Source organism: Dawidia cretensis (assembly GCF_018598175.1).
Classification (GTDB): domain Bacteria; phylum Bacteroidota; class Bacteroidia; order Cytophagales; family Cyclobacteriaceae; genus Ohtaekwangia; species Ohtaekwangia cretensis.
Genome location: NZ_JAHESE010000028.1, coordinates 1 through 57,671, shown reverse-complemented (window position 1 = coordinate 57,671; position 57,671 = coordinate 1). Strand labels below are relative to the sequence as shown.

At 51.7% G+C, this 57,671-nt stretch carries 49 protein-coding genes (1 of these 49 running past the window's edge); 20 read left to right on the top strand and 29 right to left on the bottom strand.

Features of this window, described 5'->3' with window-relative positions:
* Together KK062_RS22315 and KK062_RS22310 are read right to left on the bottom strand one after the other, a co-directional pair.
* Nucleotides 1-1,489: the 5' portion of a M1 family aminopeptidase gene (locus KK062_RS22315; protein ID WP_254086576.1), read on the bottom strand. Its footprint begins 1,382 nt before the window's first position; 1,489 of the gene's 2,871 nt are visible here — the first part of the coding sequence; its start codon is at nucleotides 1,487-1,489; its stop codon lies beyond the left edge, outside the window.
* Between the two features lie 72 nt (nucleotides 1,490-1,561).
* The gene (locus tag KK062_RS22310; protein WP_254086575.1) at nucleotides 1,562-2,704 is read right to left on the bottom strand and encodes a helix-turn-helix domain-containing protein; all 1,143 of its coding nucleotides are present in this window, start codon (nucleotides 2,702-2,704) and stop codon (nucleotides 1,562-1,564) included.
* 315 nt (nucleotides 2,705-3,019) lie between these two features.
* On the opposite strand from KK062_RS22310, the gene KK062_RS22305 reads away from it, so the two are divergent.
* Nucleotides 3,020-3,544 carry a pyridoxamine 5'-phosphate oxidase family protein gene (locus tag KK062_RS22305; RefSeq protein WP_254086574.1) on the top strand — a complete coding sequence of 175 codons (525 nt, stop codon included), beginning with the start codon at nucleotides 3,020-3,022 and terminating at the stop codon, nucleotides 3,542-3,544.
* Between the two features lie 85 nt (nucleotides 3,545-3,629).
* Here the strand turns inward: KK062_RS22305 and KK062_RS22300 are convergent, their stop codons facing one another.
* From KK062_RS22300 to KK062_RS22280, 5 genes are all read right to left on the bottom strand, one after another.
* Complete coding sequence (locus KK062_RS22300; protein WP_254086573.1) at nucleotides 3,630-3,824, bottom strand: hypothetical protein; 195 nt, start codon at nucleotides 3,822-3,824, stop codon at nucleotides 3,630-3,632.
* Entirely contained in the window at nucleotides 3,800-4,432 is a 633-nt protein-coding gene (locus tag KK062_RS22295) for an NAD(P)-dependent oxidoreductase (RefSeq protein WP_254086572.1), read from the bottom strand. The genes KK062_RS22300 and KK062_RS22295 overlap by 25 nt, the downstream gene beginning before the upstream one ends.
* The gene (locus tag KK062_RS22290) at nucleotides 4,429-5,223 is read right to left on the bottom strand and encodes an inositol monophosphatase family protein (protein ID WP_254086571.1); all 795 of its coding nucleotides are present in this window, start codon (nucleotides 5,221-5,223) and stop codon (nucleotides 4,429-4,431) included. Before KK062_RS22290 ends, KK062_RS22295 begins: the two co-directional genes overlap by 4 nt.
* Before the next feature lie 105 nt (nucleotides 5,224-5,328).
* A complete protein-coding gene (locus KK062_RS30980; RefSeq protein WP_254086570.1) occupies nucleotides 5,329-6,186 on the bottom strand; it encodes an AraC family transcriptional regulator in 858 nt (285 codons plus the stop codon).
* 3 nt (nucleotides 6,187-6,189) lie between these two features.
* On the bottom strand, nucleotides 6,190-6,342 hold the full coding sequence (locus KK062_RS22280; RefSeq protein WP_254086569.1) for a hypothetical protein: 153 nt from the start codon (nucleotides 6,340-6,342) through the stop codon (nucleotides 6,190-6,192).
* Nucleotides 6,343-6,421: 79 nt separating this feature from the next.
* Between KK062_RS22280 and KK062_RS22275 the strand changes: the two genes are divergently transcribed.
* The 6 genes from KK062_RS22275 (at nucleotide 6,422) to KK062_RS22250 (ending at nucleotide 15,390) form a co-directional block, all read left to right on the top strand.
* The gene (locus tag KK062_RS22275; RefSeq protein ID WP_254086568.1) at nucleotides 6,422-9,256 is read left to right on the top strand and encodes a glycosyl hydrolase family 28-related protein; all 2,835 of its coding nucleotides are present in this window, start codon (nucleotides 6,422-6,424) and stop codon (nucleotides 9,254-9,256) included.
* Between the two features lie 26 nt (nucleotides 9,257-9,282).
* On the top strand, nucleotides 9,283-10,230 hold the full coding sequence (locus KK062_RS22270) for a polyphosphate kinase 2 family protein (RefSeq protein ID WP_254086567.1): 948 nt from the start codon (nucleotides 9,283-9,285) through the stop codon (nucleotides 10,228-10,230).
* Nucleotides 10,231-10,676: 446 nt separating this feature from the next.
* Nucleotides 10,677-11,456, top strand: a complete 780-nt coding sequence (locus tag KK062_RS22265) for a hypothetical protein (RefSeq protein WP_254086566.1) — start codon at nucleotides 10,677-10,679, stop codon at nucleotides 11,454-11,456.
* 171 nt (nucleotides 11,457-11,627) lie between these two features.
* Complete coding sequence (locus KK062_RS22260; protein WP_254086565.1) at nucleotides 11,628-12,596, top strand: hypothetical protein; 969 nt, start codon at nucleotides 11,628-11,630, stop codon at nucleotides 12,594-12,596.
* 56 nt (nucleotides 12,597-12,652) lie between these two features.
* On the top strand, nucleotides 12,653-14,020 hold the full coding sequence (locus KK062_RS22255; protein ID WP_254086564.1) for a T9SS type A sorting domain-containing protein: 1,368 nt from the start codon (nucleotides 12,653-12,655) through the stop codon (nucleotides 14,018-14,020).
* Nucleotides 14,021-14,031: 11 nt separating this feature from the next.
* Nucleotides 14,032-15,390, top strand: a complete 1,359-nt coding sequence (locus tag KK062_RS22250) for a DUF8696 domain-containing protein (protein WP_254086563.1) — start codon at nucleotides 14,032-14,034, stop codon at nucleotides 15,388-15,390.
* Between the two features lie 93 nt (nucleotides 15,391-15,483).
* Here KK062_RS22250 and KK062_RS22245 read toward each other — a convergent pair whose 3' ends face one another.
* Both KK062_RS22245 and KK062_RS22240 read right to left on the bottom strand, forming a co-directional pair.
* Nucleotides 15,484-16,002, bottom strand: a complete 519-nt coding sequence (locus KK062_RS22245; protein ID WP_254086562.1) for a GNAT family N-acetyltransferase — start codon at nucleotides 16,000-16,002, stop codon at nucleotides 15,484-15,486.
* A 129-nt stretch (nucleotides 16,003-16,131) separates the two neighbouring features.
* Entirely contained in the window at nucleotides 16,132-16,482 is a 351-nt protein-coding gene (locus KK062_RS22240; protein ID WP_254086561.1) for an OstA-like protein, read from the bottom strand.
* Nucleotides 16,483-16,607: 125 nt separating this feature from the next.
* Here KK062_RS22240 and KK062_RS22235 point away from each other — a divergent pair, with 125 nt between their 5' ends.
* Nucleotides 16,608-17,630, top strand: coding sequence for an LLM class flavin-dependent oxidoreductase (locus tag KK062_RS22235; protein ID WP_254086560.1), 1,023 nt, complete (start codon nucleotides 16,608-16,610; stop codon nucleotides 17,628-17,630).
* Nucleotides 17,631-17,710: 80 nt separating this feature from the next.
* Here KK062_RS22235 and KK062_RS22230 read toward each other — a convergent pair whose 3' ends face one another.
* Entirely contained in the window at nucleotides 17,711-18,508 is a 798-nt protein-coding gene (locus KK062_RS22230) for an alpha/beta fold hydrolase (RefSeq protein ID WP_254086559.1), read from the bottom strand.
* Nucleotides 18,509-18,880: 372 nt separating this feature from the next.
* Between KK062_RS22230 and KK062_RS22225 the strand changes: the two genes are divergently transcribed.
* Nucleotides 18,881-19,504, top strand: a complete 624-nt coding sequence (locus tag KK062_RS22225; protein ID WP_254086558.1) for an RNA polymerase sigma factor — start codon at nucleotides 18,881-18,883, stop codon at nucleotides 19,502-19,504.
* A gap of 69 nt (nucleotides 19,505-19,573) precedes the next feature.
* On the opposite strand, the gene KK062_RS22220 is transcribed toward KK062_RS22225, so the two are convergent.
* The 6 genes from KK062_RS22220 to KK062_RS22195 all read right to left on the bottom strand — a co-directional run bounded on the left by KK062_RS22220 (nucleotide 19,574) and on the right by KK062_RS22195 (nucleotide 31,103).
* Nucleotides 19,574-22,567, bottom strand: coding sequence for a PA14 domain-containing protein (locus KK062_RS22220; protein ID WP_254086557.1), 2,994 nt, complete (start codon nucleotides 22,565-22,567; stop codon nucleotides 19,574-19,576).
* 4 nt (nucleotides 22,568-22,571) lie between these two features.
* Nucleotides 22,572-23,273 (bottom strand): DUF3823 domain-containing protein, encoded by a 702-nt coding sequence (locus KK062_RS22215; protein ID WP_254086556.1) that lies wholly within the window; start codon nucleotides 23,271-23,273, stop codon nucleotides 22,572-22,574.
* Nucleotides 23,274-23,278: 5 nt separating this feature from the next.
* A complete protein-coding gene (locus KK062_RS22210) occupies nucleotides 23,279-25,150 on the bottom strand; it encodes a RagB/SusD family nutrient uptake outer membrane protein (protein ID WP_254086555.1) in 1,872 nt (623 codons plus the stop codon).
* A gap of 12 nt (nucleotides 25,151-25,162) precedes the next feature.
* Entirely contained in the window at nucleotides 25,163-28,744 is a 3,582-nt protein-coding gene (locus tag KK062_RS22205; RefSeq protein WP_254086554.1) for a TonB-dependent receptor, read from the bottom strand.
* A 163-nt stretch (nucleotides 28,745-28,907) separates the two neighbouring features.
* Nucleotides 28,908-29,966 carry a FecR family protein gene (locus tag KK062_RS22200; RefSeq protein ID WP_254086553.1) on the bottom strand — a complete coding sequence of 353 codons (1,059 nt, stop codon included), beginning with the start codon at nucleotides 29,964-29,966 and terminating at the stop codon, nucleotides 28,908-28,910.
* Between the two features lie 126 nt (nucleotides 29,967-30,092).
* The gene (locus KK062_RS22195) at nucleotides 30,093-31,103 is read right to left on the bottom strand and encodes a bestrophin family protein (RefSeq protein WP_254086552.1); all 1,011 of its coding nucleotides are present in this window, start codon (nucleotides 31,101-31,103) and stop codon (nucleotides 30,093-30,095) included.
* Nucleotides 31,104-31,414: 311 nt separating this feature from the next.
* Here KK062_RS22195 and KK062_RS22190 point away from each other — a divergent pair, with 311 nt between their 5' ends.
* Complete coding sequence (locus KK062_RS22190) at nucleotides 31,415-32,644, top strand: zinc metalloprotease (RefSeq protein WP_254086551.1); 1,230 nt, start codon at nucleotides 31,415-31,417, stop codon at nucleotides 32,642-32,644.
* A gap of 56 nt (nucleotides 32,645-32,700) precedes the next feature.
* Here the strand turns inward: KK062_RS22190 and KK062_RS22185 are convergent, their stop codons facing one another.
* The 4 genes from KK062_RS22185 to KK062_RS22170 all read right to left on the bottom strand — a co-directional run bounded on the left by KK062_RS22185 (nucleotide 32,701) and on the right by KK062_RS22170 (nucleotide 40,382).
* Nucleotides 32,701-34,374, bottom strand: a complete 1,674-nt coding sequence (locus KK062_RS22185) for an arylsulfatase (protein ID WP_254086550.1) — start codon at nucleotides 34,372-34,374, stop codon at nucleotides 32,701-32,703.
* A gap of 258 nt (nucleotides 34,375-34,632) precedes the next feature.
* The gene (locus KK062_RS22180; RefSeq protein ID WP_254086549.1) at nucleotides 34,633-35,703 is read right to left on the bottom strand and encodes a cellulase family glycosylhydrolase; all 1,071 of its coding nucleotides are present in this window, start codon (nucleotides 35,701-35,703) and stop codon (nucleotides 34,633-34,635) included.
* A 76-nt stretch (nucleotides 35,704-35,779) separates the two neighbouring features.
* Nucleotides 35,780-37,258, bottom strand: a complete 1,479-nt coding sequence (locus KK062_RS22175; RefSeq protein ID WP_254086548.1) for a RagB/SusD family nutrient uptake outer membrane protein — start codon at nucleotides 37,256-37,258, stop codon at nucleotides 35,780-35,782.
* Between the two features lie 13 nt (nucleotides 37,259-37,271).
* Nucleotides 37,272-40,382, bottom strand: a complete 3,111-nt coding sequence (locus tag KK062_RS22170) for a SusC/RagA family TonB-linked outer membrane protein (RefSeq protein WP_254086547.1) — start codon at nucleotides 40,380-40,382, stop codon at nucleotides 37,272-37,274.
* A gap of 211 nt (nucleotides 40,383-40,593) precedes the next feature.
* Here KK062_RS22170 and KK062_RS22165 point away from each other — a divergent pair, with 211 nt between their 5' ends.
* Nucleotides 40,594-44,580, top strand: a complete 3,987-nt coding sequence (locus tag KK062_RS22165) for a two-component regulator propeller domain-containing protein (RefSeq protein ID WP_254086546.1) — start codon at nucleotides 40,594-40,596, stop codon at nucleotides 44,578-44,580.
* A 160-nt stretch (nucleotides 44,581-44,740) separates the two neighbouring features.
* On the opposite strand, the gene KK062_RS22160 is transcribed toward KK062_RS22165, so the two are convergent.
* A complete protein-coding gene (locus KK062_RS22160; RefSeq protein ID WP_254086545.1) occupies nucleotides 44,741-45,091 on the bottom strand; it encodes a hypothetical protein in 351 nt (116 codons plus the stop codon).
* A gap of 110 nt (nucleotides 45,092-45,201) precedes the next feature.
* Here KK062_RS22160 and KK062_RS22155 point away from each other — a divergent pair, with 110 nt between their 5' ends.
* Nucleotides 45,202-45,480 carry a hypothetical protein gene (locus KK062_RS22155; RefSeq protein ID WP_254086544.1) on the top strand — a complete coding sequence of 93 codons (279 nt, stop codon included), beginning with the start codon at nucleotides 45,202-45,204 and terminating at the stop codon, nucleotides 45,478-45,480.
* 15 nt (nucleotides 45,481-45,495) lie between these two features.
* Here KK062_RS22155 and KK062_RS22150 read toward each other — a convergent pair whose 3' ends face one another.
* Nucleotides 45,496-46,104: a hypothetical protein gene (locus KK062_RS22150; RefSeq protein ID WP_254086543.1), complete on the bottom strand. Its 609-nt coding sequence runs from the start codon at nucleotides 46,102-46,104 to the stop codon at nucleotides 45,496-45,498.
* 160 nt (nucleotides 46,105-46,264) lie between these two features.
* On the opposite strand from KK062_RS22150, the gene KK062_RS22145 reads away from it, so the two are divergent.
* Nucleotides 46,265-47,389, top strand: coding sequence for an SPFH domain-containing protein (locus tag KK062_RS22145; RefSeq protein WP_254086542.1), 1,125 nt, complete (start codon nucleotides 46,265-46,267; stop codon nucleotides 47,387-47,389).
* Nucleotides 47,390-47,444: 55 nt separating this feature from the next.
* The gene (locus KK062_RS22140) at nucleotides 47,445-48,542 is read left to right on the top strand and encodes a TFIIB-type zinc ribbon-containing protein (protein WP_254086541.1); all 1,098 of its coding nucleotides are present in this window, start codon (nucleotides 47,445-47,447) and stop codon (nucleotides 48,540-48,542) included.
* Between the two features lie 10 nt (nucleotides 48,543-48,552).
* Here KK062_RS22140 and KK062_RS22135 read toward each other — a convergent pair whose 3' ends face one another.
* From KK062_RS22135 to KK062_RS22125, 3 genes are all read right to left on the bottom strand, one after another.
* On the bottom strand, nucleotides 48,553-50,154 hold the full coding sequence (locus KK062_RS22135) for a hypothetical protein (protein ID WP_254086540.1): 1,602 nt from the start codon (nucleotides 50,152-50,154) through the stop codon (nucleotides 48,553-48,555).
* Nucleotides 50,129-50,680, bottom strand: a complete 552-nt coding sequence (locus tag KK062_RS22130) for an RNA polymerase sigma factor (protein ID WP_254086539.1) — start codon at nucleotides 50,678-50,680, stop codon at nucleotides 50,129-50,131. The genes KK062_RS22135 and KK062_RS22130 overlap by 26 nt, the downstream gene beginning before the upstream one ends.
* An 85-nt stretch (nucleotides 50,681-50,765) precedes the next feature.
* Nucleotides 50,766-52,088, bottom strand: coding sequence for an Ig-like domain-containing protein (locus tag KK062_RS22125; RefSeq protein WP_254086538.1), 1,323 nt, complete (start codon nucleotides 52,086-52,088; stop codon nucleotides 50,766-50,768).
* 239 nt (nucleotides 52,089-52,327) lie between these two features.
* On the opposite strand from KK062_RS22125, the gene KK062_RS22120 reads away from it, so the two are divergent.
* Genes KK062_RS22120 through KK062_RS22110 form a run of 3 tightly spaced genes read left to right on the top strand, consistent with a single transcriptional unit; the run spans nucleotide 52,328 to nucleotide 52,924 of the window.
* Nucleotides 52,328-52,450, top strand: coding sequence for a hypothetical protein (locus KK062_RS22120; protein WP_254086537.1), 123 nt, complete (start codon nucleotides 52,328-52,330; stop codon nucleotides 52,448-52,450).
* A 15-nt stretch (nucleotides 52,451-52,465) separates the two neighbouring features.
* Nucleotides 52,466-52,612, top strand: a complete 147-nt coding sequence (locus KK062_RS22115) for a hypothetical protein (protein ID WP_254086536.1) — start codon at nucleotides 52,466-52,468, stop codon at nucleotides 52,610-52,612.
* Between the two features lie 60 nt (nucleotides 52,613-52,672).
* A complete protein-coding gene (locus tag KK062_RS22110) occupies nucleotides 52,673-52,924 on the top strand; it encodes a hypothetical protein (RefSeq protein WP_254086535.1) in 252 nt (83 codons plus the stop codon).
* On the opposite strand, the gene KK062_RS22105 is transcribed toward KK062_RS22110, so the two are convergent.
* Both KK062_RS22105 and KK062_RS22100 read right to left on the bottom strand, forming a co-directional pair.
* The gene (locus KK062_RS22105; RefSeq protein ID WP_254086534.1) at nucleotides 52,884-53,432 is read right to left on the bottom strand and encodes an RNA 2'-phosphotransferase; all 549 of its coding nucleotides are present in this window, start codon (nucleotides 53,430-53,432) and stop codon (nucleotides 52,884-52,886) included. The genes KK062_RS22110 and KK062_RS22105 overlap by 41 nt on opposite strands.
* A gap of 19 nt (nucleotides 53,433-53,451) precedes the next feature.
* Complete coding sequence (locus tag KK062_RS22100) at nucleotides 53,452-54,021, bottom strand: hypothetical protein (RefSeq protein ID WP_254086533.1); 570 nt, start codon at nucleotides 54,019-54,021, stop codon at nucleotides 53,452-53,454.
* Nucleotides 54,022-54,252: 231 nt separating this feature from the next.
* Between KK062_RS22100 and KK062_RS30975 the strand changes: the two genes are divergently transcribed.
* From KK062_RS30975 to KK062_RS22085, 3 genes are all read left to right on the top strand, one after another.
* Nucleotides 54,253-54,906: a hypothetical protein gene (locus tag KK062_RS30975; RefSeq protein WP_254086532.1), complete on the top strand. Its 654-nt coding sequence runs from the start codon at nucleotides 54,253-54,255 to the stop codon at nucleotides 54,904-54,906.
* A 43-nt stretch (nucleotides 54,907-54,949) separates the two neighbouring features.
* On the top strand, nucleotides 54,950-55,144 hold the full coding sequence (locus tag KK062_RS30970) for a helix-turn-helix domain-containing protein (RefSeq protein ID WP_254086531.1): 195 nt from the start codon (nucleotides 54,950-54,952) through the stop codon (nucleotides 55,142-55,144).
* A gap of 85 nt (nucleotides 55,145-55,229) precedes the next feature.
* Nucleotides 55,230-55,634, top strand: a complete 405-nt coding sequence (locus tag KK062_RS22085) for a DinB family protein (RefSeq protein WP_254086530.1) — start codon at nucleotides 55,230-55,232, stop codon at nucleotides 55,632-55,634.
* Here the strand turns inward: KK062_RS22085 and KK062_RS22080 are convergent.
* Both KK062_RS22080 and KK062_RS22075 read right to left on the bottom strand, forming a co-directional pair.
* Entirely contained in the window at nucleotides 55,628-56,863 is a 1,236-nt protein-coding gene (locus KK062_RS22080; protein WP_254086529.1) for a cation:dicarboxylate symporter family transporter, read from the bottom strand. The two genes, KK062_RS22085 and KK062_RS22080, sit on opposite strands and share 7 nt — an antisense overlap.
* Nucleotides 56,864-56,881: 18 nt before the next feature.
* Nucleotides 56,882-57,442 carry an SMI1/KNR4 family protein gene (locus KK062_RS22075; RefSeq protein WP_254086528.1) on the bottom strand — a complete coding sequence of 187 codons (561 nt, stop codon included), beginning with the start codon at nucleotides 57,440-57,442 and terminating at the stop codon, nucleotides 56,882-56,884.
* Nucleotides 57,443-57,671 lie beyond the last annotated feature (229 nt).

Here is a 57,671-nt window from a genome sequence, read left to right as displayed (position 1 = left end):
GGTCTACCTGCATGCGGCGGATGGGTTGCTGCGCGCGGAACCGCATGAGGCTAGTGCCTTGCACGGCGTGTTTGTCCAGGTCGAGTGCTACGTCGAGGTGGTAGAAGGTGACATCGTAGTTGGTGCGCAACGGTGTGAGCTTGCCCCGGAGTGTATCGGCACGGGTAAAGCCATGCTGCCGGTTGGATGCGGCATGCCCGTTTACGGTGGCGGCGGTGTCTGGCGCCGGCAGCGGCAGGGAAGGTTGCACCGTGGGGGCGGTGGTTTCGGTTTTCAATACGTTATAGTCTTCCCAAAAGGCTTCGTCGTATTCCGACGAGATCATGGTATGCATCGGCGCCTGGTTCTTCGCGATGTCGTCGGCGGTGATCGGCTGGACGCTGTCGGTGCGGAGGTCGGTCATGACCAGGTCCATGTCGGTACGCCACACGCGATCTTTCCAGTTTCGCTTCTTACTGTCGACCAGAATCTCCCAATGCCGCGTGACCTGGTTTAGATACCATTTGTCGTTTTGGTTGGTATAGGACACCGTGTATTGAAATGTGTGGTATTTGGTACCGACGTGCACCACGGCGGCCATGATAGCATACAGGAGGCCTTTGTCCTTGCGGCTTACCATGCGGAGGCCTGCTTCGGACAATTCAAAATTATACTTTACAATGGCCAGCGATGCGTCATCCAGGAAGATACGCATTCGCAGGTAGCCCTTGCGTGCTTTGCGGCGCGGGATTACATCCAGGACCAGCAAATCACGGTCGCCTTCGCGGATGGTTTCGGTATGGATATAGTCGTAATAGCGGTAGTTCTGCGGGTTAAGGGGACTGTTGGCGGACCGGCAATATTTCACCATATCTTCGGAAAGGCTGCCGCGCGCGCCGTTCGATGCGCCGCTCATCATGTAATACAGCTGCGCTTCGCGGCCATAGTCTATTTTCTTTTTACGGCCTTTCACCAGGCGGATCTGTTCGTTCAAATCCTTGCCGGCACGGAAGGGTCTGTAGATGTCCAGCACGGCTTCTGCCTGCGAGAGCTCGACGTCGCCGAGCCAGACGTTCTCGCGATAGAAGGCAGTATACTGTACGGCGGTGGTGTCGTAATTCCGGGGAATCTTTTCGACGGCCTCTTTTAAAATCTCCAGTCCGGTACGTGCCGTTACGGTAACACCGGTCAGCATCACCACGGCGGGCTCCAGCGCAATGACCAGATGGTTGTCCACCGCCTGCAGCGGCTGCCGGTACGCGCGATAGCCGACACACGACACCACGAGCGTATCGGCCACAGCCGTGGCGCGATACTTAAACACAAACTCGCCGCGCGTGTTGGTGGCGGTGCCGGTGGTGCCGGCACGGAGGTATATACTGGCAAAGGGAATGCCCTGACCGGTTTGCGCATCGGTTACGTGACCGGTAAGGCTTAAAAATCGATCTTGTGCCGGGGCGTCATTCGCCGCCATGGCCAGCATGCACATCAGTAGAAATTTTGGGAACATCTTTGTTTTCTTTGATCCGAAACAACGGTAAAACAGGTTTCAAATCTTCTCAAAACCGGATTTGAGCAGTAATTATCGGGGGATCGCCGTGTCGCTGGCGTTTTGCGTGTGTTCCAGCATATAGGCCCGGGGCGACAGGCCGGTAACATTTTTAAAGACACGCTGAAAAGTAGCCTGGGAATTGAAGCCCGAGTCGAGCGCCAGCGACGACAACGTGAACTGCCGGTTGGCAGGGTCCAGCATCCGCTCGCTGACTTCCCTGACACGATACATATTCACAAAATCGGCAAAGCCCATGTTGCGGTGTTGATTTAATACAGCCGAGATGGTCTTGACGGGAATGCCGGTGCTGGCCGATACCCTGGACAGGCTCAGCGCCGGGTCGAGGTAATACTTCTCCACTTCCATGGCCTCGCGCAGCCTTGCAAAATGGCGGGCATGGGCATCGTCCGCGGTGGGCTGTATTGCCTGCTGCTTACCGGGCAGCACTTTCACCTGGTGATACCCGTGTAGCACGATCCAGTAGCTGAACAATACCAGTCCGAGTTCAAGGGGATAATAGAGCGCATCCGGCGGCGACGCGACGACATAAAAGGAAGCAACGGTGACCGTCCAGCTGACGCCCAGTACGCACGAACATACCAGCAACGTAGTAATCCACCGTAGTAACGGCTTCTGCTTTGCGCGTACTTTCGGTTGAAGGTCCGTCGTGTACCGATGGAACCGCACCCCTGTGGCCGCGAGGTAAACCACGAACACGGCGACACTCAGCGGCTCGCTGTATGTCCAAATAATCGTAGCCAGTTGGCCGGGCGACACCGGTGCAGTGATATAGTGATTCACCACGAGTACGTGGTAGCCGATGTAAAGCATGCGTGTACCGAACTGAAAAATTACCAGGCTGTAATGCCATGCTATAACGCCGGGCGATACTTTCCTTTCCCGGTCCAGCAGCGCGCCTATGTACAAATAGAGGCTGGGGCCCATGGCAAAGATTACGATATACGCGCAGACGTTAAAAAACCGGTAGTAGTTTTCGAGGCCGGAGCTCCAGTTAAAGGTTTCAAAACCGTTGTAGGCAAACACGAAGACAAATGCGGCGAGGTACTTTGCGCCCGGATGCTGCCGTTGAAAGAGCAGCACGATACAGAACACGAGGGCATTGAACGCCCCGATGAGAATCAGGATGTTGATCCAGTGAAAGGTGAGGTTCATAGGCTACGGTTGGTAAGAACCGACGCCGGATACAACCAGAAATTGTGCCACGACTGTTAACACGAGGTCACCGTTGGCGAAAAAAATGGACACTTCTGCCGTTCACTTCACGCTCATACCCCGGGTAGAAACCTTACGTCGCAGAAGGATATGTTATCGGCCACCGACAATGTCTAACAATAACAACTATACGAGGGGCTTTTCATTCATCTTGTTAAACAAAACAGTGCAGTCCGGCCACTGACAGCGCGCGGTGTTTCACCGCATGTTCCTCGGTATGATTTTAAAAGCACAGTAAGCAAAAACACATCCGCCATGACAAATAATGCATCTGAAATTAAGGACCTTACCGGCCAGGCGGCCATTGATAGATTTAAAGAGATCGTAAAGCACGAGGACACATGTCTGTTCAGCACGAACCTGGGCACTGTGCCGGTGACGACGCGGCCGATGGGCGTGCAGAAAGTTTGTGACCAGGGAAACTTCTGGTTCATGAGTCCGGCGGATAGCGACAAGAACCGGGAGATCGAAGCCGATCCGCGCGTGCAGCTCTTTATCAGTAATACCAAGAATTATGAATTCCTGTCGGTATATGGACATGCGACCATCTCACGCGATCAGGCGAAGATCGATGAATTCTTTAGCGGCATTCACAAAGCGTGGTTTCCCGAAGGAAAAGACGATCCGCGGATTACGATTATCAAAGTGACGCCGGAACAGGGCTTTTATTGGGACACAAAAGACGGGAAGCTGGTATCGATTTTAAAGATCGCAGCCTCTGCTATAACCGGCAAGACATTACAAGAAGGAGTGGAAGGAAACATCTCCGTAGGCCGATAACATTCACGACAGACCAACATTCCTCCGCCACAGGTGGAGATCTAGCCCGTCCTGCAAAAGCACTGAAACCAGTGCTTTTGTTTTTTTATACCCGAAGACTATTATTCTGAAACGTCTCCGTCACCAGCTGGGTGTCCATATATTCTTTCAGCTCGCGTAGCTTGCCCGCCCCGACGAACGTACGCGACCATGGTCCCGATCCCGTCCACATCCATTGCATGTCGTCGGCCATGGCCTCCAGGAAGGGCGTATCGTCTACGCCCCGGTTATCGCCACGCACGTGCCAAGATGACGCTGGTTTTCAGCTTCGTCCAGCAGATAATACGCGACATTCGCACGACTGACCTTCGTCTGTTTCATATTGCCAGCCGGTTGCGTTGCTACAGCATAGTGTTGTTGGTTCAATGGGCCATTGGTTAACATGGTAGGTCGCACGATTTCCCAATTCATGTTGCTGGCAATGATCCGATTTTCCATTATTGTTTTGTCTGCGTATTGGTCCTTCAGGAACAAGCGGATAACGGTACGCAAAAATAAATTTAAGTATGGTTTACTAGCGCCCGAACCGAAACCCGTGATGATGATGACAGGTTGTTTATAGTCCAGCGCTTCCGTGGCTTCGATTAGCGCAGCAGCAATTTCTGAAAAAAGCGTAGTGCCTTTTTTCTTCTTCGTGCCCACGGTAACCAGCACGGCGTCTGTGTCTCTGATTGCCGAGATGAGGTCGGCGACATTTGTCGCGCTTCCTTTTACTTTCGTGAGACGGGAATGATTTGGAATGGCTTCGGTCTTTGTCGACAGTGCTGAAATATGATGCCCCAGGATTAGTCCCTGAATTACGGCCTCGAGTCCTATGCCCGCGGCCGCTCCTATAATGGCTATTTTCACAGGACGGACTTGTTAAAGATTTCTACTGCTGTTTTGGATCCGACCAGTAAACTATCGTCACCCCACGTCCACGGTTCGCCTTCGACGTTCAGGATCTGAGCACCGGCTTCTTTGGCAATCAACAGGCCTGCGAGCCAGTTGTGGGTATCCAGATCTGACTGATGAAACAGGTCGATGCGCCCTGCACCGATGTACGCCAACTGTAGTCCATGCGGACCATAGTTTCTTACGATGCCGAATCTCTCCAGCAACCTGACATAGGCTTTCGCGGATTTTCCTTGCCAGTCGACGTTCTGTTTTAACTGATGTCCGTACTCCGCCACCACGACCATATGGCGTGGATCTTGCCTTTCTCCGGCCTCCATTCTTTTACCATTCAGAAATGCACCCTTGCCGTGCATCGCCCAAAAGATTTCATCTGTCAGTGGATCATAGATGACAGCCAGGTGTGGCTGTCCGTTTTTTATCAATACAATATTGATCGTCCACCCCGCGATATGCTGTACATACTGAATGGCGCCATCCATGGTATCGCATAGCCAGTATTGATCGTGTTGCGCCGGTCGTTTCTGCGACTCCCCATCAAATTCATTGTCGTCGACCCACGGCGTGCCTGGGAAAACTCCAGCCAAATTTCTCTGCAGTATGTCCAGACATCGCACCTCCAGGGTGTGGACGGCGTCTATAAGCTCTTCGAATGTCTGGGGAATCTGCGTGCGTCGGAAATCGGTTAAAAATAAATTTCCTGTGACCTTCACGGCATCCAGCACCGTGTTAACATGTTGTTCCATTTGTATCATCCATATTTTGATGACGCAAAAATGGATGTTGTGGCACAGATGAGACTGGGCGAAACACGGTTATGATAGCATGGATCACGGAATGTTTATGGAGCGCTAGTCTCTGAATTGCCTCCGGAAATGCAACGGTGTAAGTCCTGTTGCTTTTCGAAAGAGCTTTCCGAAATGAGCCGAGTCCGGATAGCCCAGATCGAACGCTATTTCCCGCACTTCTTTGTCTGTGAAGTATAACAAGCGCTTCGCCTCAAAGATTATTTGCTCCTGAATGTGTGCTGATACGGATTTGCCCGTGATGTCTTTGATGGTGTCGTTTAAATGCGAGGTCGTTATGGAAAGCTTTGCGGCGTATGCCGCCGGGGACTTCATTGTTTTGAAATTGGCTTTCAGCGAGACCTGAAAGGATTGCCAAATAATGGATCCCCGCTTCTCCTGACGAGCGTTTTCCGGCGAGAGATAGGTGATTTCTCCGACGAGGAGCGTCAGAAAAGCATTGAACATAAAATGCACAGACTTGCCTTTGTAGATATCGGTGCCGGATGAATAGACATTACACATGAGCGCCAGCAGTTCTGTTATTTGCTTAAAAAACGCGTTGTGTTTTAGTGGTATGGTGAGCGGCACGCGTGTTTCGAGCAAGGTTGCCAGCTCGAGTGGCAACGTGGAAGGGTCGGCGGCGATTGCCCAGCCTTGCGCCGACTTCGCATCCATAAGTTGATGGACCTGGCCGGAGAGCAGTCGAAGGAAACCGGGCGCTTTTATTTGTATGGTTTCAAAATCGACCTGCATTGTCCATTGTCCTCTTGTTACGACAAGCAGATGGAAGTGATTGTCCCGATGTGGTTTGTGTATGTCAAGATCTTCCCATCGTGTGCTCTCGATCGACGCGATAATCACGCCTGATGTTGTCTGATCGGGAAACCGATGATTGGGGATGTTTACTTTTTTACGCGGCACGGATCAAAATTGTTCTTCAAGCGTTAAAAATCGCCTTTTTTGCCGGTCCTGCAAAAGCACAGAATCCGGTGCTTTTGTTTTTTTGTATTCTCCTGATCTTGTCAACGGCATCAATATGGGACAAGCGGCAATGGTGAAATACTCCCCTTCCTCCATTAAGTCCTTTTTAAGAGTTTATTAATACGCCGCCGGTACATTTAAAATGGCAATGAGATTTGAATAAAAAAATGTAACGATGAGTAGCGTAAATTTTAGCATTACAAAAACAGTTTCAGCATGCGATAAAATGGCTATGCTTGCCATGATGGCGATGTGTTTTGCAACCCTGGCGAATGCGCAGGTAGGGGCCAGCATAAAAACTGTTTATCCCACAAAAGATTGGGTCATCTCTGACTTTGTCGTAACGGATCCAACATTTGGCGCGAAAGCGGAACCCGGGTTTGACAACAGAGCGGCCTTCCAGGCTGCTATTGATGCCGCCTATACCAATGGCGGTGGCGTGGTGTATATTCCGGCGGGCCATTATGAGTTCCGCAGCACGCAGACTGCCACCCGGAACGTAAGGGTGCGTCAGGGCAGTGAGCAACGCATGAAAGACTTTCAGTATCAATTTGTACTGAATCTCCCGTCGGGTGTGCAGCTCCGCGGCGACTGGGCGGATCCTGAATTAAACAATGGGAAAGTTCTTGGAAGCATTCTGGAAGTGCGCGTTGGCAAAAACGCGCCCAATTATAACGGAACGGTTGAGAGCTGGTGGAACGACTCGCAGGCCGGCAACGCCCTTCGCACGACCTATACCAGCATAGCCGACAGATTTATAGATCTGAATTCGGGAACCGGTGTGACGAACTTATCCATTTGGTATCCTGAACAGGATATCAACGATGTAAAACCGTATCCATGGACATTATTTCAGCCAAACGGCGACTGTGCCACGATTGAGAACGTAACGCTGGTAAACGCCTACAACGGTTTCTACTCCGCTCCCAGCGAGCTTCATTATGTTTTAAACAGCTACATCACCGCTCTCAGTACAGGAATTGAAGTCCATGTATGCACCGACATCGGACGCATCGAAAATGTCAAAATAGCCCCGAAGTACTGGGCGCATTCAGGTCTTCCGGGTGCGCCCTCGCTGGAGAAGGTTGCCGCGTACACGGAAGCGAACGGCACGGGATTCAACATGCACCGATCCGATTGGGAATATGTATCGAATCTGTATGTATCCGATTATAAGACCGGCATGTGGGTGGGCCGGGAACCCGGCTACGACGATACGCCCAATGCGCAGTTTTACGAGATTCATATCAAAAACTGCGAGACCGGTATATATGTCCAGGCCGTCAATCCCTATGGCTTGCTTATTTCCAACTCCACATTCGGAGCGGAAAAGGATGGCAAGGCCGTGTATTTCGCGAACGATTTTAAAACCTCCGTCCAATTCAACGGTGTTGAGTTTACCGGACCGGTCGTGAGCGACGGCAGCGACGGCGTTATATCTTTTGAAGGCTGTACGTTTAGCCACTCCAGCGACTACGCGCTTAAAATAAACAATGGTAACGTATTGCTCACGCAGAGCGATTTTAAAAAACCTGCCGGTCATGTGTTTCTGGGAGCAGACGTGAACACGCTAAAATCGGTAAACTCCGGCTATAACAGCACATTGGAAATCAAAAATGACAGCAAGTCCGCCAACGTTGAGATCAATAATAACAAGAAATATTTGTTTGATCTGATCCCTAAACATGTAGCAACCGACAGTAAAGTACACCCGAGGCCGGCGTCCAACAAAGTATTGAAAGTCGATCTGCCGCGAGCAGCAGGTATTAACAACGAGCAACCGACAGAAGATGTATCGGCCGCATTACAGAAAGCACTGAACGACGTGAAGGCTGCCGGCGGCGGTACACTGTATTTGCCGGGCGGACGATATTTGGTGAACAATCCCATCAAAATTCCTTCGGGCGTTGAACTGCGGGGAACGTGGGATGTACAGCACCATACGCAAAGTGGCGGTGTGGGTATCTTTACAAGATATGCCGGTGGTGCCGCCGGTGAAAAAGGTCCTTCACTGATACAGCTGGCAGAGGGTGCGGGGATAAGAGGATTGACCTTCTCGCAGCTTAATATCGCCACGGATGGTTATAGCGCTGAGAATCCCAGAATGACGCCGTTCCTGATTCAGGGACAAGGTCCGGATGTGTATATTGTGAATGTGACTGTAGGCGGCGGAGACAAAGGTATAGACCTCGCTTCTTACAACACCAGCAGACACTATGTTGATTATTTTGCCGGCGTGCTTGCCCGGGCAGGCATTTGGGTAGGCGGCGGCGCCGAAGGTGGATTTATCCGGAATATGCAGCTCAATCCGCATTACGGATCACGACTTCCACAAGGTGGACAGGGATATCCGAAAATATCGTTGACCCGTTTTGTACAATCAAATTGCAGCGCGCTCAAATTCGCCGATATTAAAAACCAGACCATTTTCAACAATTTCGTTTACGGGTCATTTTACGGTATACATTTCCTGAAAGATGCCATAACCGGAAAGAATCCCGGGGAGATGACGATTGTCGGTCACGGTTCAGACGGATGCTCGTATTCTCTGTTTGTAGAAGACGCCGACAAAAAAACAAAATTAATCGCGATCAACTCCGAATTGGTGAATACACGAACAGCAGAGCCTGTCAGGTCATACGTGCTGATGGGAGGCGAAGCGAATACCCCTAAAGTTCACCCGAAGGCTCAACTTATCCTGTACAACAGCGCCTTTTGGGGGAGTCCTACCGTAGGGGCTATCATCAATAGCGGTACCGTGCGTTTTCAGCAGGCAAACTTCCAACGGTCTGGCGCTCCCGGCATTGACAACAGAGGCGGCGCGGCGCATGTATACTCTTCGTACTTCGCACAAAAAATGCCCGGCGAGGCTACCGGGGATAACGTGTATACGAAGCAACATGCGGCCGGCGTTTCAACAGAGCTGACCAATAACTATTATATCTCCGGACTTAGGGAAAGTAATGCGAAGCCGGGCAAGATTTATGGATCTGATATTGGAAACCAATAGAGTCGATAAAACAGGTATGATAGAAAATGATACATGACGCTGTCAACAATGGCGAACAATTTTCTGTATCTTTTGGTATGAAAGAACGTGAAGAAATCGTCTCTACAGAAGGCTTGCGTGTCAAGCAGGGTAAAGAGACCAGGTTAAAGGACTTTGACACCGGGTATACCGGCGACCTCACAAAAGAGCGGGGTATCGAGCTTCTCGATGCAAGCCGTAAAACACTTGCCGCCATCCAGGACAAGCTGTATGCGCACAACCGCTATAGCGTGTTGATTATCTTTCAGGCCATGGACGCCGCCGGAAAAGACGGTGCCGTGAAGCACATTATGTCGGGGTTCAATCCGCTTGGCGTGAAAGTGACGAGCTTCAAGACGCCCACACCCCATGAGCTGGAGCACGATTTCTTCTGGCGGCATTACCTCGCGCTGCCTGCGCGGGGAGAGATTGCCATACACAACCGTTCGCACTATGAAAATGTGCTAATAACCCGCGTACATCCCGAATATGTTCTCCAGGAAAATATTCCCGGCATCGGGAGTGTAGCTGATATTACCGACGACTTCTGGGAGGATCGCTTCAAGCAGATCAACCGCTTTGAAAAGAACCTGGTAAAGAACGGCACCGTGATCATCAAGTTCTTTCTGCACCTGTCAAAGAAGGAGCAGAAGAAACGGTTTCTCGAGCGCATCGATGACCCGTCCAAGAACTGGAAGTTTTCGACGGGTGATATCCAGGAGCGGGCTCACTGGAAGGAATACCAGGAGGCCTATGAGCAGGCCATTAACGCAACGTCACAAGACCACGCACCGTGGTTCATCATTCCGGCCGACGACAAGTGGTACGCCCGCCTCGCCATTGCGTCGGTAATCGCAGAAAAATTTGAAGCGCTCGACATCCGCTATCCGTCGATCAGTGAAGAGCAGAAAGCCGCGCTTCAAAAAGCCAGAACGCAGTTGACCGGAGAGGAGTAGTTACAGAAAATTGAGAAACATTTGATGACTTTCGTCATCGTGCGCAGTCCAGGGACAAACACGACACGCTGATGATCGTGCAATCGCACGTCATTGACGGCCAGTGGCAATACCGGCGCCGGCGGAGAATTCTGCCCCCTTCTTCCATTTGAAAGAAAAGTGATTATATTCTTCAACCTAGAGATTTTCAGGGGGTTAATCCCCGGACGCGCAGGCACCGCTTCAGCAACGCCGATGGTATAATCACGACGCTAACACATTACCAGTAGCCCGCCTGTTGCCATACTATTATGTATGTAACCTGTTCGTGATTTTATTCGTTTTCAATACAGATCATCGCTCAATCTATTATATTTGCTTTGCGTTGTCTACGATCCGGCTGCTGTATAGCTGAGATCCGTTGAATGTCACACCCAGTTTGCTTAATTTTAACTAATATATATTGTATGAAAAAGTATCTATTTTTGTTTGTCATGGGCCTGCCACTTTGCTCGTTTTCCCAAATTTTTAAACCTCAAGGAACTTCGATTACCGACAGCTGGAATACATATTCCACCGGTATTGGAACGCAACAACCGTACTGGAACGCCAAGCTTGATATTGTCGGCGATAACGCAGGTAACAAATATGCCTCTCAGCTGCACTTGCACACAACCGGCAACCCCTGGGGTATGTTTTTGGGTAGCTACGGAAATTCCATTGGCGTCCTTTCCGTTGGTAGCCACTATAGCGGCGGTGGAAATCACCAGGCAAAAGCGCCAACAAGCGCGGGTGTTATTTTCTATGAAGGCAAAACGCACTTCTTTGCCAATACAGGACTTACGGCGGATACCGATTTTGCCCCGGCCTATACGTTGACAATTGCTGCCAACGGCAACGTAGGTGTAGGTACATCTGTACCCGACACGAAACTTGCCGTGAAGGGTATAATCCACGCCCAGGAAGTGCGCGTAGATCTGAACGTGCCCGGACCCGACTATGTATTCGAGCCTGATTATAGCCTCATGCCGTTGACAGTATTGGAAAATTATCTGAAAGCCAACAAGCATCTGCCTGAAGTTCCTTCTGCTAAAACCATGGAACAGGATGGCGTTAAGCTGATGGAGATGAACATGATCCTTTTGAAAAAAGTTGAAGAGCTCACGTTATATATAATTGAGCTGGAAAAAGAAAACAAACGTCAGAACGATGCGATCAACAAGCTCGTGGACGATAGCGGCAAATAACAATCGATCATTATACATTTGACGGTTGCACGCGTCCTAGCCGCGGTTAGATCCTAAGACATTCGAATTTATTTCTATGATGGTGTCATATCACTGGCCAATAGCCGTGGTGGTGACGTCATGGGCTATGATTTAGTGTATTTATAATAATAACAATCAAATTCTTAAAGTATGAAAAAAGAAACTTTACTTATCGTTGCGATGATCGTCCTGAACTTCGCTGGTTTTGCACAAACGCTATATGTTCCGGGCGGCACCGGCGGTATAGCCACTACATCAACAACCAATGTCGGTATCGGTGTGGCGAGCCCCACGGAGAAGTTGTCTGTTCAAGGAAATGTGACTATACCGTTCAGTAACTGGTATGGCGTGAGTCCCTCGACTTCCAAATTTATCTACAAAGGAGCAAATGTTAGCGACTATGGTCTTGGATGGTTGTATGACTCCTGGAACACGTCACCCTCGGCCTACTGGTCCGCTTATGGCGGCATTAAAATTTTTACAGCGCAGCTGCCTCGCCTCGTTGTTTCTAACGGGGGGAACGTAGGTGTTGGATTGGAGGCGCCGACCCAGCGGCTGGATGTGAATGGAAACGTACAGGTTCCGATTGACAATTTATTTGGCTTTGGTCTTTCGGACAAGTTTACATACAATGGTAAGAACCCCGGAAACTACTCGCTTTCGTGGGTATTTGATAGCTGGAGCGGATCGCCTACGTCCTACCTTTCATCGTATGGTGGTTTGAAAATCTTTACTTCGGGACTGCCACGTTTGGCCGTGCATGAAAACGGAAACGTAGCGATCGGCACAACGGATTCAAAGGGTTATAAGCTCGCGGTAGCAGGTAAGATCGTTGCTGAGGAAGTTGTGGTGAAGTTGCAAGCCAACTGGCCGGACTACGTGTTTGATGCTAGCTACCAGGTACCGTCACTGTCGGATGTCGAAGCGTACATTCGCGTAAACCGTCACTTGCCGGGTATTCCCGCTGCCGCTGAAGTCCAGGAGAAGGGTATCCCTGTAGGTGACATGAGCGCCGCCTTGCTGAAGAAGGTAGAAGAACTCACGCTGTATATGATTGAAGCAAACAAAAAAATCGAGTCGCTTCAACGCCAGGTGGACAGCATTAACGAGCACAAGTAATGGGGCGCAATACCTTCCATACAGATACAGTGAGATCTTTGACGGTCTGTATCACGATGCTATTACTTGCCGTTTTGCCGGGATACGCGCAGAGCGGTAAGGTGGATGTTTGCCAGAATGAAGTAGCGGAATATAGCATATGGGTAGGCAACAGTTGCAAGGAGAAGGTGAACTGGTCTGTTGGCAGCGGGGTATTTCCCGATCACGGCAATGCTCAAAGCGCTACACCAACAATCGACGCGTCAGGTTATTCAAAGATAAATGTGAAATGGACCGGTACTGGCCCCGCGAGCGTGAGCATCAGCGGCTGTGCCACCGGTCAATTGATCGTCTACATCTATGACGTTTCTTTTTCCGTTACGGCGTCACCGACGACGATGCCGTTGGGCAGTGAGGTTACGCTAACCGCCCATCCGAACAACAACAATCCTATATTCACCTGGACAGAGACAATCTATGGCAGGCTCCAGTCGTCTTCCGGGCCCGTCGTCACCGCGAAACCGGTTGCCACGAGCACATACACGGCGACGGGTAGCATGATTATTCGTCTTGGATCAGGCGATATGCCATGCTCCAACACTAAGACGGTAACGGTCAACGTCCAGGTGCCGGTCATTACCGGTAATGAGATTTGCTGTACGTATTGTGTGCCTGCCGGGCAGCAGCCCAGCGCACTTTCGCAGGCGCCCGGCACCGCCCTGGGGGGTGGCAACGGAGAACCGCTTCGGTATCGTTGGGTACGGAGCGCTGACGGCGTAGCCTTTAGCGAGATCTCCAATGCTACGGGCGCTTCCTATGCACCGCCTGTGGGATCGGCAACGTATTGGTATCGCCGTGTTGTCAGCAATAACGGCGTGGGTGAAATTGCCAGTGACCCGGTAACCGTGGCCGTGGCCAACCCGAACACCACACTTCCGGCCACGAATTATCCTTTATCCACGCTGCGTGTAGCGCAACAAACGCTTACGATTCAGGGTAATCAAAGTACATCCGGCGGCGCCATGGTTGAGCTTCGGGGCGGAACGCAGGTACTGGTGAAACCCGGAACAGTATTGTACCCCAATGTGGCGGTCGTACCTTTCCTTGACTGCTTCGCCAGCAGCGCCCGCATGACGGCAGAAGAGGCTCCGGCCGACGTGTTGAATGCAGGAGAGGAAGGTGATGAACGCTTCATGATCTATCCGAATCCGGCTCAGCATAATACGGTCGTACAGTATGCGGTAAAAAGCAGCGGAAGTATACGTGTTATACTGCTGGATGCCGTCGGCACACCGGTAAAATTGTTTGTGGACGAGGCCAACGCCGAGCCGGGTCTGTATCAACACACGTTCGACGCCCGTGCGTTACGCCCCGGGTTGTATTTCTGTGTATTGGAAACACCGGAAGGGCGCGATGTTAAGCGAGTATCTATTAACGTTGATTAGTAAAAAAATCTATGAAAAAGAAATTAGTAAAAGCTGTCAGGTTTCCGTCAGGGCTTGCAGCATGGTGTGTCGCCGTCGCGCTGATGTTGGGCACGCAGGCAGGTCAGGCCCAGGACTTCCTGGATTGGAATATTAGCAATATATATCTGGACAACGGGAGACTTGAGTTTGAGGCTGGAAGCGGCAGAACGATTGAGTTCACACTGGAAATGCAGCGCTATAAGACCAGTAACGGTGAGTTTCCCCCCGTGAATCTTCAATTCAAATTAGCGCGGCTGGCTGGAATTAACCCTGTAACGATTCAGACCTTTAGCGTAACAACTTCCGACTTCGGTGGTGATGCGTTTTCGGAAAAAACGTATGCCACTACGTTGGTTGGATCGGGGGGTAATGCCGCAAACGAAGCGTACATCAGAACGGGCGATGAGCTTGTCCTTTTATTCTATTCTGCTATATACGACGAATGGATAGTACCTGGCAACCTCGATCCTTACGACATGGTGGTGCAATATCAGGAAATCAGCGGGAATTCTATCTGTTGCTCAAAATGCGTTGGTAAAGACCAGGAAGTTGGTCTATTAACCGCAGGCCGACTTTATGGAGGCGATGGCGATCTTAAAATCCAATGGCAAAAGAGCACGAATGGCGCCGACTTCACCGATATGTCGGTTATAAGAGAAGGTTTCGACCTGGCACACAACGCACAGTTCAACCCCGGCACGATATCACAGACTACCTGGTATCGCCGGCAGGTGGAGAGTTCCACACGCTCTGTACCTGTCGAGATAGACGTATCCTATAGCAATGTTATAAAGGTTGACTACGTGGATGCGCTGCAATCGCCAACCATTGGAACGAAGTCTTATTCTCAAAATACCGTGACCAATAGCTTTGGTACCATGACGATACAGGGTAATCAGACGCCGGCTGCGGGTATTCAGGTAGATTTCAGATCGGACGGGCAGATAAGGGTATTGCCCAATACGGTCCTCAAGCCAAACATTACGCTTGGTATCAGTGCGTTCTGCGGTAGTACATCCGGGAGAATGGCCTCTGTATCCAACGATGTGACGCTGCCTGCCAGCACAGAAGAGTCTTTGAATGACGTCCGTGCAGCGCAAGGCGGTGCGATCGGCGTTTATCCCAACCCTTCGCGCGGGATTATCCACCTCGAGTTGGGCAGCGCGGTATTTAGCGGCAAAGTAGTGGTGCTGGACAAGTTCTCGAACGCGGTACACACGGCCGACATTCCTTCGGGCGATAGCCACGTAACGCTGGACCTCTCTGCTTTGCCTGCCGATACGTATTATCTAAAGGTGACAGGAGCTTCGGCCTTTCAAAAGACCACGCGTATAATCCTCCAGCGATAGATGTTTTCCTGATCGGTTAAACAACAGCTATACAGGTAATGAGCCGCGGTACATTTGTGCCGCGGCTCTTTTGTTTATTTGGGACACGAGTAGTTACCGAAAATTGAGAAACATTTGATGACTCTCGTCATAGTGCGTTTTAGTGACATAGTATTTGTGATTTCCTATGATTACAAATCCCGCTTTCAGATAAAAATCAATGGCTCTGGTATTACCAGTCCAGGTATACAACCACATACCCGATTGGTTATCATCTCTTGCCAACTGGATGTTGAACTTTAAAAGCTCAAGACCTAATTTCAAACCATAAAATTCTTTAAGCAAATAAATCCGATCCAACTTTGCTACATTGTCCGCAGCAATCGTCGGATGTTTCGCATTTAAAACAATTTTAGAAAAGCCAGCCGGGGTATCGTTATAGCGAATGATGTAGTAAATATTATTTACATCATTAAGCTCTTCCTTAATCGCTTCGCCATTATAATTCCTTTCCAGAAACTCGTGCATGTCTTCTTCTGAAGAGCTACCCCTGTGAGATTCTACTACGGATATTTTACCAATGCTGGCGATTGAACTGTAATCTTGTACCGTTGCCTTTGTAATTAAAATCATTGCAAGTTCTCGTAAGTCGTATTACAAATCTCGCTAACAACGATTGGCCAACGCGGTGTGAATGTGACATTCATCGTGGCAGATTATGACAAGTCGCGTCGCGCAACTTACTTAAAAACTACCTGTCCATTAATTGTCTTCCGTTCGATGCTCACCGGATACCGGCTGGAGATCGGCTTGCCTGGTGTTGCCGTCATACTTCAATTGTCTTCCGGTCAATATATCGTCGGCTATCTGCATACGCACGTTTCCGAAAGCCTCCAAACTGTTGGCTTTTTTATTGAAATAGGCGGAGTCGCAATGAATGGTAGTATTGCCGTGCGTGAAGATGACATTGCCCATGAAGCGATCTATAGCGGTACCCTTGACGCTTTTGGTGGTATACTGGTCGGCTTGTTGGAGCTTTATTTTGGTTTGAGCCGAGCTGGTGGCCGGCACCAGCATTACAAACAGGATAATAGACAGTAATAGGGGTTTCATAAAGTTTGACAATTCGATGAAAACATATTTTAACGCAGGGAAGCAATTTGCGGGCCAGGTTGTGTCATGCTGCGATGATATAATCGCTATCTTTGTGAGGACTACATTATAATTGAAAGGGGCGTATGAAGAAAATTGGTTTTCTGTCGTTCGGGCATTGGTCCGATCATCCATCCTATAAAACTCAGACCGCGAGCGATACGTTGCTGCAGTCCATTGATCTGGCCATGGCGGCAGAGGAGATCGGGCTGGATGGTGCGTATTTTCGGGTGCATCATTTTGCCGCCCAGTTAGCATCACCTTTTCCGTTGCTTGCTGCTATCGGCGCCAAAACAACGAAGATAGAAATTGGAACAGGTGTGATTGACATGCGGTATGAAAATCCCCTTTATATGGTGGAAGATGCCGGAGCCGCTGATTTAATTTCGGGCGGGCGATTGCAACTGGGCATCAGCAGAGGTTCGCCGGAGCAGGTAATCGAGGGTTGGCGTTATTTTGGGTATGAACCCGCGGAAGGAGAAACGGACGCAGCCATGGGACGCAACAAAGCGTTGCAATTTTTGGATAAACTCAACGGCGTTGGATTTGCCCAGCCTAACCCATCCCCTATGTTTCCGAATCCACCGGGCTTATTACGGTTGGAGCCCCACGCCGCGGGATTGCGGGAACGCATCTGGTGGGGAGCGGCCTCTAACGCTACCGCTATTTGGGCAGCCGAAAAAGGAATGCACCTGCAAAGTTCTACCTTGAAATTTGACGAAAGCAGTAAGCCCTTTCACATACAACAAGCTGAGCAGATCAGGCTGTACAAAGAAGCCTGGAAAAAAGCGGGACATCCGCGTGAGCCCAGGGTGTCGGTAAGCCGGTCTATTTTTGCATTGATGACAGAGCAAGACCACTATCTCTTTGGACAGGGAACGAGCAGAGTCGATAAAATTGGTATGATCGAAAATGACAAACGCGCCATTTTTGGAAGAAGCTATGTGGGAGAACCGGATCAGCTCATCACCGAGTTGGCGCAGGACGAGGCCATCCAGGAAGCGGATACCCTGCTGTTGACAATACCCAATACGTTAGGCGTTGACTACAATGTACACCTGCTATCCTCTATTTTGAAGCATGTTGCACCAGGATTGGGGTGGCGTTGAATTAAGTATATAGTACGTGGACGTGTTCGGCATTTGGAAGACTCGCGCCAGCGTTTTAACCTGTCTGTTTGAGATGCCGACTACTTCTCTTCACTGTAGAACGCCTTGAGTATTGGCGCAAGCACTTTTTCGTCGACACTATGGTCCTCACCTTCAATGGTACGACGTTGCGCATGCGGGGCCGTTTTGGCGAGCTTGTCTGCTGTGGCGCGCATAAACGGCATGGACTCTGCACTGGCTCCGCCGTCCATCACCAGTATGGTTGCCTTTATTGTGCCTACGCGCCCGGCAGGTATTGATCGATCTTCACCCACAACTGCTACGTCGTAAGCAATTGTCGGCGCCAGCGCTTTCATATTCGACCACCCAGGCGATGCTTTCATGCCTATTACCGCTGCCTCGGGCACACCCACGAACTTCATATGATATTCTATGGCTTCGCCGCGGCGGTCTGCCGCCAGGAGTGAATCCAACGTAGCACGGTACGTTTTCCATTTTCCGGCCTCGCCTTCCGCTTCGTCGTACGGCGCTTCGTAGATTGCTGCCTTTTTTATTTTGTCGCCAAGAGCGGCTGTCGCTTCCAGCGCCAGGCACGCACCTGAGGAAATGCCATATATATAGGCTGAACCACCGGCCTCATCCAGGAGCGCATCGATGTCTTCGATCTCCCGCTGAACGGCGTATGGTTTGGTGTCGCCGCTATCGCCACGACCCCGCCGGTCATAATTGTATACTGTAAAATCAGGCGACAAGCGTTGGGCGAGCTTGTCATGGTCGGACCGGGAGGCCAACGCGCCAACCACTAAAATAACCGCAGGGCCCTTTCCCAATTTTTCATAAGCGATTTTTGTCCCGTCTTTTGAAGTTACTGTTTGCATATTGCCCTCCTTTTGATTCGAATTACATCGGCTACCCATATAGGCAACCATTGCTACGAGCATGATGATTGATTTTCTTTTCATACAGCCAGTATAGTTTCGCTGAGCAAATGATATCACTGAAACAATTTAACATTTTTTTTATTCAGGAGAACGATTCGCAGCCTCACCACAACAAAGGCCGCTCGAAACGAGGCGGTTCGTAGCGAGGAGCTGACGTGGATACCTTATTTGTAAGACTCCCATTCGCCGGCACAACGATCGTTCGACAGGGTCGCGAGGCGTGAATAAAGACGGCGATCCTGACAAATTTGTCGATTAAAATCGCTTAATTAGTAATCGTTTGCATAACACTATTACGGCCCTAAACCCATGAATTTTCTACCTCTCAAAGAAGAAGGAGTGCCTCCTGAAAGCTTCTTATTTAAGCAGGGCACTACTATAAGCGAAGGGGAGCAAGTTGTGTGGAATGCGTTGCGCGATGGAAATCGGAAGGCGCTGGATTACATCTTCGAAAAATATGTAAAGCTGCTGTATGCCTACGGCGGAAAAATCACGAAGGATCAAGGTGTTGTAGAAGATGCCATACAGGATCTATTTGTTGAACTCTGGCAAAAGCATGCGGTGCTGAGCGCCACGGACAACATCAAATTCTACCTGCTCAAATCACTGCGGCGAAGAATTACCCGAAGAATTGCGGTGGATCAACGTAAACTGGGCGACCACGTTTTACAAGAAGACTATTTCCGCGAAGTAGAATTTTCGATGGAATCCACCCTCATTCAGCAGCAGACCTCTATTGCGCAACAGGAACAGCTAACCCGCGGTATTGCTAAGCTCAGCGATCGCCAGCGTGAAGCGATCTACCTGAAGTTCTACGAAAAAATGAGCTATGAGCAACTGGCGGAAGTGCTCGACATCAGCCTGACGTCTACCTACAAACTTATCGGCAAAGCGGTGGATGCTTTGCGTAAATCTGTACGCATCATTTCTTAAAAAACTTTCCGGCTATCCCACCACACACCGACCAGCATTCCCGGCCAGTGTGTGGTGAATAGGGTTGGTTTATTGCCTGATAAATTTAAACGCGTGATAGCGCCCCTTCCAAAAGAACCGTATGACATAGACCCCGGCGTTTAGTCGTTCGGTGTCAATCGATCTGGCATAAGAAGTCACTACTTTTTGACCCACGGCGTTGTGCACGTATATCATGACCGGGCGATCGATCCCCTTTATATGCAGTACGTGGTGTGCCGGATTGGGATATACGAAAAGCGAAGCGCCATGCTCTGAACCGACGCCCGTGATAACCTCCTCCTCCAGGGGGAAAAGTTGGGATTGTGGGACAATTTGGCGGGCTTGCGAGGGACTCGACCACTCCAAATGGCATTCCGCCCCACCCCCGCTTTCAAAATACTCGACCTTGATTGTGTATTTTTCTTCAGCCTCCAACTCGATCTCTCCGGAGTAGGTTACACCCCAGTCATCGATCCACTTGTCAATCACGAGCTGATCATTGATCCATACCCTACGGCCATTGTCGCTCGTGACGTAGAAGGTATACTTTTCCGTAAAGTGGGGTTGAATAAAACCCTCCCAGCGAATAGAGTATGAATCGTTCGCAACACCGTTCATGGGCGAACCTTCGCCCCAATAGAAGCTGACAATCGGATCAACGCGTGTACCGACGGGTGTTTGAAAATTCACGCCGTTGAAATAATTCCCCGTCAAGCCGGTTCCGTCGCCTGCCACGATATCAGCCTGTCTTGAAAAAAGCTGTGACGTTGGAACAATCTCACGCGGCTGTAGCCCGCTGGACCATTCGAATTTGATATTCGCGCCGCCGTTCTCTTCAAAGTACTCGATCGTGATACTATATTTTTCACCTGCATTAAGTGCGATCTCTCCGGAGTACGTAACGTCCCAGTCATTGATCCACTTATCAATCACCAGTTGGTCGTTGATCCAAAGTCGCCGGCCATTGTCGCTCGTTATATAGAATGTATAGTTGCCGGTAAAGTGCGGTTGAATATAACCGGTCCAGCGAATGGAGTTTTGATCTTTATTGACACCCGTCATCGGCGAAGCATCGCCCCAGTTAAAATTAATGGTGGGATCGACGCGGGTGCCGATCGGCGTTTCAAAATTCGTTCCATTAAAATAGTTGCCCACGAGACCATCACCTTTTCCGGTCAGGCCTCTGAGTTTTAATGACGTTATCTTGTTATCCCAATCAGCTGGAATCAGACAACTGGTATCGGACTTCAGAATGATAGCGTTGCCGGTGAAATTATCGCCATCGAACAACTCCACTTCGTACAGGGGAGAAAGTTTCAACGCGGAGATGGCATTGTTCGGAATGCCTTTTTCCTGTAGTTGCGCGGCGGTGTAATTCCCCACGGGTAACGCCGCTTCACTTCCCGCATAGTCGCAGTCGGTGTACACGGTCGCCACGGCATCACCCAGGGGATCAACGGTAAGACCGTTTGATTCGCGCAGAAGCTGAAAGAGATGATCGGGCCGAACGACGATGTAGTTTGAATTGAGTGAATTCATAACGTTCTTAAAATTACTGGGCTTTACATCGGTCCAGGGTTGCGCCTGAATGATTACGAACCTGGGCTCTGTCCCGCTCCAGCCAATAGAGGCGGACGCAATGTGATCTTTCATGGCTTGCTCGCCGGTGCAATAATTACACGAGAGTGGCTTACCCGGCAAACTGTCATTATAGATACTGAGCGGACCGCCGGTATTCTGCGCGGTTACGCCCAGCAAGGACGGTGCGAAATCGGCATACGTCTCGCCCACGCTTTGATCAATGCCCCCATTAATACCATTCCACACGGTGATGACCCGGAACCCGGCACGTTGGTTGTATTCTTCCGTTTTAGCGACAAACTGGTTCAGCATATTTTGATCCGGCCAGTCGTTGGGATATGTATATCCCCACCCGGAAGGTCCCGAAATAAGATTATCATTTGGCGTCGCCGATTGATGGTAGAAATTCAAGGCGCCGGGCATGGCATCCACCATCGCCGGCGATAACGTCCACCCTATGGGAACGGCACCCCGATCGGGATTGTTCCACAGCTTTCGCATGAGATGCTCCACATACTGCAGGTTATCGCCGTCACTGAGAATAAACGCCACGTAAATTTTATTTTGCAGCCTGGGTTTCGGGGGGATGGGTTTTACCTGTATGGTGCGCGGCATGCCGCTGTGCACAGTTAAGTTTGCACAGAAGTCGCTCGCTACGGTGGAAATGCCATAGACAGATGCCCGCTCTATGCCCGGGCCTTCTTCCGGCCACCAGCCCATATAGCACGAACCCGGCGCCATGGAAGACAAGAAGCTATTCAGCAGCGTACTTTCCCCGGCGTTGTTCGGATCGAGCCACACGACAGCAGCGCCCAGGGCCGTAGCATATTCGCGCAGGGAGCCTTGATGCACTTCGGGATTTAATCCGATTAATACGCGGTGGTCCAGGGTGGGCCAATAGTCGTCCAGTAGGGTTTGATACACATCCAACTTACTGGTAAACTGGCCGCGCAGATCTTGCAACACCGGCAAATTATAGGGAGCCGAGGATAATCGTGACAACAACGCGGGGGAGGCGATGATCGCGTTCCTATCCTTTGCCAACATCGTGGCCAGGTTAACAGTGTGGATTTGTGCCGGATCGTAGACAATCAGTCCGGAGATCTCGGTGCGATACTTCGTAATCAATTCCCAGGGATCTGCGTGTTCCACCCAGTTCAGTCCCAGAGACTGCAGCCAGGTATGCGGCCCTTCCGCAAAGGCATCGCCATCGTAGACAAAGATTCGGGGCTGCGTCAGGTTGACAATACCTTTTAAGGACGAAAACAGGTAACGCTCATCGGCCGGATTATTTTGCAGATAGAATAAATCCTGTGTCGGCGCCGGGGCAGGAAACGAGGGTAACAGTTGATCGGCGGGCCAGGTTAGTTGCGCCTGCACCTGCCCGGCCAGCAGCTGAAGGAGCAAAGAACAGAGCGCCAACGTACCCCAACGAAATGATTTGATTTTTTTGTACATCATTATATTAGAAATCGATTTTTTGAATTTCTGAATAGATTAAATAATCCACCCCTGCCAACTTAATTCCAACGCGCGCGTACACGTACGATTGTGCAGGCGTCATATCCGGAATTTGGGTGGTTAAGAGGATAGCATTGGGATCTGCAATATCCCCACCGTTGAGCGACGCTTCTCCAATCTTCATATCGGCGCTCACCAAATTGCCTTTGTTGATATACAGCGTTACCCGTTCAACATCTTTTTGATTGGCGTCCGTGATGACTTTTTCAATGCCAAAAGTAGCGTTGACTGTGTTCTCTGAATTTGTAATGGAAGCATTTTTTACCAGATAATACGGTATGACATCGATGTCGACTTTTTTATTACCGCGTATTTCCACCAGGATGGTATCGGAGTTGGTTTGATCATTGTGCGGTGCCATAAAGGGAACGGAATTGCGACGAATGAACAGTTTGTAATCGCCGTTAAAAAGCAACGCGGAAAAAGCGCCGTTCTGATTCACGTGCACGTCAATTTTGTTTTTCTTCTCCCAGCCGGGTTCCCATAATTCCATGTACACATTGCGCGCGTCCAGGTTCAGGGGAGTGCCCTGATAGACGAGCTGACCCTCTAATTTCGATTCCGGGGCGTCGTAATTATCAAACGCGCACGAGCCCAGGATTAAAACCGCTATGGATAGTACACTATATATTCTTATCATTTTCATAGAAGCTAGGGATTTTGAACAAGTTTAGGATTACGGCTTAAGATGTCACTGTTGATTTCGGAGTAATAGTTCCGCAACCGGAATCGATCAACGCCAATGGCCTTGCCCGGAATTACGACTTTAAAGATCCACTTACCGTCGTTGGCATTGCCCGGATCATACACTTTATACGGCCACAGACCATAGGGCTTTGTGCTGGATTCGTCTGCCTTGCCCGGGTTTGTCGTCAATCCTATGTTTTGACCATCCCAGACTTTATGCGCCAGACGCCAACGTTTCAGATCCCACAACTGATGTCCTTCAAAGGCCAACTCTACTTTACGTTCGTGCACAATACGATCGAAGGTTATTTCGCCCGGTGCCAAATCGATCGTAAAACCAGCCCGTTGTCTGACTTCGTTCATATACCCGGCGGCCACTTCGGGCTGTCCCAGCTCGAACGCAGCTTCTGCGGCATTCAGCAATACTTCGGCATACCGATAACGAACCCACCACACGGCGCTGCCAATGCCGCGTTGACCCGATCCGATGGATGGATCCAAAAATTTACGGACGTAGTAGCCTGTCTGCGCGCTTTTCTCCACCTGATCGATCGGGCCATTCTTACCAACGACCTGTTCTGCCACGCTTTGTCCGGGCAACGTAGCCTGGCCACCCAGCGCACCGGAGGTGATAATAGTATTATCGGCCAACATATACCCCGCCCAGATGTCAACCGTGCGCCCTTTAAACTGCGTGCCGGGCAGCATGACGGTCGCCCACAGGCGGGCATCACGATCTTCATATAGATCGGTTATGTTATCGTAGTAGACGTAGTTGCCGGGCGTACCGATCGCCAGCGGTGCAAATGTGTTATCCAGTTTTTCAAAAGATTGCACGAGGTTGAGCGTCGGGTTTAACCAACCGGAATCGCCGGGCTCTTCGGTTTGATCGATGGGTTGATTGTTGGTGGTAAAACCATGCGCTTTGTCTTTCAGCTTAAAATCCTCGACAAAAATTACTTCCGTATTATTAGATTTATCCAGGAAGAGGTTCACGAAATTTTCGCGAAGGTCGGTGTTCTTTTTGTAGAGTGAATACCAGCCCGTGCCAATCAATTCCTGCGCTGCCGCCAGGGCTTTTTCATAATACCCATTTGCCATGCCGGTGGGAATTCCCGCTTCGCCGCCTGCGGTTGTTTCCGACGGTGTCGTCACGCCATATTTGGCAATAGACGCCGCATATAGCGCGGCCCGGGCTTTCATGGCTAATACAAGACCCTTTGTTGCGCGGGAGTATATTCTACCGCCGCCGACATTTGGATCAACCAATTTATCTTTCACGTCATCCAGCTCGCTGATGACAAAGTCATACACATCAGACTCTTTCGCGCGGGGAAATTGCAGGGAGGTAGGGTCACCGGAATAGTCATAGGTGAGTGGCTCTAATATCAACGGTACACCGCCCATACGCTTCACCTCTTCAAAATACACTGCGGCACGCAGCACACGCGCTTCTGCTAAAAAGGTTTGCCGATCTTCTTCGGTCAGTGCGGTAGCGTCGGTGCAGCGTTTAATAAAACTGTTGAGCGCACGGATATAGCTATAATCCCAATAGCCCCAATCGCCAAAACCCCAATCATTATTCTGATGCCGGCCATAATCGCGGCTGGCAAAGGCCTCATCAAAATTGGCGAACTCTCCCCAATTCTCGATCGTCTGATAGTCCGGGAATCGATTGTATAAATCACCTAATGCCAATACCACCAGGTCACGATTCTTCCAAACCTCTTCATCGTTTAACAGATCGTTCGGTTGTTTGTTGAGAAATGCCTCGTCGTTACACGACCAGCTTACCAGCAATACCAGGGCCGAAGTCAGTATAAATATCTTTTTCATAATCAGATGCCGTTAGAATGATACGTTAACACCAATATTAACCAGCTTGTGTTGTGGATACTGCAGTCCGTTTTCATTGGCCACCTCAGGTTCCATACCATATTTGCCCACATTGTCAATAGAGAACAAATTGAACGTATTGACATATACCCGGGCTCTTTTCAATTTTACTTTCTCCAACAAGGTCTTGGGCAGGGAGTAACCCACCTCCATGGTGCGCAGTCGTAAGTACCGGACGTTGGTCACCCAAAAATCGGAGATCCGATAATTACTGTGGTCGCCGTTGGCATACCGCATCGTAGGGTATTTGCCGGGGATCCAGCGGCTGTTCGGATCATAGGGGTCTTCGCGGCGCCAGTGGTCTTCATACAGTTCCTGTAACAAATTGCCGCCATTCTGGAAGGGCACGGCCATCTCCCAACGCCGGACGTTCGAGAACATTGAACCACCGGAGAAGTCCGCACGGAAATCAAAATTCTTCCAGTTGAGTGTGATAAACAGGCCGTAATTGACCGTGGGGTTATTCGTACGGGAGTAGCCGATCGGCCGCTCGTCATAACCATTGATCACACCGTCGGTGTTGATATCCTTGTAGATCAAGTCACCCGGCAACAAGGTTTTATTACCCTGTCCGTCAATATCGACCGGATAACTCGCGATCTGTTCTTGTGAGGTAAACTGACCGATAGCATCGAGGCCCCAGAGAGCATCCGCCCACCGATTGGTCGCGGCGCCGGTGTTTCTATAATGATCCCAGGAATTGCCCCAGTTTAATTCAGGTTTATAGCCGGTTAGTTGTTTTAAGCGCGAGTACGAAACATTTCCACCGACGGAGAAACTAACACCGCGAACAATACCCGAATATGCCAACGATGCCTCGCCGCCGACATACGCATCGCTTCGTAAATTCTCGGGCGCCAAGTCATACCCCAGCTCACGCGGCATCAACACATCTTCCTTCCGTTGAAACAACCCCGTGCGTTTACGATAGAAGTAATCTAACGCACCCGTTATTTTTCCATTTAAAAGTCCATAGTCGATACCGACATCCGTCATGCGACTTTCTAACCAGGAGATGTTGGTGATCGGTCGTCCGTCGCCCTGAACATCGTAGGCCGTTTTAACAGTCGTTGAATTGATAACCTGGCCACCGGTTCTGATCATGTCCAGAATGGCCGTGGACGCAGGATAGCGATAGCCGGAAAGATAATCGAACGAGCCAATGGGAATATTGTCATCCCCTAACAGTCCATGCGATGCTCTTATTTTGACCTCACTCAGTGTATTGGATAGCGGCGTAAAATTTTTATAGAACGCTTCTTCACTGATGCGCCATCCGGCCGAAACAGCGGGGAATACGCCCCAGCGTTTACCCGGCGCAAATTTCCACGACGCATCGCGTCTGCCGGCTACTTCCAGAAGATACTTTCCCTGATAGTCATACGACAGGCGGCCGACGTAACCAATGCGAGCCTCTTCATAATCGATATCATTGTAGGTATCCATATCGTTAAACAACAGAATCGGCAATTCATTGGTCTTGGGCACCGAATGGACCCATGTTTCTAAATTGCGTCTGTTAATGCGCTCGGCCACAAAAGTCGCTGACAGTGTATGGCTACCGTTGAAGGTGTGATTATAATCCAGCTGGCCCTGTACGACCGTCTCGAGTACCTTTCGTGTGCCCCGCTCCCGCCAGGGGTTGGTACTCCCGCCGGTGCGGGCATACGTATCGGTTGCCTCCTCGTACGTATAGGTGTCGTACGTATATTCGTGGCCATTCATCAGGCGATCGGCATAATAATACGAATAAACACCCTTCGCTTTTAGCCCTTTGATGGGTGTTTCATACTCGCCGGTGAAATTGAGCTGTAGTACCCGCCAATCTTCTGTCCAATACCCCGCGTCCTTTTTATTCAACCAGGCAAAATTGGTCTCGTCGTTCTGAATGTGATTGGGATAGTCGGGGTTATCATTGGCAAAGGGACGTTCGAAAGGTCGATTGCGGAACAAGGCAAAACGCGGTAACCAATAATCATCTTCCCCCGGAATGCCGGGCTGATCGCGGGTCTCGATACGCCCGTTGATTTGGGTGCTGAGCTTAAACCGGTTCGTAATTTGCGCGCCAATGTTGGTTTGAATGTTGGTACGCTCGAATGTATATTCTCTGCCTAATACAGAAGATTGTTTTACCCGCCCGAGTGAAAAGTAATAATTGATCTTATCCGAGCCACCCGTGGCGCTCATCGTAACAGAAGATTGGGGCGCATTCCCTTTAATAATATACTTATACCAATCAAAGCTCCGGTATCCCTTCTCCGTGCCGGCCTGCCATTTGCTCAATTCTTCGCGGGACATAATATCAGCCGCGGGCTTTCCATCATTCACATCGGCTTCTACTTTGGCCGTGTACCAATCCCCCGCGTTGACCGTTTCCGGAAAGCGCGTCCAGTTCTGCCACCCCGTGTAGGCATCCACACTAAAGGTATTGCCACTGCCTGTTTTTCCTTTTTTGGTCGTAACAATGACAACGCCGTTGGCGGCCCGTGATCCATAGACCGAAGCCGAAGCGTCTTTTAAAATCGTCAGACTCTCGATGTCGTTGGGGGAAATGTTATTGAATTGTCCTTCATCTTTTTGAATGCCATCGATGACAAACAACGGACTGCCCATGTTACGAATCTGAATCGACGCGCTCGATCCGGGACGTCCATCTACCTGTCGGAAGGACAAACCCGGAAGTTTACCCGCCAGCATCGAACTGGTCGTGACGGCGTGTACACTTTCCAGATCTTTGCTGGTCACAGCAGATACCGACCCGGTCACTGTCTCCCGCTTTTGCGTGCCGTAGCCAATCACTAAAATCTCCTCCAGAGACGATACATCCGGAGTCATGGTAAGATCGATAACCGTTTTATTATTGACCGTTACTTCCTGACGCGCATAACCAATAAACGAAAACACCAAAATGCCAGTCGCCGCAAACTCATCCGGAATACGCAACGTGTAGTTACCATCCTGGTCTGTAACGGTACCCACGGTAGTACCTTTTATCAGCACACTGACACCGGGAAGAGGGTCACTATTCTCCGCGAAAACCTGGCCCGATACGGTTAATTCATACCGAACAAAATTATCAATCGTAGTCTCAGCAGTGTTGTCTGCTTCGCCCGCCGCCACAAGCGTAAGGGTGCCGGACGATGTTTGTAATACCAGTTCTGCTCGTTTCTTCTTCAGAATGATTTGATCACCCTTAATTTTAAAATCGACTTCGATACCCTTCAGTAACGCGGAGACAGCGACCCGTATGGGAACATTCACAAGCCTGGCGGTGATCTTTTTAGAATCATCAATCAGGCGATGGTTGTAGAAAAAGCGATAGGGTGTTTTATTTTCCAGCAGGGTGATAGCCTCTTTCAAGGCGGTCTGATCAAAGGATACCGTAATGCGTTCGCTTTTATGCACGGTATCGGCTGCCTGTAGCTGAAAAAGACTGAGAGAAGCAATTAAAAAGGCCACCATACGTGTAATTACTTGAATGCCTGTGTATTGCCAATAGGGCTCGGGACTTTCATTCCGTAAAGTTTTTTTCATAACTTCGAAAGTTGATTAGTAAGATTCCATTTTTATTAATCTGGCGAGGTGTCACCTGGTGGCACCTCACGTAAGGTCGGAGGGTGCTCGAACACCTTCCGATTCTTTTTTAGGTATGTTTCTTTCTTCGTTATAGCATCCGGTGAGTGTTGGTTGTTTGGTATCAGTTACACAGTTTTCCGAGTATAAGAACTTTCGCGCCGTCGATTCTATAGTCAATGCCTTCAGCATCCTTAAACAGCTCGAGGACTTGTTCTAACGTTTTGTTGTCGACTTTGGCAGAAAAGTGGCAGTTCAATGATGCGTGATCTTCCACTTCGATGGTGACATTAAACCAACGCTCCAGCTCATTTACAATGTCGGACAACGGGCGATCATCAAATAATAGCTGGCCGTCCCGCCAGGAGGTATAGTCGGCAGCTTCGTCTTTATGTTCCAGAAAAAGTATTTTAGATTCTTTCTCAAAAACCGCTTGCTGATTCGGCATCAGGGTAAGCTTTGCCGAATCCACGGAAGATTCTATCGTAACTTTTCCCTTGATGAGTGTGGTTTGAATCGTTCTATCTTTTCCGTACGATTTGACGTTGAACGATGTGCCCAGCACCTTAATGCGGATGTCGGAGGTGTGAACAATAAAAGGCTTTTGTTTATTCTCGGCGACGTCGAAATAGGCTTCGCCTTCCAGCTGCACTTCGCGTGTTTCTTCCCCGCGGAAACTTTTAGGATAGGTTAACCGGCTCTCGGCATTCAACCATATTTTTGTTCCGTCGTCCAGGGTGACGAACGTGCGATGGCCCCGGGCCGTGACTTGTTTTTGAACTGTCGGATTTAAGAAATAGAGTGCGGTCGCGAGCATAACAAGCGTAACCGCCGCCGCGGCATACCAATACCGCCGGAATGCGCTCACCCTGACGTCACCTTTTTGTGGAAGATCTAAAACCCCGGCAGGGGGTGTTTCCTGTATAGCATGACGCTCCGTTTGGTCGATTTCAGCATCGATCCTTTTCTTCAGGCTGGAGATACGTGATTGAAAAACGTCGCTTTCACGAAAATGAAATAGCAACAAAAACTGCCGTGCTTCCTGCACCTCGGCTTGCTTGTACGGATGCTGCCGGATGAAATCCTCCCAAAATCTACTATTGGCCTCATCCGGCGACAATACCCATTGCTGGAAATGATCATCCTTAATAAAGTCGTCAGAAGAAAATTCGGAGTAGTTCATTTTAGCTAGCGTTCAATCGTTGTAACACTAGTAAAAGCGCGGTTCCCGTATTTTACCCCTTCGTGTATTAAGATTATTTTTGAGATTTACCGGGTCCTTGGCGCATCTACGAATAACCCTTGGCGCTTACAGCACAATGTTATGCACCGGTACCACCGGCGCCGGAAGCTGGGTATCATCGAGCATCTCTTTCAGGTCCGTCTCAATCATCCGGCTGATCTGGGTAATGGGTACATCGTTCGGGCTGCCTTCAAAAGGGTTGATAGAGCTATCACCCACCGCATCCAGGGTTACAAAGGCCCAGCCTACGATGGTCGTAAAGGGAATAATAAAATGAATGGTATAACCCTCGATCACAGTACCGTCGCCCAGGTGCGCGAATTCTTTTAGTAAACCGAAAGGCAGCAAGATCACAAATAAGTGCAGCAGGTAGGTGGTGATAGAGGAGAAGTTGCGCGGGTAGGGAAAATTCTTGATCCGTTCCGCCTTACCCTGCTGTTCATATAAGGCTGTAATGCTGGCCTGCAACTGCAGCTGTTGAAAGTCATTGAGCACCCCCTGTTGGTGCAGGGCCGCAATCGACTCAGACTGCAAGGCGAGCGTCTGCGAGGCACGATTCTTCTTGCCCAGCAAATACTGGAGCTCTTCCGGACTTAAAAACTCTTGCACAGTCGCTTCCAGCGGCTCGTTCCGTTCAGGAATGGAATAGGCGCCTTTCATATACTCTTTGTAGCGCACCTCGTCCATAATCTCCCACGGACGGGGATCGCGTAGCTGATACCGTAAAAACGTAAGCCACGCAAAGTGCCGGTTGAACAGCAGGCGTACAGACGGATTTGTTTTACCGCCCGCGAAGTCACGGGCTTTCACCGCAAAGGCCCGGCTGTCGTTGATGATCGCGCCGTAAATCTGCCGGGCTTCCCAGAGCCGATTGTAGCTGGCGTTGTTCTTAAAACCGACGATAAAGGCTACCGCAGTACCGAGCATCGCAACGGGCATCCACGAAATACCTATGAACGTCCAACCCGCGTAACAATAAAAAAGCGTGGGGACGACGGCGATGAAAAGGCATTTGTAGATGTCGCGACGACTCCACATCACAAATTCTTTTAAACTATAGCGTTTGCCAATATGCATGCGTTGGGGGATTGAGGTCTCAAAATAGCGATAATTAGGAAAATTCGAGGAACCATCGAGCGGACCGCCTCCTAGTGCCGTTTCAGGCGGGGCTGTATGCGAATAAACACCGGCTTGTCTCCGTCCTTTTAGAACGGGCTTATCTCGGACTATACTCGGACTCAACACGGAGAATACTCGGGGAATACCCCGCCTTTGGCCGCCATAGACAGGCCTGCCCAATTCACAAACCGTGCAAAAAAGGGGGAAAGCTTACCTCCGGGCCGGTCAGCGGATGAATTGGCGTACCTTTGCCGGAACCCTACCTGACTATGAGCGCGCGACTTTTCTTTACGCTCCTTCCCCCCTACGCCCTGGCGTGTGTGGCCCTGGGATTGGCTGCCGGTCCCCTCGTTCCCGAGAGTCCGATGGTACCCAATGCATTGGTATACTTTGGCATCTATGTGCTGGCACTCCGGCTCGCCCTCATCATACACGAAGCCGGCCACCTGGTGTTTGCCCGCATCGCGGGTGGCAAGCCTATGCGGCTGGTACTGGGCATGGGCGTTCATGAAGTATACCGCCGTCAGTTTTTCGGTGTAGCCTTCATCGTACACAAGAATTTCCGCGGCGGCTATGCGCACGCATCCTTTACCACCGGCAGTCACCTGAAACTTCGCTACGCACTCTACGTGGCAGGTGGTGTGCTGGGCAACCTGCTCGTAGCGGCGATATTTCGTGTACTATCAGGTCCGCCACTTTGGCCACACGAGACCTACTTTTACGTAGACCTTTCTTCCATCATCATTGTTACCAACGCACTCATCGCCATCTGGAGCTTAGTCCCCTTTATGACCAACGTACAAGGACGCCGTGTTCCCACCGACGGCCTGTATTTGTTAAAGCTGCCGTTTATTCCTCAAAAGGAGGTGAAGTTCAACGCCGATGCCGATGCGCTCTACGACATCCACCGTCTTACCGAAGCCAAAGAATATGCGCAGGCGCTAACGCTTCTCAAGGCCTACCTGGAGCTGCATCCCACAGAACACACGCAACAACTGACGCACGCGCACTTGCTCCTTAAAACAGGGCAGTTCGACGCAAGCCTGAAACTATCCCTGTCCTTACGCGACCACCTGCACGAGAAAGCCTTCAAGCCCTATACCGGCCTGCTCTACAATCTGCTGGCCTGGACCTACCTCGTCGTGGACGACATCGAGCAAGCCGACGTACACTCCGCACTGGCGGTACAAGCCATCCCCGGCGATGTAAACTTTCGCGGCACACGTGGCGCCGTGCTGGTAGAGAAAGGCAAGATCGGCGAAGGCGTACCTAACCTCCTCCAATCGATGGACTTTGAGTTCGTCAACAGCGCCACGCTTTCCGCCGCGATCTATATGTTGCTGGCATGCCACCGTAAAGGCGACCTGATTACACGCGACAAATACCGCGCATTTCTCGAAGCCAATTATACCAACCTCGACCTGGACGAAAAACATCTGTTCGACCGCATGCTTATGCGCACAGGATTAACGCTGCAAGCAGCAACATCGGGTACATAAAAAAGGAGACGGACGTTGGCACATCCCTCTCCCCTTACCCTATCAAGCTCTACCTCCTACTTTGGTTTCGGATACACTTGATGCGTTCGCGCCCATTGTTGCCATTGGGCCGCAAGCTCTTGCACCTTGGCCGGCTGTTGTGCCGCCAGGTCATTCAATTCCGTTTGATCTTCTTTAATCTTGTACAAGTGCCACGTAGTATCGCGCGCCGTTGACACCAGCTTCCAATCACCGTTGCGCACGTAGCGCGCGTTGAAGTGCTCATTATACAATGTACGGTCAGTCTTCTCCGTGCCCTGTGTCAGCGCCGTGAGCAGGCTGGTGCCTTGCATCGGGGTGATCGTGCGGTTGTCGTATTGCGCCGGATACTCTGCTTTTGCCAGTTGTAGAAAAGTCGGCATGAAGTCCGTCAGGTGAGCCACCGTTTTATTGAACTTACCTTTTTGCGCAGCAGAAATACCTTTCGGCCAGAAAGCAATCATCGGCGTACGTACACCTCCCTCGTAAGATTCAGCCTTCGCATACTGATACGGCGTGTTGGCCACATTCGCCCACACCGGACCGATCGACGCAAATGTCGTTTCCGGACCCGGCAACACTTCCTTCTTCAACGGGTACACAATGGTCTCCCCGGTACGTGTCTGCCCCGGGCGATCAAAACCCGGACCATAACGCTCACAGATCTCCGGGCTGGCGCCGTTATCGCTCAGGAACAAAATGATGGTATTGTCGAGTTGATGGGTCTCGCGCAGTGCCGTTAGAATACGGCCGATGCCCTGGTCCATACGATCCACCATCGCAGCGTGCACCGCCATGGCGTGTGCGTCCCACTTCTGGTTGGGATTATCCTCCCACCGCTGTTTGTCCTTTGTCATACGCGGTGACAATGGCGCAGTCTTGGGATCGATCAAACCAAGGTTGACCATGCGCTTATACCGCGCGTCCCGAATGGCATCCCATCCGGCGGTGTATGTATTCTCATACTTACGAATATCTTCCGGCAACGCGTGCAATGGCCAATGCGGTGCGGTATGCGCCAGGTATATAAAGAAAGGATCTTTTCCTTTTTCATAGGACCGGATATAGCTCGCGACCGTATCGTTGAGCGCATCCGTATGATAATAATTTTTCGGTACCGACTCGACCGGTGTGGTACCATGTACTAAACTGAAAGGATCGAAGAAGTCAACAACACCGAAGATGTTGCCATAATATTTTTCAAAGCCCCGGTTAGTAGGATATTGTTCGATTGGCGAAAACAGCGGATGGCTCTCCTGGTGGTTCAGCCACCGGTTCTGCGCTTCTTTCGTAGGCTGCTCAATGGTATTCGACACATGCCACTTACCCGCCATAGCCGTACGATAGCCCCCACGTTTGAGTGCTTCCGCCACCGTAATAGTATTCTCGGTAATATACCCACGGTAGCCCGGCGCATGACGATCGGTCGTCATTTCGCCAATACCCGCCTGATGGTTCGAAATCCCCGTCAGCAACGCCGCGCGCGAAGGGCAACAACGCGAAGTATTATAGAACGATGTAAAGCGAACGCCGTTCTGCGCCAGATAATCGAGGTTAGGAGTTTGAATCTCGCCGCCGTAGCAGCCGAGGTCAGAGTAGCCTAAATCATCGGCCAGGATAAGAATGATGTTCGGGCGGTCGTCTGTTTTGGTGGCAGCGTTGTTGGTAGTTTGTACGTTGGAGCAGCCGCTAAGAAGGGCGACTGACAACATTAGACAAGTGAGTTTTTTATACTTCATTTTCCTATGTTGGAATTATTTTACATTGTGCCAGATCAACTTTCTCCCAGGTTTCCCGGCAGTCTAAGACTGTCGGCAGTTGGAGTCACACGTTCCGCGCTGCGCGCCTAAACTTGCGCCAGATGCCGACAAAAACAGTGTGCGCGCGAGAGCGAAGAAAAACAGTGCGCTCGTGTTCGCTCTCGCGCGCACGCTCACACTGTCCTGCCCCTTGGGCATCTTAACCAAACCTTATTTCTTTTTGCTCTTCGCGTTAACAGCCTTGATCACTTGTATCTCCGAAGGGCTGTACGGCGTCCCATCCTTCCGCAGAATATCATGGAACCAGAGCTCCGGCTCATTGCCCGACGGAATCGGCGTATCCCACGCAAAAATCGTATTTGTCTTACCCGAGATAAAACCCCAGTTAATGGCACCGACATTCTTCTCTTTCAACATCGGCATAATCACCTGGAAGAGGCTGCCATTGCGGCGCGCCATATACTCTGTGCAAATCAACGGCCGGCCGTTTTTCTTCAGATCGTCAATCAAGGCAGCATGTTTTTCGATATAGCCATACTGGTGATATGTAATCACATCCGAGTTTTGCAGTTGAAACTCATTCAGCTCTGCAAACTTCGGGCCCCAGTTCCACACGCCGGCCGACAGCGGCTGCGACGGATTCACCGCACGTGCCCATGCAAATACGCTCTTCAGCAGCGGCAGGCTCTTTTCATGTTGTTGATTGTTGCCGGGTTCGTTATAAAGATCCCACAACAGAATGCGGTCGTCCTTCGCGAACGTCGTCAGAATGTCTTTTACATATTTCTCCAGCACCACCAGTGTGTCGGGGTGGGTATAGATCATCGTGCCGGGGTCGCGTACCCAGCCGGAGTTGTGCACGCCGGGCTTCGGCTCGGGTTGTTTGCCGGGCGCATAGGTATCGTTCCAGCAATCGTCGAAGAATACAAACATGGTTTTGATACCATGCTTGGACGAGATCGCCAGGTATTCATTCAGACGTTTTTTAAAACCTTCTTTATCGGTTGTCCACAGAATATGGTGCAGGAACACGCGCATGGTCGTGAAGCCCAAATCAGAGGCCCACTTCAGCTCGCGGTCGATGGCAACTTTGTCGAATGTTTCCTTCTGAAACATTTCGAGTTGGTTGATGGCCGAATTGGGTTGATAGTTACAGCCGCTGATCCAGCCTTGTTTGGCATACCAGTCATTGGCTTTTTGCGCGGTCCATTTTTTGTCCTGGGCCATTGCAGCAGCCACAGTAAATACAAGGGCGAGAACGAGAATTGTCTGTCTTTTCATGATGCTAATGGTTGTTTAATAAAGAAACCGGTACTACCAATATAGTACATTATTGGTAGTACCGGTTTCTGGTGTGTTATTGTGTTACTTCATAGCCCGGGTTCTGACCGCTGATCGGGTTGCTGTCGCGCTCGCTTTGCGGGAAAGGGAACAGCTTGTGTTTGTCGGTCGCGGCGGCTCCGCGGCCTTGCGCCGATAAAATAAACTTATCATGGCGCAGCAGGTCTTCGCGACGCTTCGCTTCCGATACAAACTCCCAGCCACGCTCGCGCAGGATGAAATTGCGCAGCGTCTCTTTGTCAACCGCTTCCGCCAGCGTGATGTCATCCAGCCCGGCGCGCGTACGCACCTCGTTGATCAGGTCGAGCGCGTCTTGCGAGGGACCATCGAGCTCGTTCATGGCTTCGGCGCGCGTCAGGAGTATGTCGGCATAGCGAATGACGGGAACATCGTTGCCGCTGTTGTTGCCCACCGTGGCGGGGTCGAAGTATTTCAGCGACCGGCAGTTGTCTGTCTGCGCGGCCAGATTCACCGTGGCGCCATCGGCATTGACAAAGGAGCGAAGGATCAACCGGGCGCGTACGTCCTTCGCAAAGTCAAACGTGTTGACGAAGGCCGAGCGCAGTCTGTACTGGGTAGCAAAGATCGCCATGGTATTTTTCCACACCCAATACGGGTTGTCAGGCGACGAACGGAAATTGTTTGGCATGGCGCCGGCTTGCCACCAGTTGCCGTAGCCGTCCACGTTGAGGCAGGGAATGACCATGATCATTTCGCGATTACCTTCGTTCTCTACGCGGAACATTGTTTCGAAATCATCGAACAGGTCATAGTATCCGAAGCCAATGACTTCTTGTGCGGCGTCAGCCGCCTTTTGCCACTGGCGTGTATTGAGATAAAACTTCGCCAGGATTGCCCAGGCCATGCCTTTGTTGGCCCGGCCGAAGGCCTGTTCCTTACCGGGATCCGGCAGGTCGGGAATGGCGGCCAGCAATTCCGCCTCGATAAAGCTTTGTATCTCTTCGTCGCTCGCGCGCGCCAGCTGCACCGACTCGCCCGGTGCGGGGCGCCAGTTGCGCAGCGGCACAGAGCCAAACAGACTGTACAGATGTGCGAAGGCATAGCCGCGCAGCATGTGACCCTCGGCAGCAAACAATGCCTTGTTCGCCTCGCTGGATTGGCTCCGCGGCAGCAGGTCGAGCAGCAAGTTCACGTTGCGGATGCTGCGGTAGAACGGTGCCCAGTTGTCGTCTTGCAGCGTGGCCAGTGTGGGGTCCCAGGTGAAATTGATCAGCTGCGCCATTTGCAGGTTTTCGCCGCCGTCGGTGTTGTAGGCGACATCGGTCGTTACTTCGCCGATCTGGATAAGCCAGCGCGACGGGGTGGACACCTGCACTTCGCGGTACGCCGAGAATAGCAGCGAGCGTATGCCGTTGTCGGTCAGCACATCTTCTTCTTTTAATTCACTGGGCGGATCTACGTCCAGCATGTCTTCGCAGCTCCACTGCAGCATTGCCAGCAGCGCGAACGTAAACGGGATTATATATTTTTTCATGACGGGTATACAATTAGAATTGAACATTCATGCCGAGCATATACGTGCGAACCATCGGGTAAGCGCTGTAGTCCACGCGTACTACATCGTCACCCAGCGAGTTGGCGGCCGGGTCGATACCGGTGTAGTCGGTAATGGTAAACAGGTTCTGACCCACCGCATAAAACTGCACATTGCGGATGGGCCCGTTGGCGATCGGCAGGTTATAGCTCAGGCGTACCGACTGCAGGCGCAGGTACGAAGCATCTTCCACGGTAGTCGAGTTGATCTGCACAGCCGTGCCTTGCGATGCAGGCCGCACAAACGACGGATATTCGTTCGACGCGTTTTCGGGAGTCCAGCGGTTCAGCAACGGTTCGGCCAGGCGGTTCCGGCGGAAGGCCGTGGGAAAGTACGTCTCGATCGTCGTAGCGTTCAGCACGCTGGCGCCGTGCGACCCTTCGAAGAAGGCCGACAGGGAGATGTTCTTATAGGTCCAGGTACTGGTCAGGCCATATGTAAAATCAGGAATGGAGCTCGCCAGCACAACGCGGTCGTCAGCCGTAATCTGCTTGTCAGCATTACGGTCGTAGTACTTCACGTCACCGGGCTGTATTGCCGCGGGCCAACCGGTACGGTCGTCGTTTTCCTGCCAGATGCCGACAACGCGGTATCCATAAAAAGCGCCGAGCGATTCGCCGGGGCGTACCACCGTCGGCGCCGGAATGGACGCTACACCACCGCGGAAGAACTGCTTCATGTCGCCGAGGCTCAGCACTTCGTTCTTAACGGTCGAAATATTACCGCCGATGTTCCAGGTAAAGCTTTCGCCGCGCACAGCGTCGGCCGAGAGGCCAAGTTCGATACCGCTGTTGCGCATGCTGCCTGCATTGACAAACTTCGAACCATAACCGGTGCTCAGCGGCTGCGGCATATCCAGCAGCAGGTCGGACGTTTTACGATTATAGTATTCTAATGAACCCGACAGGCGGTGATCAAAGAACGCGAAGTCCACGCCGATGTCGGCCTGCACAGACGACTCCCACTTCAGGTCCGGGTTGGGCAGACGCGCCGGATAGAACTGCGGTGCACGTGCCCCTCCGAAGACCGGCCCCTGGCTGTTGGCGCCATAGGTATTGAGAAACATATAGTTCGGAATAGCCTGGTTACCGACCGAACCCACGCTGGCGCGCAGCTTCAGCTCGTCGATAAAGCCTACACTGGCCAGGAAGGGCTCCTCCTGGATCTTCCAGGCCACAGCGCCCGAAGGGAAGTAAGCAAAGCGGTTATTCGGGCCGAAGCGCGACGAGCCGTCCGCACGGAACGAAGCCGTCACCAGGTAGCGGCCTTTGAACGTATAGTTCACGCGACCCAGGTACGAAGCCAGCACAGCCGACTGCCGGCCGCTACCGATCACGTTGCGTACCGCGTCACCCGTACCGATGGCGTCATAGCTAAGCTCCGGCGTCACGTAGCCACGGCCGTTGCCGTTGAATGTGTTGGAGCCGAAGTGCTCGTATGTGGTACCGAGTACAGCGTTAACGCTATGGTCGTCGGAAAGCTTCTTGTTGTAATTCAGCGTACCCTCTACCATATAGTAGTTTACGTCGCCATAATTTACCGAAGCAATGCCACCGTTGTTGGCCCCGAGGATGGTGGAAGGATCGATCCAGGCATTGCGGCGCGAAGTGCTTATGTCACCGGAAACTTTCACTTTCGCAGACAGCTCAGGCAGAACGAAATATTCGCCGTAGACCGTACCAAAGATGCGGTAAGAATCACTGTTGGCGGTCTGGCCATTCATGACGGCTACCGGATTATCGAGCTGAGGCGTCATAGACGATGCCCGGAAATAGGTGCCATCGGGATTGTATACCGGCACCGTCGGATCGTAGAAGAGCGCCGAGTAGAGCGCCGGTGCATTTTCGTTGATACCGACACCGACAGAGTTGAAGTCGTCATGGATATACGACGCCGCGAGGTTCATGCCGAACGCATATTTCTTTTCTATTGAGTTCTCGACGTTCAGTTTTGCCGAATAGCGTTTGGTGCCCGAGTTGGGAATCACACCCTCCTGGTCGAAGTATCCCAGCGAAGCATAGAATCGGGTGTTGTCCTTACCACCCGAAAGGCTCAGGTCGTGGCTTTGGATCGGCGCATTGCGATACAGCTCATCCTGCCAGTTGGTGTTCACAATTTCATCGGGCACACGGGCGGGGTTGTTCGGCGCACCGTCGTCGATGATGGCATTCAGCACGTCGCGGTACTCGGTACCACTGAGCATGTCGAGTTTCTTCGTGGCACGTTGTGTACCTACCTGCACATTATAGTTGACCTTCATCGCCCCGGAGGCACCACGCTTGGTGGTGATCAGCACGACGCCGTTAGAACCACGCGAGCCGTAGATGGCGGTAGCAGAAGCATCTTTCAGAATTTCGATCGACTCGATGTCTGCCGGGTTGATACCGTTCAGCGGGTTACGCGCATTCTGGTTGTTGGAGGCACCGGCCACACCGGGCGAGCCCACCGGCGAGATATTATTCACCGGCATGCCGTCGATAACATACAGCGGATCGTTGCCCGCACTGATCGAGCTGACACCGCGTATCTTCACGCTCATGGCACTACCGGGCTCACCGCTCTTCTGGTATACCTGCACGCCCGGCGCACGGCCTTGCAATACCTGACCTAACGAGATGTTCGCCCCGGGTGTAAGGTCGTCACTTTTTAACGATACCACCGAGCCGGTCACATCACCGCGTTTTACTGTGCCGTAGCCAATCACTACCATCTCTTGCAGGGTGGTAATGTCCGGGCTCATCGGTACATCGATCTGCGTTTGATTGGACACTACAATTTCCTCGGGGAAGTATCCTACAAACGAAAATATCAGGGTGGCACCCGCCGGCACCGACAACGTGTACTCACCGTTCGCGTCGGTGGTGGTACCATTGGGCGTTCCTTTGACAAGAACGTTCACCCCCGGTAAGGACGTGCCGTCTACCAGCTCGGTCACTTTACCTTTAATGGTCACTTCCTGCTGTGCGGCGACCGGAATAGCCAGCACAGCGAGCAGGAACAGGAGCAAAAGGCTGCCCAGGTTCCTGTGAATTTCATAAGAATAGACACGTAGTGTTTTCTCCATAGCTTTGCATTTAGTTCAACATATCAGGTTTGGTTAGCTGACGCGTCAAAGCTAGGAGGCGCCAACGTTTGCGTTCGTATCGCACAGGGCCAATAAAGTATCAATTTGTAACACACCCCTCGAATTGATCTAATTTGGCGGTTTGGTGATCGCAATCGTTAACAGGCCCGTTGCAGGGGAATTTTCTACCTGTATTTTTGACCTTCCGCACATGAAGAAGCTCTTCACATTTGTTCTTTTCCTGGCAGCGTTTACGCAAACGTACGCGCAGTTCTACTATTTCCGCCGTTACCAGGTGGAACAGGGGCTCTCCAACAATACCGTCTATGCCTGTATGCAAGATAGCAAGGGCTTTATGTGGTTTGGCACTGTCGACGGCCTCAACCGCTTCGACGGCTACACCTTCAAAACCTTCAGCTACGACGACCGTGATCCCTACAGCCTCGGCGGCAATGCGGTGCGCTGCCTGCACGAAGACGCCCAGGGCAACCTGTGGGTCGGCACCGGCAAAGGCCTGTACCGGTACGACGCCATGCTCGAACGCTTCTATCCCTTTCACACATGCCTGGGGGGCGACGTACTGAGCATCAACAGCGACGCCGACGGCAACCTGTGGTACATCTGCACGCAAAATCTTTACCGTGTGTCACACCACGACTCCTCCGTGACATGCTTCGAACAATTACAGGCGACGTCCATTGCCGTGACGTCCAGCGGCGACCTCTGGGTATCCGAGGTCACCAACAGCCTGCGAAAATATATACCGGCCACCAACACCTTCGAAACATACCCCCTCGGTACATACCCCGGCCGCGCAAAGCAAGACGTCGTGATCGAAAAGATCATGCCCATCAACGACCACGAGTTTATGGTGGGCAGCGCCAACCAGGGCCCGTTACTCTTTAACACGCGCACCGGCCAAACCACATCGTTACAATCGCTGCTTGGCAAAATGGTCTTCGTACGCGACATCCTGCGCGTGTCCGAACGGGAGTATTGGGTAGCGACGGAAGCCGGCATCTATATCTACGACCACGCCCTGCAAAAAGTCACGCACCTGCAGAAGGAGTACAACGACCCATACTCGCTTTCCGACAATGCCGTATATTCTCTTTTTAAAGATCGCGAGAACGGCATTTGGGCAGGCACCTTCTTTGGCGGCGTCAGCTACGTACCCGCTACCAGCTCGCGCTTCCGGAAATATTATACCCGCCCCGGTGCCAACTCCATCCAGGGCGACGCCATCCGCGAACTGTCCCCCGACGGACAAGGTCACCTGTGGATCGGCACCGAAGACGCCGGCCTCAACATGCTCGACACGGCCACCGGCGAGTTCACGCACTACGCTCCCATCCCCGGCGACACCACCAGTATCCGCTACCACAACATCCACGGCCTGGCGCTGGAAGGCAACCACCTTTGGATCGGCACCTTCAAACACGGCCTCGATGTCTTCGACCTCAGCACACGCAAAGTCATAAAGCGCTATTTCCATACCGCCCTGCCGGGCCGCGCCAACAGCGACTTTATATACTCCATGCTGCGCACGCGCAGCGGTACCATCTACGCCGGCACGGGCTCGGGACTATATGTACTACAGCCACCGTACAAAGGCGACTTCGCGCTCACCGAATGGTTCCCCTATGCCACCCTCATCAGCAACCTGTATGAAGATCGCGCGGGCACCGTGTGGGTCAGCACCTTTCACCGCGGCGTAACCGGCTACGGCCCCACGGGCGACCTACGCATCATTCGCCATACCAATGCCGCGACATCGCTTCCCACCAGCCATATAAACTGCGTCTTCGAAGACAGCCACGGCCGGTTCTGGGTTGCCACCGACGCCGGCCTGGCACACTACGACCTCACCGAAGACCGGGTCGTGAGCCTCTATAACGAACACGACGGCATGCCGGGCAACATGGTCTTTCGCGTACTCGAAGATAACAGCGGGCGCCTGTGGGCCAGCACTTCCAAAGGCCTGGCGTGCATCGACCCGGTTACGGGCAAGATCCAGGTCTATACTCAGGCAGATGGCCTCCTCAGCAACCAGTTCAACCACAACTCCGCCTACCGCGACGCGCAGGGCGTACTCTACTTTGGCTCCGTTCACGGACTGATCAGCTTTCGCCCCGAAGATTTTGTGCAGAACACCTATATGCCTCCGGTATACATCACCGGCATCCAGGTTAACAACGCGGAGCTGCCCATCTGGAAAGCACGGTCGCCGCTCAAGAAATCCATCACCTACACCGACGAGATCGTTCTGAACCACACGCAGTCGACCTTTAGCGTAGACTTCTCGGCCCTGTCGTACGAAGCGCCGCAGATGACGCGCTATGCCTATAAAATGGAAGGCCTCGACAAAGACTGGGTACACCTCACCAACAACCGAAAAGTATACTTCACCGACCTCTCGCCCGGCGAGTATACGTTCCGCGTACGGGCGCTCACCGACGGCATCCCACCCGACAACGCTGCAGGCACAGCGCTCCACATCATCATCAAACCGCCCGTGTGGGCGTCGCAGCGTGCGTACGTGGTATACGTACTGCTCGGAGCCTCCGCACTGGTCTTCCTCATCATCCGTTATCAGAAACAAACCGAAGAAAAGAACAAAGCCCGTCTGAGCTTTTTCCAAAACGAAAAAGACAAAGAGCTGTACAATGCCAAGATTGAATTCTTTACCAACATTGCTCACGAGATCAAAACACCGTTAACGCTGATCAGCCTGCCGCTGGAGAAGATCCTACAGCAGCCCGGCCTCGATCACGAGACAAAAGCCAACCTGAAAATTATGGAGAAAAACACCAATCGTTTGATCAGCCTCTCGAACCAACTGTTCGACTTCAGGAAAACCGAAGGAAACGTCTTTAGCCTTTCCTTTGTCAAGACCGACATCTGCAGCCTTCTCTCCGAGTTGCTGCAGCAGTTCCGCCCCGCCGCCGAAGAACGCAAGATGATCCTGGACACCCGGCTGCCCAACATTTACTTCCAGGCCTACGTAGATCCGGAGGCACTCAAAAAAATCCTCAGCAACTTATTCAGCAACGCCATTAAATACGGCCGTGAGCAGATCGGCGTAAGCATCTTGCCCTTCAGCAGCTACGACGAACACTTTACGATACAAGTCACCAACGACGGTCCGCTCATACCCGAGTCACAAAAAGAAAAGATCTTCGAGCCATTCTTCCGCCTGCCCGGCACACAGGCCGAAGGCACAGGTATAGGCCTGGCGTTGGCACAGTCGCTCACCCGTCTGCACAAAGGCAGCCTGGAGGTAAGCCTGGACAGTGGCGTAAACGCCTTTTTGCTCAGGTTGCCCATCCGCCAGGAGAAAGAATTCCAGTTGTTCGACGAATCATTTGAAGAAGTCAGCCCCGCCGGTACCATCGAAAAACCGGCCTCTGTGGAAAAGAGCGGCCTGAGCACCATCATGCTGGTAGAAGACAACCAGGAGATCCGCGACTTCCTGGTAAAAGAACTGAGCCCCGAATACAACATCGTCACTGCCGGCAACGGCACGGAAGCGCTCGCCAAACTCAACGACACCACGGTCCAGCTAATCATCAGCGACGTCATGATGCCCGTCATGGACGGCTTTGAATTATGCCGGCAGATCAAGTCCAGCCTGGACCATTGCCACATTCCCATCATTTTGCTTACCGCCAAAAACACGCTGCAATCCAAGATTGAAGGCCTGGAAATGGGTGCCGACGCCTATATCGAAAAACCTTTCTCGCAACAACACCTGAACGCGCAGATTGTCAGCCTGCTCAAAAACCGCGATCACGTCAAATCATACTTCTCGGCCTCGCCGCTGGTAAATATAAAAACCGTGGCATACTCGCGCACAGACGAAAACTTCCTCCTGCGCCTGACAGACATCATTACCCGCAACATGGGCGAAGCCGAGATCAACGTAGAGATGATCGCCGCCGAAGTAAACATGAGCCGCCAGACGCTATACCGCAAAGTCCGCGGCCTGACCAACCTCACCCCCCACGAGCTCATCATGGTAACAAAACTGAAGAAAGCCGCCGAGCTGCTGGTAACAGGCGACTACAAGATCTACGAAGTAGCCGAAAAAGTAGGCTATAGCGTCGCCGCCAACTTTAGCCGCGATTTCACCAAACAATTCGGCATCAGCCCCTCCGAATACATGAGCTCGCGACAAGGAGCCGCGAAAGGAATATAGTAGTAGGATCTGGCATACCGAGATCCCACCACTCCCTCAACAGTCGAACTGATAACCACAACAATAACGGTCGTTGCCTACAACGTACAGTATAATAACACATAACAACTACGTCTTAACGGTCGAAGCGCCGACAACCACTACATTGAAGCGCCACGCGTTAATTCTGCACTAAAACCTTTGCGATCTCCTCATTGATCTCGCGGATAAACGGCTCATCCCGCACGACAACATAATCACTCCGCTGCACCTCCTCATAGATCGCCGGCAATTCTTCCAGGTTCACCCTCTTATCTTTTATTCCCTCCAACGTTTCGCGAATCCAAAACACCTGGTTGGTGGTCGGAATGCGATGAAAGGTCCATTCGACATAATTCTCCAATGCAGCATACACCTGCAGCACGAGCTTGTTGCGGTGCTCGGTCAGAATAGCTTCTGCGATGGCCGGCATGCCCGCGCCTACATGCGAAGGAATGCTCCGCAATCCCTGGTTTGTTATGAATCTTTTCATACATTACTAGTGTAAAGACGCCTCAATACTAATAAAATTAGTTTTATTAAACTAACAATATTAGATATTCCTTCTTTAGAAAGTTGTAGCAACACTTAAACAGTTCAAAAATGAGGGTTTTGCATGTTGACGATTTGCTGGAATTTAACGGCGAAGTGTACGCGAACTGGCGGCTATCGGGTGCCATTGGAATCCAATATCTGAACTGTAACGGCATTATGATCATCCGCCCCATGCTGCCGCAAGAGGAAGAAACGGAGGACGCCGTGCCCACGGCAGAAGCTGCCGACGCCTGGATCATCTCCATAAACCCCGACGATGTACTGAAACTCACTGCTGCCAGCGAGGAAATGGCCTTCTACGTCGAGAAGGACCGGATTGTGTTATAACAACTGGTTCAACGATTAGTGCAGAAAGAAAGAGGCTATGCCCGTGAGCACCAAGGTGACGCCCGTAATGATGCCGGCATTATGCTCGAGCGTATGCCAGTTCATTTTTACCAGCCCGCGATACGTAAGCCGCACCCACAACACCATGCCGCTTACCGTTACAATAGTATACAACAACGCCAGCACAGCCACCAACCACCAGCCCGTGGCGCCCGCCATGAGAAAATAGGCTTCTATTTCCAGGCACGGCGAAAAGAACATCGCAATGACAAGACTGATCACCACCTGGCGCGGTGAAATGACCGGCTTGCTGTGCAGGTGAAAATGTTTATGACGATGGTGTTGATATACGTAAAAGAGGCCCAGCGCGACCAGCACACCCGGCGCAAAGAAGTGGGTGAACGGTTCAATGCTGTCGCTCAAGGCGCGGCCGGCCAGGGCAATGATGCCGCCAAGCAAGACGGTGCTCAAGGCATGGGCAAGTCCCGCCGCCAGCGTAACCGACGTCGTTTGACTCAGCGACCATTGTTCGCGGCGGCTAATCGCCAGAACAGGAAGCCAATGGTTGGGAATGAGCGCGTGTAATACGCTTAAGACAAGGCTTCCGGCAATCAGTGCAATCATGTAAAAATATAGAGCTTCCCGCGTACAGCGCGCCCGGTTGTAGAAATCGGTGTCGCGCGGTGTTGGAGAACACAAAATTAACCGCCAGTGTTCCACCGCGTGCGGCAAAGTCGGTAAAGTTTTTACTAATTTTAAATCTTTCACCTTCTAACTACGAACTATGTCTATCTGGGACAAACTTAAGGCGGAGCTCATTGACATCATCGAATGGACCGATGAGAGCCCGAACACCATGGTGTGGCGCTTTCCGCGCTACCAGAATGAGATCAAGTATGGCGCGCAGCTCACCGTACGGGAAAGCCAGGTAGCAGTCTTTGTAAACGAAGGACAGATCGCCGATGTATTCCAGCCGGGAAGATATACGCTGCAAACACAAAACATGCCCATCCTGACAACACTGAAGGGATGGAAATATGGATTCGACAGCCCGTTCAAGGCCGAAGTATACTTTGTCAATACCAAAAACTTTATCGACCAGAAGTGGGGTACCAAAAATCCCATCATGGTTCGCGACCAGGAGTTTGGTCCCATCCGCCTGCGTGCCTTCGGCACCTTTGCGCTGAAAGTAAAAGATGCCGGCAAATTCATCAAAGAGATCGCCGGTACCCAGGGTCACTTTACAACAGAAGAGGTATCCGAGCAGCTCCGCAACCTCATCCTCACACGCTTTACCGACACCATCGGCGAAAGTAAAATTCCGGCGCTGGACCTGGCCGCGAACTATGATGAGTTCTCCGGGATCGTGACTGACAAGATCGGCACTGAGTTTTCCGACTACGGCCTGGAGCTCACCAAATTCCTGGTAGAAAATATCTCCCTGCCGCCGGAAGTGGAGCAGGCGCTCGATAAACGCAGCAGCATGGGTATACTCGGCAACCTCAATGCCTATACGCAATTCCAGGCCGCGAATGCCCTGGAGTCAGCCGCCAATAATCCGGGTGGCGTGGGCAGCGACATGATGGGGCTCGGTGTGGGATTATCCATGGCCCAACAGATGACGCAGGCGCTCAACAACGCCAACGCCAACCAGGCGCAAGCCCCCAACCTCAACCAGGCTCCGCCGCCAATCCCAAATGCCACCAGCATACAGTACTTTGTAGCCGTCAACGGCCAGCAGCAAGGCCCCTTCAACCTGCAGGCCATCGACCAGATGGTAAAGCAGGGGCAGCTGACACGGGACATGCTCGTGTGGAAGCAGGGCATGCCCACCTGGACAAAGGCCGGCGAGGTAGGCGATCTGACAAACTTCTTTGGTGCTATACCCCCGCCGCTGCCACCACAGTAATACGGGCAAGCATCAATCTATTGAACCATTCTTTAAACGAAGTTATACCTACTTCATGAGTGACTTTCATGAGCCTACCAACCAGGTCAGCAAAGACCTCACATGCTCAAATTGCGGCGCCACGCTGCGCTATCAACCTGGTACGACAAATGTGGAATGCGCCTACTGCGGCACAAAAGTCGAGATCAACGCCGCCGCCGGCATTGTAGAAACAGACCTGGAAGAATACCTGGCCCAAGCCTGGAAAGACGATGAAACGGTGAGCGTGACCGTTGTGAGCTGCAACAGCTGTGGCGGAGCCTCGACGCTCGCTGCCAACGTTGTATCCGACACCTGCCCGTTCTGCGCCTCCAACCTGGTGGTGAAGAACGGCACCACCTCCGCCATACACAAACCGCAGTATATATTGCCGTTTTCGTTCGACTCCACATTAGCCCAGGAGCGCTTCCGCGGCTGGCTTAAGAACCTGTGGTTTGCGCCCAATGACCTGAAAAAATACGCCGACATCGACGGCAAGCTCAACGGCATGTACCTGCCATACTGGACCTTCAACTGCACAACAGACTCGATCTATTCTGGTGAACGCGGTGACTATTATTATACCACGGAATCCTACACGCACCACGAAAACGGCAGATCCGAAACCCGCACACGCCAGGTACGGCACACACGCTGGTCGTCCGCGCACGGCCAGGTAAGCAATAACTTTGACGACCTGCTCATCGAAGGAAGCCGTTCGCTGCCTAAGAATAAATTACGCGCGCTTGAACCCTGGGACACCAAAAAGCTCTTATCGTACGACGACCAATACCTGGCGGGCTTCCGCACGGAAGTCAACGTCGTAAACATCAAGAGCGCCTACAGCGAAGCCCAGGGCCGCATGCAGCCCGAAATCCAGGCCTTGGCCAAACAGGATATCGGCGGCGACGAGCAACAGCTCCACTCCCTCGACACCCGCTACCTCGCCCCAAGCTTCAAACACGTACTCCTCCCGGTCTGGATCAGCGCCTACCGCTACAACAACAAAGTATATCAATTTATTATCAATGCCCGCACCGGCGAAGTGCAGGGCGAACGCCCGTACAGCGCCATAAAAATCATACTCCTCGTCGTGGGCATAATAGCCTTCATTTTATTCCTGGCGACGCTATAACGCAACGCGCCTAACGCCGCTTATAAAACGGCAACACCAACCCCACATCCAATCCCACCTGAATAGGCCGCAAAGTATAAACACTCTTTTCCGAGTATACCGACCCAAACGACTGCTCCAGGAACGGCGTCAATGTAAGCACATGATGACGCGACAACACTACCCGATTCTCTAACCCAGCCCGCAACGCAATCCGCAGATCATTTACAGCAAAGCGATGCCCCGCATTAAGTGTGCGATTAGTTGCCGCCACCTGCCGGTTAACATGCAGCGCGAGTAGTATATTCCGCTCATGCCGCAAAAACGTCACCTGCTGAATTACACCCAGATGCACGCCAAGATAGTGGAGCGTATTGGTCACATCATTGCGACGAACCCTGGAATAAGCATTGACTTCAATCGATTTATCGGCAATATGCTGCACCTCCACACTGTCGGCAATAATATTATAATAGTTATAATCGGTGTGCTCTTGCAGCATGTTCCACGAAATACCGGTCGTCAGCATCGTACGCCGCGCCAGCGGGTAACGTGCAGTAACACTAACCTGGTAGCCCGCATTGCGCCACGACGCCTGGTTTTTATTATTTAGACCGGTAACGTAGTAAAGATCCTTCGCAGGATCCATTTTCTTAAAGGTATAATTCGCTCCTGCTTGAAATTGAAGCGACCATTTGCTCAGCGCACGTTCCGCGCGTTTCTTTTCCTCAACAGAATCGCTTTCAGAAACTTTCGGTTTCTTCTCCTCCGCATGAATACGTTTCAGCTTGTCAAGCGACGTGAGCGCCAACAGAGCAGCCTGAGGTGTATTTCTTTTACGGAATGGCATTGGCGGACCATTGAGCCCATGGACAACACTATCGACTTCGATAACTTCACCATAGCGAACACCCTTACCGCGTGTGCGCCTATCTTCGCGCCGAACCTGTATAGCTTTGCCCGGTCGATCGGAATTGCGTGCAAGAAGCCCCCTGCCTTCTCTGTTTTCTTCTCCGTCATCATTTTTCTGCTCACGCGACGTACGCGCCGTCTCCCTTCGGGGATGTAGCGGTTGATTATCGTGATTACGGCGGATCACGCGGTTGCGTGTAGCGTCAATAGCAACAGACCGTTGCCGGGCCAGATCATTGCTCATCATGGTGTCCACATATACTTCGCCGGCGTCAACCAGATGCGTACAGGCAACCTCTACGGTAGAATCCGGTATAGACCCCGTGTTATCCGCCGCGAGTACACGATGATTTTCAGCATCCGCCGACACACCGGTTGCCAACGTGGTATCGTCACAAGGTACTTCAACATTATTACTCACCACGGCGGACGGCGCTAACGAAGTCGCCTCCGAAGACGCGGCGTGTTGCGCCTCCGTAGCAGCACGCTGCTGCCCGACAGCATGCGTCGCCACATGGTACGACACCAACGAGCCGAGGCCGATCAACAACAGCAGTAACAGCAACAAACCATACAGGCGGTAGTCAAATCCGCTACGGTCGAGCGCCGCTTCAATAGGGGGCCACCCACCCTCGGGCGGCGTAACTTCCAGGTCTGTCAGCGCATCCCGGAATGGTTTTTCAAAGTCATTCATATCAGACAACCCGTTTGTATGCGACATGATCCGATCCGTTAAGTTTAGACTTCATTAAATCCTTGGCACGCGAAAGCTGCGACTTGGAAGTACCTTCCGATATATTCATGAGCACTGCAATCTCCTTGTGGGTGTACCCTTCTATCACATACAGGTTGAAGATGTGTTTACAGCCCACAGGCAACGCATCGATGAGCTGCAGCAGGTCCTCCTTGCGCAGCTCGCTTAGGATGTGATCGTAGTTATTATCGTCGTAGTGCACAATGGTATCGGTCGAAATTTGTTTTTGGTGCTTTTTGTGACGGTAATAATAGGTAATAGCAGTATTGGCCGTCACCTTGCGAACCCAGGCCCCGAGCGAATCGAACGTTTGCTCTTTTTGCAACGATTTGTAAATATTGATAAAGGCCTCCTGGAATATATCCTTCGCATCTTCGGCCGTAGTAGCATAGCGCCGGCATACGCCCATAACCCGGGGGGCGTAATGCTGGTACAGCTGCTCCTGTGCTCCGCGATGACCTTGCCTGCAACCGGCGATCCATTGTTCTTCCATAGTTACCAGGAAGTCCACACGGCTTGCACCGTGTGGACGTTGTATAGATACTTGAGTTTAACGGTTTCTATTTGCATGCTTTTTATTACGGCCAGTCGGTGATGGTGATCGTCACCGTTGTTTCGCTGCATTGGCCGTCGTGACAGATCATATAAATGAAGCTCTCGTGGCCATCGAAGTGATTGTTCGGGATGAACTTGAACATCTCCAGCGAGAAATATTGTATCGATCCGCTATAGGGCTGCTGGGGTGTGGTGATGTGAAGCTGGTTCGTGGGGACACCGTTGAGCACGTCGTTGCCGATGACATTCTGGAACGGGATGTTCAGTGCGCCCTGACTGGCGATCATATCGAGATACTGCGCGTGCGTGTAGACGATGTCGTCACCCACTGCCTGGATAGGGCCTGCCTCGTCTACGTTGATGCTGACCGTGGCTTGTGAACAGTGTCCATCGTAGCAGATTTGGTACGTAAAGCTATCCGCGCCGCGATAGCCGTCTTCGGGGCTGTAACGGAACACTTCGTTTTGCTCATAGTGAGCATTGCCGTGCTGAGGCGGTGTCACAATCGATACCTCGAGCTCGATATACTGCACACCGCCGATTTGGTCGTTGCCAAAGATTTGCGGCAGCGTATACGTGATCTGATTGCCCGGCCACGCCTCCAGCAACGCAGCATACTCGGCCGCGGTATAGTTGAATACATCGTTGACAGCTTGTACCGTAATGGTCTCCGGATGCACCGAGACCGACGCCACGCCGTAATATAACACCTTGGGGTTTGCGCGACCGGCAACGCTATACACTACATAAACGGGACTCGCATAGTCGGTAACAGGATAATAAAAGAGTACCCCGTCTATGATCCTGGCTTCGCCCTGGGCGGGCTGGTTCGTTACCTGGAGGGTGGATACATCAAACTGATCATCGCACAGGATGTCATTGGCCAGCACGTCGACAACGATCTGCGGATCGGTAGGCTTACCGTATCCCTGGTCGGGCACGGCCATGCTGTAACATTTGGTCTCGTCCGACACATACGTAAATTCGATGGTTCCTTCATCGCATTTGCCGGCGGCACACACTGAATAAACTATTTGATCGGTTCCGCTGGTGAAATCCGCGTTCGGAGTATATATCAGCAGCGCAGTGCTGAGAATGGACACGGTGCCCTTGGTAGGCTCTTGAACAATCGAGATCGTCGAGGCACCGGTAAGTTTCGAGGCTTGTACCAGGTCGACCAATACCGGACCGTTTACCGCCATCGCGGCGTCCAGGTCAACGGCCTGGTCGATCTCCTCGTCCGAGGGGATAACGTCACCGCTCATTTCGTCGCACGCTTGCGCCGCGAGGGCCAGCCCTGCCAGGAGGAGGCTACGCCGGATTATGCTTTTAACAGGAAATAACATGGTTTGTAATGTGTTTATATTCTTAATACGATAAATCAAAATGTGTACGTACAATACCATAGTCCTGAAGCATGGCAAAATGGTTGGAAGTATAGGCAGAATCTTTACTGTTTTTTTTGAACTTTGGGAATAAACCCCCATAGCCATGTAGGGCATTTGTATGAATCGGAAGCCATCGCTTTACCAGCGCGCTATGCAGTTATCTACGTTTTTTGCAAGATTTGTTTACACATGGCGATGTGGCAATCGAAACCCGCATACAGCCCCTCAGTGACGAGGGCGAGCAGGCCGCCGAGGCCCTGTTACGACAATCCTACGACCTTGACATACTCGACATGCCCCACACAGCACCGGCCGTTTGACAGCGCCGCCGCCCGGTGGGAGCCCTCTATTTATACCGCTCGGTGCAAGCCGCCGTGCTGCGTGACCTGGACGATGCCATATATAGACCGGGTAGTCCGCACCCGCGTGACAAGGCCGCGCTACGTCACGCACACGTACGCGAAGCGGTACATCATCGTTAGGGGACTATGCGGCCACGCTGTGGCCGGACGCTGAACTGAATTCTTCTATTTCTTCTTTGTATGGAGACAACTTTTGATAAAAACCACCTGGTCGACAAACTGAACGCCGTACTTGCGCACCTGAAAACGACCTTTGTGGGGGAAGACGATATCATCGACCTGATGGGCATTTGCCTGGCGGGCCGGGAAAACCTTTTCCTCCTGGGCCTCCCGCCTCGTCTACCAGAACGGCAGCATGAGCCTGCACACCGCAACCAACCAGTAACCGGCGTTACCGCCGCTGTATATAGGCCGTCGGCACATGCTCCGTAAGCCATACACCATTCGCCGAGCAAAAAAATGTGTAGCCATCCGCACGCATACGGGCAGCATCGACCACCAACACAACAGGCTTGCCATGGCGTCGTCCTACACGACGGGCCGTTTCATCATCCGCGCTTAAGTGCACGTGATGGCGGCTGCGCTTGTCCAGACCTGTCTCCTCTACGGAAGGCAAAAACGCTTCAGCGGTACCATGATAGAGTACAGCCGGCGGTTCGCCTACAGCATAGTCCAGGTCGACGGCAACCGAATGCCCCTGGCTGGCGCGAATGCGTGTTCGATCATCATCATAAATAAACCGTTGTTTATTGTTGGTCGTCACAACGTGATCGAGCTCCGCCGGAGATACGACATATCCGTTCCGGTTCAGCTGTTTCAACAAGATTCCAACATCGGTCCAACCGTTTTCATCAAGGGTAATGCCTGCAGCCTCGGGCGCATGACGCAGCACGAGACTGAGGTATTTACTGATGCGGGTATTTTCTTTCTCCGTCATCATAAAGTCAAATTAGTATGTACTAGTTCAAGTTGCGCCCCAGCAACGCAAACTCGGCTTTATTTTCTTCCAGCCTCTTGACATGGCTCCGGCCGAAGTGGGCCAGGAAGTACAAGTGCTGGTATACATCCAGGGTGAGGGGCTCATGCAGGGGCAACGTTGTTTTATAAAGTGTGCCTTCGCCATGGCACAGCGTGTCAAGGTGATCCAGGCATATACCGAGCTGCCTGCGCATACGGCTTCGTATATCGTCGTGCGACAGGGTCTGCGTAACCGCGGCTGTATACAAGGTATGCATGCAGCGTTCCAGCGCAAGGGCTTCGAGCAGGGTGTAGTGGCTCCAATCGGTTGTCTGGTCAATCGCCGCTTCGGCGGCAAGCTTGTGCGCTTCACGGCAAGCCATCTCGATGGAAGACAACAGGTTACCGTTGGTGTGCATAAGCTGTTCAAGCACCTCACTACAACAACGGCCACCGCCTGCAGGAAGATATTGCAGCACACCCGGCTCCTCATCGAACCAGGCGTCCAGCACGGCATACGTGCGGATCAGCTCCCGTTCAATGGTCCTAAGTATCGTTTCAATATTTTTCATGGTTTAAGGGTGGTTCTATCTATGTTTTAAAATCACTTACACAATAAAAAAGCCCGGACAGTGGTGCCCGGGCTTTCTATATGCTGATTTTTTTATAATCAATCATGTATACAACTCCGGGACGAGTCGTGCTTATCGGCACGAACACGGATCACCGCGGGATTAAATTGGAGTTGTTTCATTTTCATAGAACAAAGGTAATTAAGTTTTTGAATTGTTCAACAGGAAACTGTGTATTTTCACTTTGCCATGGAGGCAGACCTGCACACATTATATCGTTCAGACTTCTACCAGGTTATCGATTTCCGGTGCCGATGCACATCGTGCATGACAACCAAGCCGGAATACGCCGACGCGTTTTGCATCAGCTTTGTACGCAAGGGGAATTTCCTGTATAATGTCTTTCGCCGTTCCATGGACGCGTACACGGGCTGCGTACTTGTCACAAAACCCGGCTCTGAGCGAACCATCACACATACGCACAGCATCCCGGATGAGTGCACGATCTTTGAGTTTACCCCGGCTTTTTACAGCGAGCTTGTGGAATGCCACGGCAACCTACACTTCTTTATTGACAACGACATCCCGTCCACGCTGGTCAAGACCAATGTCTCACTTGAGTTCTTGCATTATCATGTCATCCACCAGATACTGACCCACGGCGGCAGCAAACTGGAGATCGATCAATGCGTGGTTGACATCGTACGTGAAATATTACCCCGGGTCGCCGACTATACGTCCGACACACGCATGGATGCACGACTCAAGAAAAATCACCTCGAAACGATCGAACGGGCCAAAGCGTACATCACCACCCATTTCACCGACGACATGTCGCTCACCTCACTCGCGCAACATTGCTGCGTCAGCCCGTTTTCACTTTAGCCGTATCTTCAAAACGTTTACATCGTATGCGCCGCACCAGTATTTGCTACACACCCGGTTGAAACACGCTGAAATGATGCTGCGCAATACAAGTATGCCGGTAGCCGACGCGGCCTTCGCATCGGGCTTCAACAGTCTGGAACATTTTACCAAATCCTTTAATCAACAGTACGGCCTGCCGCCGGCAAAATTCCGCACCACCGCTACACCCGCCAATACAGCCCCTCCACTTTTTTAGCCTCTCTCCCGAAATAGCAAGATTCCTCAAATGTCCGCCGACAACGCGCTGTAATTTTGTGCCATTACAAAATCATCTTATAGGTATGAAACATCTTTTGAACCTCCTCCAACACTCACGCGACTATACGCTGGCCGTAGCAGAAGCCATGCCCGCCAACGAGTACACATTTAAGCCGGTCAGTACCGTGTGGAATTTTGGCGAACTGCTGCACCACATCGCCTACGGCATTGCCTGGTGGGAAGACAACTATATAAAGGAAATCAAAACCGACTGGAACCCGCCAGCAGCGCCCCCGGCAAAGACCGACATCAAGGCCCACCTGGAAAAGACGTATGGCGCACTGGCGACCACGGTACAAACAACAAAATTTAGTTACGAAGCGGTAGCGGGATTTTATGCTACACTGGACCACATCACCCACCATCGCGGACAAGCTGTTACATACTTACGATGTGCCGGCCAGGTGCCACCGGAGTATACCTATTGATCTGCCGCGGGAGTTTTTTCGGCAAAGGCCTCCTCCATGGCAATGCGGTCAAATGCACGCTCATTATTAGAGATCCAAACGGTGGCCACACCGTTGCCGATCAGGTTCGTAATGGCGCGTGCCTCTGACATAAAACGGTCTACACCAATAAGCAAGGCAAGTCCTTCTACAGGTATGGTTTTGATTGCCTGCAACGTAGAGGCTAACACGATAAAGCCGCTGCCGGTTACGCCGGCAGCGCCTTTTGACGTGACCATCAGGATGCCGATCAACACCAGCACCTGGTCGAGCGACAGGTGTACATGGTACGCCTGTGCTAAAAAGATGCACGCCATCGACAAGTAGATCGTCGTGCCGTCAAGGTTAAACGAATAACCCGCGGGGATCGTAAGCCCCACCACCGGTTTGGCACAGCCCATACGCTCGAGCTTTTCCATCAGCGACGGCAATGCAGCCTCACTCGACGATGTGCCCAGCACAATAAGGATCTCGTGCCGTATATATTTCAGGAAGTGCCAGATGTGAATGCGGTACATCCACAGGATCGCACCCAACACTCCAAAGATAAAGATCGCCATCGTCAGGTATATCGCGCCCATCAGCTTGGCCAGCGACACCAATGTAGAAGGTCCGAACTTCCCCACGGTATACGCCATCCCTCCAAAGGCCCCGATCGGCGCCACATACATTACCAGGTGCAACGCCTTGAAGACATACTTCGACACAATACTCAGCGGTCGCAGGATCTTCTCCTTACTGGCATACAAGCTGAGCAGTGAACCGCAAAGAATCGCCGCCAATAATACCTTTAGCGTGAGATTCTCTTCAAAAAACGCCTTCCAGGTAAATTGTTTCGCCTGGTTCACATAACGATCGACAGACACCCCTTGCGCCAGAGAAGTATCCACGCCGCTGCCGGGCTGCATCACCCACGCCACGGCAACACCGATCACCAGCGCAAAGCTGGTGACGATCTCAAAGTATAACAAGGCCTTGCCACCCGTCTTGCCTACCTTCTTCAGATCGCCCATGGCAGCAATGCCCAGCGTAATGGTGAGGAAGATGATAGGATAAATAAAGAGCTTGACCAGCGCGATAAACTTCTCGCCAAGCACCCCCATCTCAATGGCAGTCGCAGGCTTGACGACGCCCAGCACAATGCCCGCGGCAATGGCGAGCAATACCCAGAACGTGAGGTTCTTCAGAATGTGCTGAACGGTTTTCTTCACAATGCAAACGATGGCAGGTTAGAGATCTTCGCGGTGAATTATACCGCCCCACTCCGCGGAATATATATACTCGCCTTTTACAAGCTGGCCGACATAGTCTTCAATCCACGCATGGAACGAATCGGCAATGATGGGCCGCTCGGGCGCATCGTGCCACATGCGAATGATCTGCCCTTTGCGTCCGCCGGGCGCAGGATCAAGGTCAATACAATAATGATTGCCACTGCCATCGTACGTAATGGGGATCCACATTGGGTTCCACCAATCCCCCTTTACACCCTCCTCCGGCTCGGAGTGCGTACCGTGAAAATTGCCATTATCCAGCAGGTCTCGCCACACACGCCACTCTTCCAAAATCCGCTCGGTCGACAACAGCTCTTCCGTTTCAATCAACCCCTCGCCCGGTTCCTGCCCATTGTGCACCTTATAAAAATCACGAAAAGCAATAGGCAGGGTAACACCGAGAGCCTTCTCCAAATTAGCAATATCGCTGGGCAGCGCGCCAGGATTTAGCTCGTCGAGCAAATGCGCAGCGTGCTCTTCCAGCCAATGTTCGAGTTTTTGCCAGGTTGCAACCATAGTGAAACGACTTGAGTACTAAAATAAGGAATTCATCACTGCGATGCGAATACCCGCCACAGCGTAACGGCAACAGCCATTACGATGCCGAGCCCTATGATCCGTCGCCCCGGCGCCCCGGCGGCGCGGGGGGAGTGGGATAAAACATGGGCGAGTGGGAGCGGGTTTTTTTTAAGAACCAAAATCACAACCCCAAAAACAGGCTCGAATTAACAAAAGCAACACGGCC

Coding starts and splice junctions, on each gene's coding strand:
- KK062_RS22310 (WP_254086575.1), bottom strand. CDS start 2,704: ATGAACCTCACCTTTCACTGGATCAACATCCTGATTCTCATCGGGGCG.
- KK062_RS22305 (WP_254086574.1), top strand. CDS start 3,020: ATGACAAATAATGCATCTGAAATTAAGGACCTTACCGGCCAGGCGGCC.
- KK062_RS22290 (WP_254086571.1), bottom strand. CDS start 5,223: ATGGAACAACATGTTAACACGGTGCTGGATGCCGTGAAGGTCACAGGA.
- KK062_RS22280 (WP_254086569.1), bottom strand. CDS start 6,342: ATGGAGGAAGGGGAGTATTTCACCATTGCCGCTTGTCCCATATTGATG.
- KK062_RS22275 (WP_254086568.1), top strand. CDS start 6,422: ATGAGTAGCGTAAATTTTAGCATTACAAAAACAGTTTCAGCATGCGAT.
- KK062_RS22270 (WP_254086567.1), top strand. CDS start 9,283: ATGATACATGACGCTGTCAACAATGGCGAACAATTTTCTGTATCTTTT.
- KK062_RS22265 (WP_254086566.1), top strand. CDS start 10,677: ATGAAAAAGTATCTATTTTTGTTTGTCATGGGCCTGCCACTTTGCTCG.
- KK062_RS22260 (WP_254086565.1), top strand. CDS start 11,628: ATGAAAAAAGAAACTTTACTTATCGTTGCGATGATCGTCCTGAACTTC.
- KK062_RS22255 (WP_254086564.1), top strand. CDS start 12,653: ATGCTATTACTTGCCGTTTTGCCGGGATACGCGCAGAGCGGTAAGGTG.
- KK062_RS22250 (WP_254086563.1), top strand. CDS start 14,032: ATGAAAAAGAAATTAGTAAAAGCTGTCAGGTTTCCGTCAGGGCTTGCA.
- KK062_RS22245 (WP_254086562.1), bottom strand. CDS start 16,002: ATGATTTTAATTACAAAGGCAACGGTACAAGATTACAGTTCAATCGCC.
- KK062_RS22240 (WP_254086561.1), bottom strand. CDS start 16,482: ATGAAACCCCTATTACTGTCTATTATCCTGTTTGTAATGCTGGTGCCG.
- KK062_RS22235 (WP_254086560.1), top strand. CDS start 16,608: ATGAAGAAAATTGGTTTTCTGTCGTTCGGGCATTGGTCCGATCATCCA.
- KK062_RS22230 (WP_254086559.1), bottom strand. CDS start 18,508: ATGCAAACAGTAACTTCAAAAGACGGGACAAAAATCGCTTATGAAAAA.
- KK062_RS22225 (WP_254086558.1), top strand. CDS start 18,881: ATGAATTTTCTACCTCTCAAAGAAGAAGGAGTGCCTCCTGAAAGCTTC.
- KK062_RS22220 (WP_254086557.1), bottom strand. CDS start 22,567: ATGATGTACAAAAAAATCAAATCATTTCGTTGGGGTACGTTGGCGCTC.
- KK062_RS22215 (WP_254086556.1), bottom strand. CDS start 23,273: ATGAAAATGATAAGAATATATAGTGTACTATCCATAGCGGTTTTAATC.
- KK062_RS22210 (WP_254086555.1), bottom strand. CDS start 25,150: ATGAAAAAGATATTTATACTGACTTCGGCCCTGGTATTGCTGGTAAGC.
- KK062_RS22205 (WP_254086554.1), bottom strand. CDS start 28,744: ATGAAAAAAACTTTACGGAATGAAAGTCCCGAGCCCTATTGGCAATAC.
- KK062_RS22200 (WP_254086553.1), bottom strand. CDS start 29,966: ATGAACTACTCCGAATTTTCTTCTGACGACTTTATTAAGGATGATCAT.
- KK062_RS22195 (WP_254086552.1), bottom strand. CDS start 31,103: ATGCATATTGGCAAACGCTATAGTTTAAAAGAATTTGTGATGTGGAGT.
- KK062_RS22190 (WP_254086551.1), top strand. CDS start 31,415: ATGAGCGCGCGACTTTTCTTTACGCTCCTTCCCCCCTACGCCCTGGCG.
- KK062_RS22185 (WP_254086550.1), bottom strand. CDS start 34,374: ATGTTGTCAGTCGCCCTTCTTAGCGGCTGCTCCAACGTACAAACTACC.
- KK062_RS22180 (WP_254086549.1), bottom strand. CDS start 35,703: ATGAAAAGACAGACAATTCTCGTTCTCGCCCTTGTATTTACTGTGGCT.
- KK062_RS22175 (WP_254086548.1), bottom strand. CDS start 37,258: ATGAAAAAATATATAATCCCGTTTACGTTCGCGCTGCTGGCAATGCTG.
- KK062_RS22170 (WP_254086547.1), bottom strand. CDS start 40,382: ATGGAGAAAACACTACGTGTCTATTCTTATGAAATTCACAGGAACCTG.
- KK062_RS22165 (WP_254086546.1), top strand. CDS start 40,594: ATGAAGAAGCTCTTCACATTTGTTCTTTTCCTGGCAGCGTTTACGCAA.
- KK062_RS22160 (WP_254086545.1), bottom strand. CDS start 45,091: ATGAAAAGATTCATAACAAACCAGGGATTGCGGAGCATTCCTTCGCAT.
- KK062_RS22155 (WP_254086544.1), top strand. CDS start 45,202: ATGAGGGTTTTGCATGTTGACGATTTGCTGGAATTTAACGGCGAAGTG.
- KK062_RS22150 (WP_254086543.1), bottom strand. CDS start 46,104: ATGATTGCACTGATTGCCGGAAGCCTTGTCTTAAGCGTATTACACGCG.
- KK062_RS22145 (WP_254086542.1), top strand. CDS start 46,265: ATGTCTATCTGGGACAAACTTAAGGCGGAGCTCATTGACATCATCGAA.
- KK062_RS22140 (WP_254086541.1), top strand. CDS start 47,445: ATGAGTGACTTTCATGAGCCTACCAACCAGGTCAGCAAAGACCTCACA.
- KK062_RS22135 (WP_254086540.1), bottom strand. CDS start 50,154: ATGTCGCATACAAACGGGTTGTCTGATATGAATGACTTTGAAAAACCA.
- KK062_RS22130 (WP_254086539.1), bottom strand. CDS start 50,680: ATGGAAGAACAATGGATCGCCGGTTGCAGGCAAGGTCATCGCGGAGCA.
- KK062_RS22125 (WP_254086538.1), bottom strand. CDS start 52,088: ATGTTATTTCCTGTTAAAAGCATAATCCGGCGTAGCCTCCTCCTGGCA.
- KK062_RS22110 (WP_254086535.1), top strand. CDS start 52,673: ATGGAGACAACTTTTGATAAAAACCACCTGGTCGACAAACTGAACGCC.
- KK062_RS22105 (WP_254086534.1), bottom strand. CDS start 53,432: ATGATGACGGAGAAAGAAAATACCCGCATCAGTAAATACCTCAGTCTC.
- KK062_RS22100 (WP_254086533.1), bottom strand. CDS start 54,021: ATGAAAAATATTGAAACGATACTTAGGACCATTGAACGGGAGCTGATC.
- KK062_RS22085 (WP_254086530.1), top strand. CDS start 55,230: ATGAAACATCTTTTGAACCTCCTCCAACACTCACGCGACTATACGCTG.
- KK062_RS22075 (WP_254086528.1), bottom strand. CDS start 57,442: ATGGTTGCAACCTGGCAAAAACTCGAACATTGGCTGGAAGAGCACGCT.